Genomic DNA, 57,012 nt, shown 5'->3' with positions numbered 1-57,012 from the left:
CGAGGTCCACGGTGACCTCGGTGCCCGGCCGGGTCTCCAGCACCTTCCACAGGATCTCGATGTCCTCCTGCGCGACGATGCCGGCCAGCAGCCCCTGCTTGCCGGAGTTCCCGCGGAAGATGTCGGCGAAGCGCGACGACAGCACGACGCGGAAGCCGTAGTCCTTCAGCGCCCAGACGGCGTGCTCGCGCGAGGAGCCGGTGCCGAAGTCGGGCCCGGCCACGAGCACGGAGCCCGTGGAGTACGCCTTCTGGTTGAGCACGAACGACGGGTCGCCTCGCCAGGCGGCGAACAGCGCGTCCTCGAAGCCGGTGCGCGTGACCCGCTTGAGGTACACGGCGGGGATGATCTGGTCGGTGTCGACGTTGCCGCGGCGCAGCGGCACGCCGACGCCCGTGTGGGTCGTGAACTTCTCCATGAAGGTCTCCTGAAAGTAGGCCGGGCGGGTCAGCGCGCGCCGGCCGGCACGGGCATCGGCAGGTCGACGACGGTCTCGGTGATCGGCGGGGCGCCCACACCGTCGAGCGGCGAGCCGTCGAAGGTCGTCAGGTCGACGACCTCGGCCAGCTCCAGGTCCGCGACCGAGGACAGCGTCCCGCGGATCGCGGTGGCCGCTGCGACGAGCGGCGACACGAGGTGCGTGCGCCCGCCCTTGCCCTGCCGGCCCTCGAAGTTGCGGTTCGACGTCGACGCCGACCGCTCCCCCGGCGCCAGCTGGTCCGGGTTCATGCCCAGGCACATCGAGCACCCGGCGTTGCGCCACTCGGCGCCGAAGTCCTGGAAGATCTGGTCCAGACCCTCGGCCTCGGCCTGCAGCCGGACGCGGGCGGACGCGGGGACGACGAGCACCCGGACGTCGTCGGCCTTCTTGCGCCCCTTGACGACCTTGGCGACGGACCTCAGATCCTCGATGCGTCCGTTGGTGCAGGAGCCGATGAACACGGTGTCGACCTTGACGTCCCGCAGCGGAGTGCCGGGCTCCAGGCCCATGTACTCGAGGCTGCGCTCGGCGGCGAAGCGCTCGGACTCGTCGGCGATGTCGGCCGGCACCGGCACGGACGCCGAGATCGGCAGGCCCTGTCCGGGGTTCGTGCCCCACGTGACGAAAGGCTCCAGGTCGGCCGCCTCCAGGATCACCTCGGCGTCGAACTCGGCGTCGTCGTCGGACTTCAGCGTCTTCCAGTATTCGACGGCGGCGTCCCAGTCGGCGCCCTCGGGGGCGTGCGGGCGGCCCTTGAGGTACTCGAAGGTGGTCTCGTCCGGCGCGATCATGCCGGCGCGGGCGCCGGCCTCGATGGACATGTTGCAGATCGTCATCCGCGCTTCCATCGACAGCGTGCGGATCGCCTCGCCGCGGTACTCCAGCACGTAGCCCTGGCCGCCGCCGGTGCCGATCTTGGCGATGACCGCCAGGATGATGTCCTTGCTGGTGGTGCCTGGCGGCAGGGCGCCGTTCACGGTGATCGCCATCGTCTTGAACGGCGTCAGCGGGAGGGTCTGCGTGGCGAGCACGTGCTCCACCTCGGAGGTGCCGATGCCGAACGCCAGCCCGCCGAACGCGCCGTGCGTGGAGGTGTGCGAGTCGCCGCAGACGACGGTGAGGCCCGGCATGGTCAGGCCGAGCTGCGGCCCCACCTGGTGGACGATGCCCTGGTCCGCGTCCCCGAGGCTGTGCAGCCGCACGCCGAACTCGCGCGCGTTGGCGCGCAGCGTCTCGATCTGGGTGCGGCTGGTCTCGTCGGCGATCGGCCGGTCGATGTCCAGCGTCGGGGTGTTGTGATCCTCGGTGGCGATGGTGAGGTCCGGGCGGCGGACGGGTCGCCCGGCCAGCCGGAGCCCCTCGAACGCCTGCGGACTCGTCACCTCGTGGACGAGATGCAGGTCGATGTACAGCAGGTCGGGCTCGCCCCCGGTGCCACGTCGCACCAGGTGTGCCTCCCAGACCTTCTCCGCCAGCGTGCCGGCCATTGCGGGTCGCCTCCTCGTCGCTTCCAGTTTCGCCCTGCATCGGTGCTCGATCTACGTTGCCGACTTGCTATCTCACGCCCTGAGACGGCAATATCGAGGTATGGACGATACTAGCGGAGTCGGCGTACTGGACAAGGCCGCGTCCGTCCTCGGGGCACTCGAGGCCGGTCCGGCCACTCTGGCGCAGCTCGTGAACTCGACGGGTCTGGCCCGTCCGACCGCGCACCGACTGGCGGTCGCACTCGAGCACCACCGCATGGTCGCACGCGACATGCAGGGCCGCTTCGTGCTGGGTCCGCGACTCAACGAGCTCGCCACGGCGGCCGGCGAGGACCGGCTGCTCGCCGCGGCGAACCCGGTGCTCATCGCCTTGCGCGACCACACCGGCGAGAGCGCCCAGCTCTACCGCCGCCAGGCGGACCAGCGGGTCTGCGTCGCAGCGGCCGAGCGCCCGGTGGGCCTGCGCGACTCGATCCCCGTCGGCGCCACGCTCACGATGCACGCCGGTTCGGCGGCACAGATCCTCCTCGCGTGGGAGGAGCCGGACCGCCTGCACCGCGGCCTGCGCGAGGCGGTCTTCACCGCGACGATCCTGTCGGGTGTCCGACGGCGTGGCTGGGCGCAGTCGGTCTCGGAACGTGAGCTGGGCGTGGCGTCCGTCTCCGCCCCCGTGCGCGGGCCGTCGGGCCGCGTGGTGGCCGCGGTGAGCGTGTCCGGGCCGGTGGAGCGACTGTCGCGGCAACCAGGCCGACTGCACTCGGCCGCCGTGGTCGCCGCCGCGAACAAGCTCACCGAGGTGCTGCACCGGTCGGGCGAGTGACCTCCCGGGGCCTTCCGGCAGATTCTTTACCAAACCTTCGCGCCACACCGAGGCCGGTGGCCCTGCAGGCTGGACCCGGAAAGTACGCTTTGACTCGACGTGTGCTACCAGGCTCGCACGCGCGTCGTCGTCGTGAGGAAGACAGATGTCGCCCAAACTGAGGCTCGTCCTCATCTGGCTGGCAGTGATCGCTGTCGTGTCCATGATCATCAGCGACCCCAACGGGTCCGCGGACTTCGTTCTGGCGATCTGGGACATGATCTGGGGTGCGGTCCTGGCGATCGCCACGTTCTTCGAGGAGCTGTTCACGGGGATCCTGGCCGGGTGACCACTGCGTGACAGAGACCGAGGACTTTCTCCGGCGGCACAGGAGGCTGCGCAAGTACATCCTGGGCGGCGAGGGGATCGTCTTCGCCACGCACCGGCACTGGGTCCGCCTGTGGGAGCCGGTCCTCACGACGGTCGGTTCGTTCGTGGTGCTCGTGCTGGTGTTCCTGGCGGCGAGCAGCGAGATGCGCGACATCCTGGTCTGGCTGTTCTGGGGCTGGGCCCTCGTGGTGGGGCGCCTGGGGTGGAAGTACCTGGAGTGGCGCCACGACTGGCTGCTGCTGACGAGCCTGCGGCTGATGACGGTGACGGGTTTCGTGGTGCAGTCGGTGGCGACGATGCCACGCGACAAGGTGACGGACCTCGGCTATCGCCAGGACCTCATGGGCCAGATCCTCGGCTACGGCACGTTCCACTTCGAGTCGGCGGGCCAGGACCAGGAACTGAGCACGGAGCACTACATCCCGAGCTCGGACGCCCTGTACCGAACCTTGATGACCGACCTGTTCCACCCGGACGCCGACCCGAAGCCACCCCCGATGCCCCCGTCCATCCTCCCGAAGCAGCGGGAGAACCAGGACACCGCCCACACGGACCTGGCCCCGGACCCGACCACCGACACCTCGTCCCGCTCGACCCCGCGCACCCAGCAGATCAAGATCCGCCCGTCCCACGGCGAGGACTGACTGTGCGACGGGCCCACCGCCCGCCGAACCGCAGAATCGCCCCGCGGTCAGCTGCCGAGCCGCATGTTGAATCGTGCAAATCGCGCGTTGGCACGATTCAACATGCGGCTCGACAGCCCGCCACGAGAGGATCCTGCGGTTCTACGAGCCACCGCGAGACGATCCTGCGGTTCGGCCATCCTGGCGGGGGCTCAACCGGGACGGGTGGCCGTCAGGCCCAGTGGCCGGCGTCGGGCCCAGCGGCCCGCAAAAGACACCCCAGCCCACCACCCAACGAAGCCCGGAGCCCTACCCAGCCATAACGGAGGCAAGGGGCAAAGCCCCAGGGCGGGGTCCGGGGGCGTGCCCCCGGGGCGGGGGGAAAGGGGCGGAGCCCCCAAAAAACAAAGAGACGGAGCGGTTCGGCAAGCCGAACACACTCCGCCCATCCGTCTCGTACCCCCAGCGGGATTTGAACCCGCGTTACCGCCGTGAGAGGGCGGCGTCCTAGGCCGCTAGACGATGGGGGCCTGGAACTGCAAACCGGCCGGAGCCGGTGGACCTGCGTACCCCCAGCGGGATTTGAACCCGCGTTACCGCCGTGAGAGGGCGGCGTCCTAGGCCGCTAGACGATGGGGGCCTGAGACTGCTGCTGTACTGCGCTGGGGTACCAGGACTCGAACCTAGACTAAGTGGACCAGAACCACTCGTGCTGCCAATTACACCATACCCCAAGGGGGTGTCCGCTCCCTCCACTCGGGAGGGCGTCACCGAGGGAAAACACTACCCGAGAGTCGCCGACCTGCCAAAGTGGATTGAGGTGCGGTGCATCACGCCGTCGCGGAGGAGTGGTCCCGGCCTCCGGAGAGCGCGGCGAGCAGCTCGTCCAGCCCCGCGATGACGGCGACCCCGGACGCGCGCATCGCGTCGTGATCCTCCGTCTCGTGGAGCCGCTTCCGCACGCCGTGCCGGGCCAGCCACACGCCGAGCAGGCCGGCGTCCCGTGCCGCCTCCGCGTCGACGACCGGCTCGTCGCCCACGTACGCCGTCCGCGCGGGGTCGGTCCCCAGCTTGCGCGCTCCCTCGACGAAGACCCGGGGGTCCGGCTTGCCGAACCCGAGCGTGTCCACCCCGACCAGCACGGGCAGGCCGGACAGCCCGACCGACGCCAGCTTACGCTCCTGCAGCTCCACGGACGCGTTCGTCACGACCCCCAGGCGCAGCCCGGCCTCGCGCGCCGCCGCCAGCGCGGGAGCGGCGTCGTCGAACGGGGTCCAGGACTTCTCGAAGGTGCCCCAGAACAGGTCGTCCCACTCCTCGAAGAGTTCCTCCGTGACGGGCTCCCCGCCGAAGGTCTCGTGCAGCAGCACGGCCCGGTGGCGACGCTGCGTGCGGTGGTCCAGCTCCCCCCGGGTGTACCGGCGGTACCAGCCGTCGGGGTCCGACCGCCACTGGTGCAGCATCTCGTCGAGGCGTTCCGGCCCGGCGGCCGGCAGGTAGCGCTCCCGTACCGCGTCCAGCGCGCGGGCGAAGGCCCCGCGCGTGTCGACGAGGGTGTCGTCGACGTCGAACAGCACACCGTCCACCAGCCACTCCTTCTCCGTCATACCGGCCCGCCGGTCAGCTCTGGACGAACCGCTGCGCCCGCCGCCAGCGGGCGAAGGCCAGCAGGGCCGCGGCGGAGACGGCCGTCCCCGTCATGCTGAGCACGCCGGACAGCGCGCTCACCTCGGTGATGAGCATCGTCTCGGCCGTGGTGCCGGTGGCGATCGCGGCGCCGAAGGCGAACAGGTTGTTCACCACGTGCAGCGCGATGGCGCACTCCAGGCCGCCTGTGCGCCAGACGAGCACGCTCGCCACCAGGCCGAAGAAGAACCGGTCCGCGAACAGCCACGGGTTCTGCAGCCCGTGCGCGAGCGCGAACAGCGTCGCGGAGATCAGCATCGGCAGCACGACGGCGAGCCACGCCGGCCGGCACCACGCCCCCACGACCTGCTGCAGCCAGCCCCGGAAGAAGTACTCCTCCCCCGTCGCCTGCAGCGGCGTGGTCAGCAGGATCACGAGGGCGACGAGCTGCCAGCCCGGATCGGGGGCGATCGTGAGCTGCTCGCCGGACGTCGGCGCGAACCACTCCGGCACCAACCCGAGCGGCACCAGCACGAGGACGGACACGCCCGCCGCACCGAGCAGGAGCCCCCAGCGCAGCCGGCCGGTCACCGACGAGACCAGGCCGGGCCGCCCCGTCGCGACCAGGGCCGCCAGCAGCGCGATCGGGATCGGGATCGCGAGGGAGATGTTCGTCGCCAGGAGCCCGAGCGGCGTGGCCAGCCAGCCGTCGTCCAGGACGGCGGTCTCGAACTGGTTCAGGAACGCCGCCGGGTCGTGCGCGAGGATCGCGCCGATCTGCGCGAAGGCGGACCAGACGAAGAACACCCCGGCCCCGGCGATCATCACCGTGATCGCGAGCAGCGGCCTCCACCAGCGGTGCCGCGGCCCGCGCCACGCCTGCGGGTAGGGGTGGAGCTCCGTCATGCAGCCAGCCGCTCGATCGCGGCGTCCACGCGGGCCAGGGTGCGCTCGCGCCCGAGCACCTCGAGCGACTCGAACAGCGGCAGCCCGATCCGGCGGCCGGTCACGGCCACCCGCACCGGCGCCTGCGCCTTGCCGAGCTTGAGACCGTGCTTCTCCCCGACGGCGGTCACCGTCTCCTTGAGCGGCTCGCCCTCCCATGTCGCGTCCGCGAGCGCCGCCCGCATATCGGCGAGCAGGCCGGCCGCGTCGCCCTTCATGGCCTTGTTCCAGGAGTCCTCGTCGATGGCGGGCTCGTCGAGGAACAGGAAGTCGACGTTGTCGGTGATCTCGGCGAGCAGTGCGACGCGGGTCTGGGCGAGGGGTGCGACGGCGTCGAACGCCCGCTGGTCGAACTGCTCGGGGGTCCAGAGGGCGTGCGGGGCGGTGAGCCAGGGGGCGCAGGCGTCCTTGAACTCGTCGAGCGGGAGGGCCCGGATGTACTCGCCGTTGAAGGCGGTGAGCTTCTTCAGGTCGAAGAACGCGGAGGCGGAGTTGACGTCCTCGATGCGGAAGCGGCTCACGAGTTCGTCGAACGGGAGGATCTCCTCGTCGTTGCCGGGGGCCCAGCCGAGCAGCATGAGGTAGTTGACCATGGCGGCGGGGAGCACGCCTTCGGCGAGGTAGTCCTCGAGGGCGACCTTGTCGCGGCGCTTGGAGAGCTTCTGGCGCTTCTCGTTGACGATGACGGGCAGGTGCGCCCAGACGGGCGGGGTGGCGCCGAGCGCCTCCCACAGGAGCTGCTGCTTGGGGGTGTTGGACAGGTGCTCCTCGCCGCGGATGACGTGGGTGATGTGCTCATCGATGTCGTCGACGACGTTCGCGAGGAGGAACACGGGTGAGCCGTCGCCGCGCGCGACGACGAAGTCCTCGAGCGTGTCGTTCGGGAAGACGGGGTTGCCGCGGATGAGGTCGACGACGTGCGTCTCGCCGTCGTCGGGGGTGCGGAAGCGCAGGGCGCGGCCGTCGGCCTGCTCGAGGCCGCGGTCGCGGCAGTGGCCGTCGTAGCCGGTCTGCTTGTTGCCGGTGCGGGCGAGGACGTCGTCGCGGGTGCAGTCGCAGTAGTACGCCTTGCCGGCGGCGTACAGGCGCGCGGCGGCGTCCCGCTGGATGCCGGCGTTCGCGGACTGGTAGTAGGGCCCCTCGAAGGCCGGGTCGGCGGAGGTGATGCCCAGCGACGCCATCGCGGACAGGATGCCGTCCACCCATTCGGGCTTGTTGCGCGAGGCGTCGGTGTCCTCGATGCGCAGCACGAAGATGCCGCCCTGCTGCTTGGCCACGGCCCAGTTGAACAGGGCGGAGCGGGCGCCGCCGACGTGGAACATGCCGGTGGGTGACGGGGCGAATCGGACGCGTACGGTGGTCGAGGAGTTCACGCAGCCCAGCGTAGTCGGCGTGTCCGACACCGCCGGGCGGGGGCGTGGCTCAGCCGCGCCGCAGCACGGGGTTGGCGAGCACGCCCAGCCCCTCGACCTCGCACTCGACCCGGTCGCCGTGGTCCATGAGCCCGACGCCGGCGGGCGTGCCGGTGAGGATGACGTCGCCCGGCAGGAGCGTCATGGCCCGGGAGATGTAGGAAACGAGGAACGGCACGTCGAACACGAGGTCGCGGGTACGGCCGTCCTGCTTGGTCTCGCCGTTCAGGCGAGAGGTGACGCCGACGTCCTCGGGGTCGAGGTCGGTGTCGATCCACGGCCCGAGCGGGCACGACCCGTCGAAGCCCTTGGCCCGCGCCCACTGCCCGTCCGTGCGCTGCGCGTCGCGTGCGGTGACGTCGTTGGCGACGGTGTAGCCGAGGATGTACGACGGCGCCGCCTCCTCGGTGACGTCCTTGCACAGCTTCCCGATGACGACGGCGAGCTCGGCCTCGTAGCCGATCTCGTCGGAGAAGTCGGGCAGCACGATGGGGTCGTCCGGCCCGATCACGGAGGTGTTCGGCTTGAGGAACAACAGCGGGCTGGCCGGCACCTCGCCGCCCATCTCGGCGGCGTGCGCCGCGTAGTTCTTACCGACCGCCACGACCTTGGACCGCGGGATCACCGGCGCCAGCAGCCGGACGCCGTCGCCCAGTTCGACGCGCTCGCCGGTCGGCATGGCCGGCATGTACATCGGGTCGCCGCCGAGCACGGCGAGGAAGGTCCTGTCCCCCTCGGTCTGCACGAGGCCGAACCTGGGGTCGTCTCCGGTGGTGAATCTCGCGATACGCACGCGAACAATCTACGTGCCCGACGGCGGTGCCGGCGTCGCGCGGCCGCCCGCGTCCGGTCGTGGCGTCGGGTCAGGTCACGTCCCAGAGCAGCCGGTAGTAGGCGATGCGTTCCGGGTCGGGGTCGATGCCGTACGCCTCGTACACGAGGTGCTCGTAGCCGGGGCCGTAGTTCCACACGGTGCTGAGGGCGGCGATGGACAGGTCGGCCCATGGGTCGGCGACGCCGAGCCGGCCGAGGTCGACGTGCGCGGCCCAGGTGCCGTCGTCGTGCAGCAGGGTGTTGGGGGCGCAGGCGTCGCCGTGGCAGACGACGGGGCCGACGACGACGGGGGTGTCGGCCAGGTGCGCGAGCGTGCCGGCGTCGGCCTTCCCGGGGAGCACCCGGGCCACGCGCTCCTCGGCCGACCACGTCCACGGGCAGGCCGCGACCGGCAGGGTGTCGTGCAGTGCGCGCAGCGCGACGCCGATCGCGGGGACAGCGTTCTCCGGTGCGGCGATCCACCGCGGGTCGACGGCGGTCCGCGCCTCGATCGCTTCCGTCACCAGCCACTCGGCGGTGTCGTCGCGCCCGTGCTCCAGCACGACCGGCACGGGCGTGTACGACGCCGCCCAGCGGAGCCGCTCGGCCTCGTCGGCCAGATCGGCGTCTCCCGGGTGGTCCGCCGCGCGGGGCCGCCACTTGACATAGCGGGAGCCCTGGGGACGATCGCCGCGGTCGAGCACGGCGTCCCCGGCCACCGGATCGAGGCGAAAGGTCAGCCCGCCCGCCTCGTTGCTCCAGACGGGTGTGACGCGATCACCCCCGGCGAGACGGCGGACGACCTCGGGCGCGACGACAGGCTCGGTCGGAATGGACACGACGGCAGGATAGGCGAGCCACCGCGGCGCATGGCAGGAGGTTGCTTTCGCTTCAGCCCCCTGTTTCGTAAGGAACCTCGTGCTCGGCCGGCTCGGCCCGGCCGACCCCACTACCCGCGCGGCCGTCGCCGGAGCCGCTTGCGGTGCTGTTCGACGACGTCCCACAGCCGGCGGTAGTAGTCGATCCGCTCCGGATCGGGGGCGACGCCGTACGCGTCGAAGAACTCCGCGACCAGGCGTGGATCCTGGAACCGCCGGGAGATCGAGCGTGACGCCGCCGCGATGTCGCTCCAGCGGTCGGCGACGCCGAGCTCGCCGAGGTCGACGTGCGCGGCGAACGTTCCGTCGTCGTGCAGAAGCGTGTTGGGGACGCAGGCGTCGCCGTGGCAGACCACGAGGCGGTCGACGGCCGGGGCCGGCCCGACGGCGGCCCGGACCTCCGCGGGGAGGGCCGCGGTCCGGGCGGCGGGTGTCCACGTGAAGGGGCAGTCGGCCACGGGCGCGGTGTCGTGCAGCAGGCGCAGGCCCTCGCCGATGGCGCGTGCCGCGGCGCGCGGTTGCTCCCGCCACCGCGGGTCGATGGCGGAGGTGCCGCGCCGTTCCTCGGTGAGCAGCCAGGCGCCGTCGTCGCCGCGTCCGACGTCGAGCACGCGCGGGACGACGGCGAACCTGCCGGCCCACGACAGCCGGCCGGCCTCGGCGAACGGGTCCGGGCAGGGCGAGTCGGCGGGCACCCACTTAAGATAGCGGGCGGGCCGGGTCTCCGCCCCCGCGTCCTCGAGGCGGAAGGTGAGTCCGCCCAGGTCGTTACGCCAGACGGGGGTGACGCTCCCCCAGCCCACGTACCAGCCGGCGAGCGCGTGCACCGCGTCCGGGATCTCGACAGGTGCGGGGTGGACACCCCGCACGACCATGGTCGGCACGCGATCATGCTGCCATGAAACGGGTGAAAAATGGATCCCAGTTCTCGGGTATGGCGGGTACAGACCGACATCGGTCCGTCCGTGTCATCGCGCACCCGCGGCACCGGGCACCACCCGCGGCGGAAGCGGGCGCCCGCCTCCGCCGCGGGTGGCTCGGTCGAGCCGGTCGATCAGCGTCGATCGACGTCGGCCAGGACGCCGGTCAGCAGGCCCCGAGATCCTCCCAGACGTCCCACTGGCCGGACTCGCTGGGCACCTCGCCCTGGGTCCACCACTTGGCCCGGTAGTGGTTGCCCTGGTACGAGACCTCCGCGCCGCCCAGGTAGGCGACATCGGCGACCCACGCGGCCGCGGAGCACTCGCCGGGGTCGGGGTCCGGCGGGTCGGTCGGGTCGCCGCCGCCACCGCCGACGTTGACGTCGATGCACGCGTAGAACGCCATCGCCGTGTCGTAGACGTTCCACCGCGCGAGGATCGTGTGGTTGCCCGACGGCAGGCCGGACAGCGTGTGGTGGACCGTCGACGGCGGCTGCGCCCCGCCGTCGTCGAAGGTGCGGAAGAGCTGGCCGTCCACGAAGTACTCCCACGTGGAGGTCCGGTGGTTCGCCGTGATGGTCCACGTGAACGTGTGCGTGCTGCCGATGGACGTGCGCGGCCACGCGAGGGAGTTGTCGTCGAGGTTGGTGAAGCGCGAGCCGCCGGAGCACTGCATCGAGCCCTTGGGGGCCTCGACGCTCTGCGGCTCGTACTGGATGCCCTGGCAGTCGTGGCTCACGGTGCCGTTCGCACAGTGATCCTGGCGGCTGGGCGGGTCGGAGACCCAGCCGTGCGCCTGGGCGGACGGCATGGCGGCGAGCGACGTGATGGCCAGCGCGAACACGGCCAGGACGGCGAGCGCCAGGCGACCCGGCGTGAGCCGGGTCGCGGGAAGTGCTGCTCGGGAGAGCGTGGTGCCTTTCATATCGGATCACCTCGGTCTGTGGATGCGGCGAGGACGGCCTCCGCGTCGCGATCGGTCCACTCGACCGTAGGAATAAGGTCACTCACCTGACAATTGGGGCAACCACGTAGCAGGGGAAGCCCGTACCCCGCCCGCCGCCGGGCCGTGGCTCAGGCCCGGGCCAGCACCTCGCCGTGCAGCACGGCGAACCAGCCGTCGTCGGCCGCCGCCCACTCCTGCCAGCCCTGTGCGAGCTGTTCCAGGCCGACCTCGTCGGCCAGCGCCGACTCCCTGGCCTGCACCGCGAAGTTCGACTCCGTGCACCGCTGCGCCCAGAGCTCGCCCCACCAGCGCCGGTCGTCGGGGGTGGCGTAGCACCACGAGCTGGCGGTGGGCACGATCCCGGAGGGGTCGAACCCGGCCTCGCGCACCCAGGACAGGAGGTGTCGGCCGGCGTCGGGCTCGAAGCCGTACGCGTGCGTGACCTCGTGGTAGAGCGTGTTCCACTCGGTCAGCTGAGGTGACGCCGGGTACCAGGCCATGGCCGCGTAGTCGGCGTCGCGCACGGCCACGAAGCCGCCGGGGCGTGCCACGCGCTTCATCTCGCGGAGCGCGACGACGGGCTCCGAGAGATGCTGCAGGAGCTGATGGGCGAAGACGATGTCGAACGTGTCGTCGTCGAACGGCAGCTCGTAGGCGTTGGCCTGCTCGAACCGCACGTTCGCCGCCGGGTGCTGCGCGGCCAGCTCGCGGGCCGAGTTCAGGACGTCGGCGGCGGCGTCGACGCCGACGGCCTCCCCGTCCCCGAGCTTCTCCGCCAGGTCGACCGTCACCGTGCCCGGGCCGCAGCCGACGTCGAGCACCCGCATGCCCTCGCCGAGGCGGGGCAGCAGGAACGCGGCGGAGTTCGCGGCGGTACGGGCGCGATGCGATCGCAGCACGGACTCGTGGTGGCCGTGCGTGTACGACTCCGACTCCTTCGTCAGGTCGCTGCGATGGTGACCGGGCGCGTCGATCGCGTCGACGGGATCGGTCCCTGCGGGCATGTCGTGTGGGGGCGCCGCAGGTTCGGTACTGGGTCTCATATGTTCACGCTACCCAGGTGAGGCGGGCGTCACACAGAGGTTCTCACGGACCGGGACAGGGCTGAGTGAGACCTGCGAGGATGCCTCCATGTCCAAGCCGTCAGCAGAACGGGCGCCCGTGGAGCCGGAGACCCCGGACGCGTCCCCGGGGGATGCCGCGCCGTCGGAAACGACGTCATCAGGGACGACGGCGGTCCGGGGCCGGCCGGGCATGCTCGCCCGCACGGCAAGCCGCCTCCTCGGCGGCCCCGGGCGCGTTCCCGGGGTCGACATCGCCCGCGGGCTGGCCGTGCTCGGCATGTTCACGGCGCACGTCGGCGTGACGTCCGCCGACCTCGGCACGCTCGAGGGCTGGCTGGGGTTGTCGCACGGGCGCTCGTCGATCCTGTTCGCCACGGTGGCAGGCGTGTCGCTGGCGCTGGCGACCGGGCGCCGGGAGCCGCCGTCGGGCACGGAGCTGGCCACGGCCCGGGTGATGGTCCTGGCCCGGGCGGCCGCGCTGCTGGCGCTGGTCGCGTTCCTCGACCTCCTGGGCACCCGCGTGGCGCTGATCCTCGGCTTCTACGCGGCGTACTTCGTGCTGGCGCTGCCGTTCCTGCGGCTGCGGCCCTCCGAGCTCGCGTCGCTCGCGGTGACGGTCGGCGTGCTCGGGCCGCCGATCGCGTACTACGGCCCCGAGGTGCTGACCCGGCTGGGACTCCGGCTGCCGCGCGACGGCTCCGGCGCGTTCACCGACTTCCTGCTCACGGGCCACTACCCGGCGATCGTCTGGATGGCGTTCGTGCTCGCGGGCCTGGCGGTGGGGCGCAGCGACCTGAGCAGCCTGCGGCTGCGGATCGGGCTGGTGGCCGGTGGCTTCGGCGCGGCCTTCGTGTCCGCGCTCGTCTCTGCGGGCATGACCGCGACGGCGGGCGGACGTGAGGCGATCGAGGCGAGCGTCCAGGAGACCACCAGCCGCTGGTCGGGCCCGGACGCGCTCGGCCTCGGTGACCCGTGGCCGGCGCCGGGCTACCTCTGGCTCGACGGCCCCCACGACGACACGATGTTCGAGGTCTTCGGTTCCGGCGGGTTCGCGCTCGGGGTGATCGGGCTGTGCCTGTTCGCCGGCCGGGCCGGCGCGCGCGTCCTGGCGCCGCTGGCCGCCGTGGGCGCGATGGCGCTGACCGTCTACTCCGCGCAGATCGTCGCGATCTGGGCTGTGACCGAGGGCGGCTTCGACCTGCTCGACCCGCCGACGAACGAGCCGCTCGGCTGGATGGTGCTGGTCACCCTGGCGGCGGCGACCCTCTGGCGGGCCCTGTTCGGTCAGGGCCCGCTGGAACGCGTGATGGCGGCGTGGGTGCGGTGGGTCACGGGGACGGTGGCGGCGCTCCGCTGACGCGCCTGGGCACGGGCGCGCCGTGGATCGTCAGAGGCTGGCCTCGCCCGTGATCGTCGTGGTCGTCTCGCCGCCGACCCACACCTCGCCGTCGTCGGCCCTCGTGACATGGGCCCGGCCCTCGCGGCCGAGCGCCGTGCCCTGTGACGCGACGTACGACGACGGCAGCACGCTCCCCGCGAGCCACTGCCCCAGGCTCGCGTTGAGACTCCCGGTCACCGGGTCTTCGTCCACCCCGAGGGACGGCACGAACGCGCGTACCTCGACGTCCGCGCCCAGGCGCTTGCGATCGGCGGGTGAGTGCGGGCCGATGACACCGATCCTGAGATCGTCAAACTGTGCGGCGTCGATCCGCAGCGCGAGGACGGCCTCGGCGTCCCGGAGCTGCACGCCCACCCAGCCGGGTCCGTTGTCGACCCAGGCGGCGCGGGCGATGTCGAACACGTCGATCCCCAGGGCCCGCGCGATCCGGGCGAGGTCGTCGTCGGCGACGGGGCCGGATCGGATCAGCGGCGGCGCGGCGAAGGCCAGCCGCATCCTGCCTCCAGGCAGCGTCGCCTCGGCGTCGTCGGGCCGTGTCTCCCGGCGGACCGTCACCAGGCCGACGCCGCACTCCTGCACCACGTCGTCGCCGGCGGGCACGCCGTCGGCCTCCAGCCAGGCGTGCGCCGTACCGAGCGTCGGGTGCCCGGCGAACGGGAGCTCTTCCGACGGCGTGAAGATCCGCACGCGATAGTCGGCCCACGGCTCGCGGGGTGCGAGGAGGAACGTGGTCTCGGACAGGTTGGTCCACCGTGCGAAGGCGGCCATCTGCTCGTCGGTGAGGTTGTCGGCGTCGTGCACGACGGCGACGGGGTTGCCACCCGTGGGCGACGCGGAGAAGACATTGACCTGGCGAAAGGGGAGAGCCATGCGGGCCAGCCTAGGTCGAGCCTCCGTCCAGCAGCGGAGGGCGCCCGCCGCCGGTCGCGCCGCTCAGCAGGGCTGAGAGAATGTGCGCACCATGACGACGACCACGCCTCGCCCCGCCGGAACCCTCCTCCCCCACATCCCTGCCCCGACGGGCACGGCCCCGGACCCGGACGTCCTCTTCGAGAACTTCGGGACGTGGGCGTCCGACGGCGGTCGTCCGCTCTACCCGCACCAGGAGGAGGCACTGCTCGAGCTCATGACGGGCTCGCACGTCATCCTCGCGACGCCGACCGGCTCGGGGAAGTCGATGGTCGCGATGGGCGCGCAGTTCGCGGCGCTGGCGGCGAACCGCTCCGGCCGCGGCGGGCGCACCTACTACACGGCGCCGCTGAAGGCCCTGGTCAGCGAGAAGTTCTTCGACCTGGTGGCGGCGTTCGGGTCGAAGAACGTGGGCATGATGACAGGCGACTCCGCGGTCAACCCGGACGCCCCGATCATCTGCTGCACGGCGGAGATCCTCGCGAACCTCGCGCTGCGCCAGGCCCGCAACGACGGCGGCCCGCTGACCGGTGACGACGCGATCGCCCAGGTGGTCATGGACGAGTTCCACTACTACGGCGACCCGCAGCGCGGCTGGGCCTGGCAGGTGCCGCTGCTGGAGCTGCCGGACACGCAGTTCCTGCTCATGTCCGCGACGCTGGGCGACACCACGCGGCTGCGCGAGGACCTGGAGGACCGCACCGACCGCGACGTCGCCGAGGTGACGGGCGCCGAACGGCCGGTCCCGCTGGAGTTCGCCTACGTGGTCGAACCGCTCACGGACACGATCCAGGAGCTCGTGGAGACACACCGCGCGCCCGTGTACGTCGTCCACTTCACGCAGAAGGACGCCGTCGACCGCGCCCAGGCGCTGCTGTCCACGAAGCTGGCCTCGAAGGAGGAGAAGGAGGCCATCACCGCGGAGATCGGCGCGTTCCGGTTCGGCACCGGCTTCGGCAAGACGCTGAGCAAGTTCCTGCGCGCGGGCATCGGCGTGCACCACGCGGGCATGCTGCCCAAGTACCGCCGCCTGGTGGAACGCCTCACGCAGAAGGGCCTGCTCAAGGTGGTCTGCGGCACCGACACGCTCGGTGTCGGCATCAACGTGCCGATCCGCACCGTCCTGCTGACCAGCCTCGTGAAGTTCGACGGCGAGCGCATGCGGCACCTCACGGCACGCGAGTTCCACCAGATCGCCGGCCGCGCCGGACGAGCGGGCTTCGACACGCTCGGCGAGGTGATGGTCATGGCGCCCGAGCACGTCATCGAGAACCGCAAGGCGCTGCTCAAGGCGGGCGACGACCCGAAGAAAAAGAAGAAGATCGTCCGGAAGAAGGCCCCCTCCGGCGCGGTGAACTGGACCGACTCCACGTTCGAGCGGCTGCGCGACGCCGACCCGGAACCTCTGAGCAGCAACTTCTCCGTGTCGCACGCGATGGTGCTGAACGTGCTGGCCCGGCCGGGCGGTGACCCGGTCGCCGCGATGCGCCATCTGCTCACGGCGAACCACGACACCGACGCCCTCAAGGCGAAGCACGTGCGGCAGGCCTTCCGCATCTACCGCAGCCTGCGCCAGTCCGGCGTCGTCGAGCGCGTGCGGGTCCCCGACCCCACGCGGCCCGCGGGCTACCGCCCGAGCGCCCGGCTCGTGGTGGACCTCCCCCGCGACTTCGCGCTGAACCAGACGCTCTCGCCGTTCGCGCTCGCCGCGATGGACCTGCTCGACGTCGACAGCCCCACCCACGCGCTCGACGTCGTCTCCGTCATCGAGGCCACGCTCGACGACCCGCGCCAGGTCCTGTTCGGCCAGCAGAAGACCGCGCGCGGCGAGGCGATCGGCGCGATGAAGGCCGAGGGCATCGAGTACGACGAGCGCATGGAGCTGCTGGAGGAGGTCACCTGGCCGAAGCCGCTGCAGGACCTGCTGGAGCCCACGTTCGCCACGTACAAGCAGACGAACCCGTGGGTGGCTGACGCGGAGCTGTCGTGCAAGTCGGTGGTGCGCGACATGCTCGAGAAGGCGATGACGTTCGGCGAGCTGGTCAGCGCCTACGGGCTGGAGCGCACCGAGGGCGTGGTGCTGCGCTACCTCGCCGACGCGTTCCGCGCCGTGCGGCAGGTGGTGCCGGAGGAGCACCGCACCGAGGACGTCCACGAGGTCATCGAGTGGCTGGGCGAGCTGGTGCGGAACGTCGACTCGTCGCTGCTCGACGAGTGGGAGCGGCTGCAGAACCCGGTGGACGACGACGCCGACCTGGTCGTCGAGGGCGAGCTCGCGGACGCGGGGGCCGAGGCTCCCGCGCGACCGGTCACCGGGAACCCGCGCGCGTTTCGCCGGCTGGTGCGCAACGCGATGTTCCGGCGTGTCGAGCTCGCCGCGCGTGAGGCGTACGCGGCGCTCGGCTCGCTCGACGGCACGGTCGGCATGGACGCCGACGCCTGGGCCGACGCCCTGGATCCCCTGTTCGAGGAGCAGGGGGACGACGCGATCGGGATCGGCCCGGAGGCGCGCGCGGCGAGCCTCGTCACCGTCCTCGAGCCGGGGGCGGAGCTGCCGGACGGCAGCCGCGTGCCCGAGGGCACGTGGTGGGTGCGGCAGGTGCTCGACGACGCGGACGGCAACCACGACTGGGCCGTCACCGCGGGAATCGACCTCGCCGCCAGCGACGAAGCAGGTCAGGTCATGTTCCGCGCGCTGCGCGTCGGCATGATCTGATACCGCCCCGCATTCTGGGCGAGTCGTCGGGCGAGTCGTTCGGCGAGTCGTCGATTTCCGGCAAGACACCCATGTGTCATATTTTGCCTACCATTTGCTCTTTCATGACAACTTTGTAGACTCCGTTATTACTGCCAGAGTCAGCAACGATGCTGCTCGCCCGACAACAGGAGTCTGGTCATGCACACCTTGTCTCGCGTCAGATCGTCCCGTGTCAGCTCGTCCCGGTCCGGCGCCGCCCTGACCGGGTCGGCCGTCGCTCTCGCCACCGCCGCCCTCGTCGCCGCCTCCGCCGTCGCCGCGCCGCCCGCGGCCGCCGACGGACCCGGCGTCGGCGACTCATGGGTCGTCACGCTCGGCGACTCGTACATCTCCGGGGAGGCCGGCCGCTGGGCCGGCAGCTCCAACGACGACTACCGCCGCGCCGACGCGCTCGGCCCCCACGCCTACCACGACGACGCCGACGGCACCGGCGAGACCATCCCGGGCTGCCACCGGGCCTCCTCCGCCGAGGCCTACTTCGGTGCGGGCACCCAGGGGCTCAACCTCGCCTGCAGCGGCGCCCGGACCGCGACGTCCGCCGGGTCCGGCTTCAAGCCCGGCATCGACTTCTACGACGGCTCCGCGGGTCAGGGGCAGGCCCTGGCGCTCCAGGAGGCCGCCGCGACCCGGAACGTCCGCATGGTCGTGGTCTCCATCGGGGGCAACGACTTCGGCTTCGCGGACGTCGTGCAGCAGTGCGTCGTCAACTTCCTCACCTCACCCACCTGGTGGAAGAACTATTGCCACGACGACAGCTCCGTCGAGGCGCACTTCACCGCCGCCAACGTCGCCGCCGTGCGGGCCGACGTCGCGGACGCGCTCGGCAACGTCGCCACCGCTATGCGGAACGCCGGGTACGCCGACGACCAGTGGACGCTCGTCGTCCAGACCTACCCCTCCCCCATCCCGGACGGGGCCGGGATCCGCTACTCCGAGTCCGGGTACAGCCGCCAGTTCACGGGCGGTTGCGGCATCTGGAACGCCGACGCCGACTGGGCGAACGCCACGGCGCTGCCCGTCATCAACGGAGCGCTGCTCGGAGCGGCGAACGACGCCGGACTGAGCGGCGTCCGCACCCTCGACATGACGCACGCCTTCGAAGGGCAGCGCCTCTGCGAGAACAGCGTGGGCCTGTACGAGGAGGTCGGCCTGGCGAACTGGCAGTCCCCGGGCGCCGTCGACCAGACGGAGTGGGTCAACCAGATCCGCACGGTCTCCACGATCGGTGACTCACCCTACGAGGTGCAGGAGTCCCTGCACCCCAACTACTGGGGCCAGCTGGCGCAGCGCAACTGCCTGCGCCAGGTGTGGAACGGGGGCGACCCGATCAGCGGGAGCTGCGTCATCGGCGGCGTCGGCACGACGACGCTCACGGCGACGGGCGAGCCGCGGATGACGCTGGGACCGCTCGACCAGGAGGTCATGTCGCTCGGCGAGAAGTGACCGGCGCCGGGCTCATCGTCGAGCGGTCGGTCCCTTGTCCGTGCGGTCGGTCCCCCGGGGGACCGACTTCTCGACATCGGGCCGACCGCTCACCTTCGCGCGGACCCGCCGCACAGGTCACGCGGAGCGCTGGTACGTGGGCAGGAGCGTGTCGCTCCGGACGATCTCCTTGCCCAGGGGCATCAGCGACACCGGGATGAGCTTGAGGTTCGCCCAGCCCATCGGGATGCCGATGATCGAGATGAACAGCGGGATCGCTGTGAGGATGTGACCGATCGCGAGCCACCAGCCCGCCACGACCACCCAGATGACGTTCCCCACGAGCGACATCACCTCGCCGACCCCGGACTGCTGCTTGTCCACGACGGCCCGGCCGAACGGCCACAGCGAGTACCCGGCGATCCGGAAGGACGCGATGCCGAACGGGATCGTGACGATCAGCAGGCAGCAGATGATGCCCGCCAGCGCGTAACCGAGAAACAGGCCGAGTCCCGCGAAGACGAACCAGATGATGTTCAGCAGCGTCCGAAGCATGATCCGATTCTGCCCTACCCCGGCACGGACACATCACCCGGTATCACCCTGACCCGTCCCTGACTGCAGGCTGCGCGCCCAGACCGCCGTCGTCCCTGACAGTGTTCTCCCGAGCCGCCGGGCTCAGCCGTCCTCGGCTCGTACCTCGCCTGCGGGCGGCCTCGCTACGCTCCGCATCCGGCGGCCGGGGACCGCCGAGGCTTCCATACACTCGGGGGCGTGCCGACCTCCGCCATCACCGACCGTCTCGCCGCCGTCCGCTCCCGCATCGACGACGCCGCCCGCGCCGCCGGGCGCGACCCCGGCGAGGTCCGCCTCCTCGTCGCGACGAAGACCCGGGACGCCGACGCCGTGCTCGCCGCGATCGATGCCGGCGTCGACCTCATCGGCGAGAACCGCGTGCAGGAACTCGTCGCCAAGGCGCCCGGGCTCGCCGACCGCGTCGCGGCGGGCGCGCTCGAGGTGCACATGATCGGGCACCTGCAACGCAACAAGGTCAACCAGGTGCTGGCCACCGCGACGGGGATCGAGACGGTCGACGGCATGGCGCTCGCCCGGGCGCTCTCGACGCGGTGCGTCCGCGACGACCGCACGCTGGACGTGATGATCCAGGTGAACGTGTCGGGCGAGGAGACCAAGTCCGGGGTCGAGCCCGACGACGCCGTGCCGCTCGCCCTCGACGTCGCCGCCCTGCCGGGCCTGCGCCTGACGGGGTTCATGACGATCGGCGCGCGCCTCGACGCCGCAGGCGAGCCTGCCGACGACGCCACCGTGCGCGCCGGCTTCGCCCGCCTCCGCGCGATCCGCGACGAGACGCTGGCGTCCGGCGCGCCAGGAACCGCCGGCGCCCGGGAACTGTCGATGGGCATGACGACCGACCTGGACCTGGCGATCGCCGAGGGCGCCACGATCGTCCGCGTAGGCACGGCCGTCTTCGGCCCCCGCCGCACCTGAGACCCGGTCCGGGACGGCGTCCGGCCGACGCCGACCACGCCAGCACCCCGGGTTTCCGAGTGGCTTGGTGGCCTGCGGTCTCTAGCGGGCTATCGGGGCCGGGGTGCCGTTCGTGAGGGCCAGCAGGTCCTTGGGTGACAGGCCCACGTCCAGGCCGCGGCGCCCGCCGGAGACGTAGACGACGTCGAACGCCTCGGCCGACTCGTCCAGGACCGTGGCGTGCCGCTGCTTCTGGCCGAGCGGCGAGATGCCGCCCGCCACGTAGCCCGTCGCCCGCTCGGCGCGTGCGACGTCGGCCATCGCCGCCTTCTTCCCGCCGACCGCCTTGGCCAGCGCCTTGAGGTCCAGCTTGCGGTCCACGGGCACGATGCCGACGGTGAGCGCGCCGTCGACGTCGGCCAGCAGCGTCTTGAACACCTGCTCGGGCGGCAGCCCGAGCGCGTCGGCCGCCTCCGCGCCGAAGTCGTCCCGGGATCCGTCGTGCTCGTACGCCTGGAGGGTGTGCTCCACACCCGCCTTCTCCAGTGCGACGATCGCCGGCGTCCCGCCGCTGGTCCCCGCACGCTTCTTCTTCGCCACGAGCCACATTGTGGCCGAACGTCGCGGGATTGTCCCGAGGATCCGGCCGCCTCGGGGACTCTGTCACCGGGACCCATCTCCGAGGACGCCCCCAGGATCCCTCCCGGATCTCCGGACCGGCGGAGCCTGCGTTGCCCGGGCGTACAGTTGTCGCGTGCTCGCTCTCCTCGTCCTCGCCATCCTGGTGGGCGGGTCTCTCCAGCGCGTGACCGGTATGGGGTTCGGGCTGGTGGCGGGTCCGTTCATCGTGCTGCTCGTCGGCCCGCTGGAGGGCGTGCTGCTGGTGAACGTCGTGGGCGCCGTCATGGCGCTGCTCATCATCGGGCGGGTGCTGCGCGGGGTGGACTGGCGGCGGTACGCATGGCTCGCGGCCGCGTCGGTGAGCGTGAGCGTCCCGGCGGCGCTGCTGCTGCGCGGGGCGAGCCCGGCTGCCCTGGAGGTCGGCATCGGGGCCGTCGTCGTCGGCGCCATGACGCTGGCGCTGGTCACCTCCCGACTGCGCGGTGAACGACGACGGTTCGCCGAGCGGGACCCACGTCCCCTGATCGTCACCGGCGTCGCCTCCGGATTCGGCAGCGTCGCCGCGGGGATCGGCGGTCCGCCGCTCGCCGTGTACGCGGTCCTGGACCGGTGGGACACGAAGTCCTTCGCCGCCACCGCGCAGCCGTTCTTCATGACCAACGCGCTCGCCGCGATGACGGCCAAGATCGTCTTCGCCGACGCGACCTTCCCGGCGTTCGCGCTCTGGGAGTGGCTGGTGATCGCGGTCGCGCTGGTCGCGAGCATCGGCCTGGGCGAGCTCCTGGCCCCGCGCCTCTCCCGGGCGGCGACGCGACGCGTCCTGATCGTCCTGGCCTACGCGGGCGGCGCGGCGACCCTCGCCCGGGGCGTCGCACATCTCCTGTGAGCGGCGTCGTGCCCTGTGACCGGCGTCGCGCCGGGCGTGTGGGATGCGCCACTGACCCAGATCACCCGCGCCGGTATCGTGCCAGCGATCCCATTTTCCTCAAGGAGAGGATGCTCCCATGCCCGTCGCCGCCCCCGCGCGCCCCGTGCTGCGGCCCGCTACCGCGTCCGACGTCCCGGCCCTGGTCGAGCTCAACAACGCCGCTGTCCCCGCCGTCCCGGTGACCCCCGCCGACGAGATGCAGGGACTTCTGGACATCTCCTCCCTCGCGCTGGTCGCCACGGATCCCGCGGAGTCCTCGGACCCGCTCGGGTTCCTGCTCGCGCTGGACCCGGGCGCCGAGTACTCCTCGGAGAACTACGACTGGTTCGAGAACCGCGGGCTGGACCACCTCTACGTGGACCGCATCGTGCTCGGTGAGCGCGCCCGGAACCGCGGCATCGGCCGCCGCCTGTACGACGCGGTGTTCGACGCCGCCCGCGAGGCCGAGCGCGATGTCGTCACCTGCGAGATCAACCTCAACCCGCCGAACCCCGGGTCGATGCGCTTCCACGGCCGCCTCGGGTTCGAGCAGACCGGCGAGCAGCTCACCAAGGGCGGCGAGGTCCTGGTCGCCAAGATGGCGGCCCAGGTCCCGGAACTGATCTGATAGCGCAACCGGCCGCCGGGCCGGAGGCGTTGCGAAGACCCGAGGACGCGGACCGCCGCCGCCGGAAACCGGTAGCGACGGCGGCCGGCGCCGAGGAACGAGGCGACGCGGCGACGGAGCCCGGCGGCGGCAATGCCTCGCGCCCGCAGGCGCTGAGCCCGGCGGCTCGGGAAGGCACAGCCTCCTCAGCGCAGCCGCTCGAGCGCCCCGCGGACCCCGTGCACGCCCGAGGCCGCGAGAGCGGCCCGGGCGGCCGCCTCGTCGACGCCGACGAGCAGGGTCACGAGCGCCACGCGGAGGTCTCCCCCGGCGTCCTGCAACGCCGTCTCGCAGGCCTCGGCGTCCTGTCCCGTCGCCTGCTCCAGGAGGCGCACGAGCCGTCCGCGCAGCTTCTCGTTGGTGGCGACGACCTCGACCATGAAGTTCGAGTAGGTCTTGCCCAGGCGCACCATCACCGCCGTCGAGATCGTGTTCAGCACGAGCTTCTGTGCGGTGCCCGCCTTCATCCGGGTGGATCCCGTGATCGCCTCGGCCCCGGTGTCGACCAGGATGGCGACGTCGGCCAGCGGGGTCAGCGGTGCGAGCGGGTTCGACGCGATCAGCACGGTCGACGCGCCGAGCTCCCGCGCCGCCTCCAGCGCGCCGCGCACGTAGGGCGTACGGCCGCTGGCCGCGATCCCGATGACGACGTCGTGCGGCGAGGCGCCGTCGAGCAGGGCGCGCCCGGCTCCGGCGTCGTCCTCGGCGCCCTCGACCGCGCGGGCGAACGCACCGGGTCCGCCCGCGATGTGCGCGACGAACATCTCGTCGCCGACGCCGTACGTCGGCAGCAGCTCGGCGGCGTCCATGAATGCCAGCCGCCCCGACGATCCGGACCCTACGTAGTGCACACGGCCGCCGGCGAGGATCGCCTCGACGGCGATGTCGACCGCCGCGACGATCTGCGGGTGCTGGGCGCGGACCGCGTCCACGACCCGCGCGTCCTCGTCCGAGATCATCGCCACCAGCTGGGCCGTGGGGACAACGTCGATGTCACGTGTGCGCGGATTCCGCTCCTCCGTCGGTGAGGAGACCCTCACCGGCGGGACGGACCCCGCCCTCTCGTACCCCGTGTCGGTGATCATCCGTGGTTCTCCTTCCCGACCGGCAACTCGACCGTACCGGCTGGATCTGGCCACGGCACGCACCATGTCGCTCACGCTAGTCCCTCTTCTGTCACACCCGGCATCGGACCGCGTGAAATGCAGTTACCCGACTTGCCACCACTCGCGGAGATTACCTCCACGCCGACCGGGCGAAAACCATCGCACCCGACCGTTATCGAAACGTTATCTTACGCTCGTCACATGGACACCTGCGCCAATCGCATCGACCCGACCGGCCCCATGCCAATAGCACACCTCGGCATGCCGGATATTTCGCGAGTAATATGCGCGAATTTCCACGTCTCTTTACACAATCTTGGGGTGAAATCGTGCCAGAATGGATGGGTGCAGACTGACACAGAGGGGGACGGGCCAGCCGTCGGCGAAACCGCCGGCTGGATCGTCGCGATGGACGTGGGCGGTAGCGGCTCACGCCTGACCGCCGAGTTCAGGGACGGCGGGCACCAGCATGAGGGCAAGGGCATCACGATCACCCTGGAGGGCGAGCCCGTCAAGATGCTGTCCGAGGGCAGCAATTCCGCCCAGGTGGTCCGCGGTTTGTGCGAGACGTTCCTGTACTGGGTGAAGAACGCGGAGTATCACTTCCAGCAGCCCCCTTACGTCGTCGCCGCCGCTGTCGGGACGACGGGTCTCACCACGGTCGTGCCCAGCGCCGCCGAGATCCACGACATCATGGGCTCGATGCTCCAGACGAACCGCACGGCCGTCGCGGGCGATGCGCTGACCGCCCACATGGGCGCCCTGCGGGGCCGCGCGGGTGCGGTGCTGTCGGTCGGCACCGGTGCGGTCGCCTTCTCGTTCGACCAGAAGGGTCGCTGGCATCGCGCCGACGGCTGGGGCCATCTGCTCGGTGACCTCGGCGCGGGTGTCTGGGTAGGCACGGAGGCGCTCCGCGCCGCCACTGCCGCGCACGACGGACGCACCCGCGGCAAGTCCGAGCTCCTGCTCGAGTACGCCACACAGAAGCTCGGCCCGGTCGCGAGCTGGCCCGCCCAGCTGTACATGAGCAGCGACCGCGCGGCGAAGCTCGCATCGTTCGCGCCCGCGGTGATGTCCGCGGCGGCGGCCGGTGACACGACCGCCCACGGAATCCTCGTCGAGGCCGGGCGTCACCTCGCGTCGACGCTGGCCACCGCGCTCACCCCGGACATCCCGCAGCTCGCGTCGATCACCGGCCGGCTCGCGCACCGCCCGTCCCCGCTGACGGAGTCCCTGCACGAGAACCTCAGGCAGGAACGCCCCGGCGTCCGCCTGGTGCCGTGCGAAGGCACCCCGCTCGACGGCGCCAAGCTGCTGGCGCGGCGCCTCTCGGTGGACCCGACCAGCGTGGTCGGGTATCGCCCGTGGCTGACCGTGCGGGTCGACGGCCGTCACACCGTGGGTGAGCACACCGATACCGGCGCGGATATGTTCAGCTCCATGTCCACCGCGCAGTTCTCCGCGACGGAGCTGCCGAACGTTCTGCCTGACACCCCGGGGATCGCCTGATGTTCCCGGGCCCGATGACTGGAGATCCCACCGATGACCGGTGATGTGCTCGTCAAGCTCCGCCGCTCGCTCCCGACGCTGCGGCCCGCCGAGGCGCGCGTCGCCGAGACGGTGCTGGAGAACCCGAGCCTGGTCGTCGCCTCCACGATCACCGAACTCGCGGGCGAGGCCGACACCTCGCAGGCCACGGTCGTGCGGTTCTGCCGCGCGATCGGCTACGCGGGCTACCCGGAGTTCCGGATCGACCTCGCCCAGGCCACCAGCCGCCGGGACATGGAACTCGAACGTTCGGGTATCGCCCAGGGTGAGCTCACCCAGACCGACAGTGTCGACGACGTCGTCAACAAGATCGCCTTCCACGAGGCCCGCACCATTGAGGACACGGCCCGCGACGTGGACCGCAAGGTGCTCGACAAGCTCGCGGAAGCCATCGCCGCAGCCCCGCAGCTCGCCGTGTACGGCGTCGGCGCGTCGCACATCGCGGCACAGGACCTCGCGATCAAGCTGCAGCGCATCGGCCGGATCGCCTTCTGCTCGCCCGACGCGGACCTCCAGCAGTCCTCGGCCGCGGTGCTCGACCCGGGCGCCGTCGCGATCGGCATCTCGCACAGCGGTCAGACGAGGGCGACCAACACCGCCCTGGAGCTCGCCCACGGACGGGGTGCCATCACCGCCGCGATCACCAACTACCCGGACGCGCCGATCGGCAAGGTCGCCGACCTGGTGCTCGCCACCACCGCCCGGGAGACCCAGTTCCGCGCGGGCGCGATGGCGAGCCGCATCGCCCAGCTGACCATCGTGGACTTCCTGTTCGTCCGAGTGGCGCAGCGCAGCTACGAGAAGTCGCAGGAGGCCATCCGCCTCACGGCAGAGGCCGTGGCGGACCAGCGCATGGAGTTCGGCCGCCCGTCCCGCAACGACTGACGGCGACCCACGGCGCGGCGACCGGGCGGTCGCCGCGCCGTCGTCTCATCCGGCCGACGGACCGGCCGGGGCGACACCGGCCATGATGAGGCCGTAGACGTAGGCGCCGGTGACCGCCTCCCAGGCCGCCTCGATCACGTTGGGGCCGACACCCACGGTGGACCAGGAGCGTTCGCCGTCGGCGGTCTCGACGAGCACGCGCGTGCGGGCGTCCGTGCCCTGGTCGGTGTCGAGGATACGGACCTTGAAGTCGATCAGCTCGAACCGCCGCAGCTCCGGGTAGACGGACGTCAGCGCCCGCCGCACCGCGTGATCCAGCGCGTCGACCGGCCCGTTGCCCTCCCCGGTCGCCACGATCCGCTCGCCGCCCACGGTGATCTTCACGGTCGCCTCGGCGAATGCCTCGGCCTCCGGCCCGTACACGTCGGCGGGAGTGTGCCCGTCCGGGACGGTCTCCACGATGGTGCGCCACGACTGCGTCTCGAAGTAGCGCGGCAGCTCGCCGAGCTCGTCCCGCAGCACCAGCTCGAACGACGCGTCGGCCGCCTCGTAGGTGTAGCCGCGCGCCTCGTCCTGCTTGACCCGATCGGTCACCCGGGCGAGCACGTCCTTGCGGTCGGACAGGTCGAAGCCGAGCTCGCGCCCCTTCAGCTCCACCGACGCCCGCCCGGCCATGTCACTGATCAGCATCCGCATGTCGTTCCCGACGCCCTTCGGATCCATGTGCTGGTACAGGTCCGGGTCGACGCGGATGGCGCTGGCGTGCAGGCCCGCCTTGTGCGTGAACGCGCTCTGCCCCACGTAGGGCTGCCGGGCGAACGGCGAGATGTTCGTGATCTCGCTGATCGCGTGAGCGATCCGGGTCGCCTCCCGCAGACCGGAGTCGGGCACGAGCTCGTGGGCGAGCTTGAGCTGGAGGTTCGCGGTCACCGCGATGAGGTCCGCGTTGCCCGTGCGCTCGCCGTATCCGTTGATGGTGCCCTGCACGTGCGTCGCGCCGGCCTCGACCGCCGCCAGCGTGTTGGCCACGGCGCAGCCCGAGTCGTTGTGCGCGTGCATGCCGAGCATGGGCCCGGCGGCCCCGCCGACGGCGTCGAGCACCTCGGAGACGACCTGCGACACCCACGCGGGGATCATCCCGCCGTTCGTGTCGCAGAGGCAGACCACCTCGGCGCCGGCCTCGAACGCGGTGCGCGCGGCGGCGAGCGCGTAGCCTGCGTCGTGCCGGTAGCCGTCGAAGAAGTGCTCGGCGTCGAGCACGACCCGGCGGCCCTCGCCGGTGAGGAAGGCGACGGTGTCGCGGATCATCGCGAGGTTCTCCTCGCGGGTGGTGCGCAGCGCGCGCTCCACGTGCCGGGAGTCCGACTTGGCCACGAGCGTGACGACCGGCGTCTCGGCGTCGAGCAGGGCGCGGACCTGAGGGTCCTCGCCGGCGCGTGTCCCGGCCCGGCGGGTCGCGCCGAACGCGGCCAGGACGGCGTGGTGCAGGGTGAGTTCCTTGGCGGCACGGGCGAAGAAGTCGGTGTCCTTCGGAACGGCGCCCGGCCAACCGCCCTCGATGAAGCCGACACCGAGCTCGTCCAGCTGTGCCGCGATGGCGAGCTTGTCCGTGACCGACAGGTTCATGCCCTCCTGCTGGGCCCCGTCGCGCAGGGTGGTGTCGTAGACGTGGAACGGTGTGCGCATGCGTCGGATCTCTTCCGTGCGAGGAGCCGCGGCCGTACCGGGCCGGACTGGCGTACGAGAACGTTGCGGAGGAGCTTGTGGCTCGGTCGGGCAAAAGAAAAAGACCCTCCGGGGTACGGAAGGTCTGCGCATCCAGTAGTGCGGGCTGGACGCGCTAGCGAATGATGATCGCCGGACGCGGGGTGGTGCGCAGGGTCATGCGGGCCATGGTGCCACAGGTCGGGCCGGCGCGGTAGCGGCACCTCAGGATTCGGGACGTCCTACCGCGCCGGCGCGGCCGTCACGTGTCGTGGCGCCGGGTGAGCTCCAGGCGGGAGCGGGTGACCAGCCAGGCTGCCCCGGCAGCCAGCACGGGAAGGCCGACGAGGAGCAGGCCCACCCACTGCCAGGGCACGTGCAGCGCCCATCGCGGGTCCGGGAAGTCCCCTCGATGGCGGTCCAGGATCACGAATGCCCAGGCCGTGAGGATCCCGAGTCCCGTCCCGAGCAGGGCCCCGGTCACGGAGACCACCGCCGCCTGCGCGGCGACCAGCCGGCGCCGCGTGGCCGGGGAGGCCCCCACCGCCGTCAGCGTGGCCAGGTCGGCCCTGCTGTCGGCGGCCGCGAGCGCCGCGGCGAGCCACGTTGCGATGAGGGCGACGACGGCGCCGACGAGGGCGAGCGCGTATGGCACCATGTCGAGCTGGTCGGCCTGGGCGCGCGGGCCGAGCTCGGCGTAGACGGTGATCCCCTCGCGAACCTCGGCGAGGGACTGGCGCAGGCGTTCCTCGGTGACGGTGGTGGGCCTGGCCTCGGGGATCAGGGCGACGCCGGTTCGCACGACGTCGAGCTCGAGTGCGGCGACCGCTGCCGGAGGCAGCACGACGCTTTCGAGCGACCCGTTCGCGAGCGCGACGCCCGCCGCGGCGAGCTGCGTCTCGTAGTTTCCTCCGTCCTTGACGGGTTCGGCGTCCTCGGGGAGCCCGGCGATGTTCGTGGTGAGGGTGGCGGTGCCGTCGTCGTTCATGATCTCCGGGGCGACGACGGTCTTTCCGGTGCTCAGTGCCTGCGCGGCGGCATCCGGGTCGGCGTAGGGCAGGATCGAGGCGATGTCGCCGTCGGACACCTGCACGACCCACAGGCCGTGGTCGGTCCATGTGTTCAGCTGCGCCGCGTGGCACTCGCGATCGCCGTTGTCGCAGACCTCGGACGCGTCGGCCTCCCGGATGGCTTCCAGCAGGCCGGAGGGCGGGCCGACGCCGGTGAAGGCGGCACCCGGTGATTCGGCGGTCCGGAGTTGGATGGCCTCGGCGGGCCCGACCACGTCGTGAGCCACCTCGACGATCTCGGCGATCTCGGCGTCCGTCAGCGGGTCCGTGCCGGAACGGCCTTCGATCAGGACGACGCCGTCGTTCACCGTCGCGCCGTAGGAGGCGTCCTGCTGCGCCTGCGCGGAGGCGAAGTACGACAGTGCCCCGACCCCGGTGCCGACCGCGGCCACGACGGCCACGACGGCGGGGATGGTGCGGGAGTGCTGGCGTACGGCGTCGCGCAGCGCGAGCCGGCCGGAGATCGGCAGGAGCGGCGCGATGCCCCCGAGTGTCGTCAGGATCGCGCCGGTCGCCAGGATGATGCCCAGTTCCGCGAGGACGACACCGCCGACGATCCACCAGGGTTCCTGATGGACCGCTCCGGTCAGGGCTGTGGCGACGCCGGCTCCGGTCACGACCGCCCCGGCAGCCAGCGACCGGCGTCGCGGGGGTCTGCGGGGGAAGCGGCCGGCCAGGGCTGCTGTCACGTCGGTGCGTCCGGCGGCGATCGCGGCGGGGAACGCCGCGGCCGCCGCGATGAGCGCACCGGCGGGGACGAGGAGCGTGAGCAGGGGCGGGACCACCAGGTTCGGGAGTGGGCGCAGCCCGAGCAGGTCCATCATGATCACGCCGAGGATGCCGAGGCCGAGTCCCGCGGTGGCCGCCACGAACCCGGTGACGATCGCTCCCGAGAGTGTCACGTGCCGCAGCGTGGCACGATCTGCGCCGGCTGCCGCGAGGACCGCGAGGCTGCGTGCCGCGGACCGGCGGCCGATCGCGAACGCGGGCATGACGACGAGGATTCCCTGTGCCATGGCGATGGCCATCACCGCCGCGACCACGAGCAGCAGTTCGAGGTCGGCCTCCGTGGGCTCGGGGATCGCGTCCGGGGGTGGGTCCTGGGCCACGGCGGGGCTGACCGCAGTGCTCCCCAGCTCGTTCACGGCGCGGACGTCGTCCCAGGTCACAGGCTCCGGAGAGGTGACGTACCAGATGCGGGTTCCGGACGCGACAGCGGCATCGGACTCGGAGTCGGACTCGGGTTCGGGCATGTGCGTGTGCGGCATGAGCGGCCCGTCCTCGTCGGTCACGGCCGTGACGGTGGTGGCCTGCCGGGTGGCGAGCAGGCCGGTGACGGTGAGTTCGGCGTCTTCGGTCTCCTCGCCGTCGGCGTCCCAGCCGACGACTCCCACGGTGTCCCCGATATCGGCGCCCAGGAGTTCCGCCGTCGACGCGTTCAGGGCGATCTCCTCGCCCCCGCGCGGCAGCCGGCCCTCGTGGAGCATGTACACGGCCGCGACCTCCGGGACGGACAGGTCCGTCTGGTGGATCTGCACGTCCCATCGCAGGTCCGGTCCGTCGAGCTGGCGGTCGCCCTCCAGTATCGGGTACAGCTTCGACCCCGTGGGCAGCGTCGCGGCCAGCTTCGCGCCGTACGCGTCGACCGTGAGCGGATCGCCGTCGTCGTCGAGCCCGCCGGTGTTCGGGTGCCATTCGTCGTTCGTGGTGTCTCCCGTGAGGTCCTGGCCCTCGACCTCCCAGGGAGCGAAGTCGACGCGGGCCTCCAGCTCCGGTCCGACCACCTGCGCGGCGTAGGTCGCCGCTGTCAGGTGGCGTGAGCCCTCCCACGTGAGGAACAGGGAGGCCGCTGTCACCGGCAGCCCCACCATGAGCGTGACCAGGATCGTGCGGACCTTGTGCCGCCGCGCGTCGCGTACGCCGTAGCGCAGCGCGACCCGCCGGCGGCCCCACCACCGGGCCGTCGTTCGGCTCATCGGCCGGCTCCCGCCGCGCCGTCGTGCGGGCCGTCCGCGACGCCACCACCCATCGTTCTCGCCCCTGACAGCAGGCTCTCCGGGGACGACGGCGCCGCCGTGCTGTCCACGACCAGCCCGTCGCGCAGGAAGACGGTCCGGTCGGCCCAGGCGGCGTGGCGTGCGTCGTGCGTGACGAGGAGCCCTGCCGCGCCCGATTCCACACGGGCACGCAGGATGCGCAGTACCGCCTCGCCGGTGACGGAGTCCAGGGCGCCGGTGGGCTCGTCGGCGAGCAGCAGCCGGCGTGGGCCCACCAGGGCGCGGGCGATCGCGACGCGTTGCGCCTGGCCGCCGGACATGTCGTCCGGGAACCGCGCCGCGATGCCCTCCAGGCCGACCTCGGCGAGCGCGATCTCCGCATGCTCGCGGGCCCGCCGGGACGGCATCCCGTCGAGCTCGAGGGGCACCATCACGTTCTCCCGCGCCGTCAGCGCGGGCACGAGGTTGAAGTCCTGGAACACGTAGCCCACGTGCTTGCGGCGCAGTTCGGCGCGCTTCCTGGCGTTGGCCGGGCCCAGGTCGCGTCCCGCCACCTCCACCCGGCCCGACGTCGCGGTGTCGAGCCCGCCCGCCAGGTGCAGCAGGGTGGACTTGCCGGAGCCCGAGGGCCCCATCACGGCGACCAGTTCGCCCTCGCGGACCTCCAGGTCGACGCCGCGCAGCGCGTGCACCTCGGCCGCGCCCCTGCCGTGCACGCGCGTCACGCCCGTCAGTCTCAGCGCCGCCGCGGTCATCGGGTCGCCCGCTTCCATGTCGTCTCCTGCTCGCGGGCTCCTGGCGTCGCCGCGGGAGACGGCGACGCGCCCCGATCCTCCGGCTCGCGCGGCTCGCGCACTGCCCGGTGGACGCTGGCCTCGACGTGATCGAGCCAGCGGATCTCGGCCTCGGCGGCGAAGATCATCGAGTCCAGCACGAGGGACCAGGCCAGGTCGTCGCCCGCCTCCCGCTTGAGCCGGGTGAGGTCCCGGAGCACGGTCATCGTCGCGGTGCGCTGCCGCTGGACGATGCCGGAGACGTCCACGGGCTGCCCGTCGACACGCACGGTCACCGCGAGGGCGAGCTTGATCGCCAGTTCGTCGCGAGCCGGGGTGGCGCGGTCCACGGGGGTGCTCCACCACGCGCGAGCCTGTTCGGTCCCGGTGCCGGTGAGGCGGTAGGTCTCGGGCGCGCCCGGATCGTCGGACCCGACGGGGACTATCAGGCCGTCCCGCTCCAGACGGGACAGCGTCGAGTAGGCCTGGCCGATGTTCAGGGGCCAGGTGCCCCCGGTGCGGCGCTCGAACTCCTGACGGAGCTGGTAGCCGTGCATCGGGCGCTCCGACAGGAGCACCAGCAGGGCGTGCCGGACGGACATGAGATCCTCCGATAGTTACCGAGTAAGTGTTCGCACATACTTACCCAGTAACCATCGCGCGTCAAACGCGGTGCCACCCCACCCCCGGCAACTACCTTGTGCGCATTCCGTCTCCACTTTTGATTGATTCTCGGCATAAGCCGGGCTAGCGTGATGTCTGCCCGGGGCAGTGCTGCTCCGGTGAGTGACGAACGGGGAGCATCGATGCCGCCTACCCACGCCCTCGCGGGCGCCACCGCCCGCACCGACCGCCCGGCGACCGGCCTCTGGCTGATCGGCGCGCGCGGCTCGGTCGCCACCACCGCGGCCCTCGGGCTGGCCGCCCTCGCGGGCGGCCACGCCGCCCCCACGGGCTGCGTCACCGCGCGCCCCGGCCTCGCCGCGGCGTTCATGCCGGGCTTCGAGGACATCGTGGTCGGCGGGCACGACCTGTCGACGAGCCCCTTGCCCAAACGCGCCGAGGCCCTCGCTGACGCCGGGATGCTCCCGCCCCGGCTGGTCACCCTCACGCGGGAAGCCCTGGAGGCCGCCGACGCGGAGGTCCGGACCGGCCACGATCCCGTCCGCCCCGAGGGCAGCGGCCAGGTCACGGCCGAACGGCTGGCGGCCGACATCGTCGCGTTCCGGGAGCGGCACGGCCTGGAACGCGTCGTCGTGGTCGACGTCGCCTCGACCGAGCCGCTCCCCGACCCGCTCCCGGAGCACGACGACGTCTCCCTCCTCACCGCCGCTCTCGCCGACCCGGACCGCGCCCCGCTGCCGCCGTCGTCCCTGTACGCCTACGCGGCGATCCTCGCGGGCGCGCCGTACGCGGCCTTCACCCCGAGCGCGAGCATCGCGCTGCCCGCGCTGGCCCGGCTCGCCACCGAGGGCGGCATCCCCTTCGCCGGCCAGGACGGCAAGACCGGCCAGACCTGGCTGCGCACCGTCGTCGCGCCCGCGATGGCCGCGCGGAACCTGCGGGTCCTGTCCTGGTCGGGCACGAACCTGCTGGGCGGGGGCGACGGCGCCACGCTCGCCGACCCCGACGCCGTCGGCTCCAAGCTGACCAGCAAGTCGCGCGGGCTGCGGGCCGTCACCGGCGCGGACACCACGCCGCTGCACATCGACTACGTGCCCGACCTCGGCGACGTCAAGGTCGCGTGGGACCACGTCCACGTCGAGGGGTTCCTCGGCTCACGACTCACCCTGCAGACCACCTGGAGCGCCTACGACTCCATGCTCGCCGCTCCGCTCGTGCTCGACCTGACGCGGCTGCTCGCCCTCGCGCACGCGGCCGGACTCGCGGGGCCGCTCCCGGAGCTGGGGTTCTTCTTCAAGGACCCCTGGGGCTCCGACGTGCACGACGCCGCGGCCCAGGAGCGGCAGCTGAGCGAATGGGTCCGCGAGACCGCGGCCCGCGTGGCGGCGACCGAGCGGACCACAGGCGCCCCCGACGACGGACCGGGCGCGGCCCGCCGGAGCACGGACGGCACGGGCAAGGCCCGCCGATGACGCCGTCGGACCTGGCCGAGCTGGTCCGGCTGCCCGCCGCCCTGACCGTCGTCGGAGACACGCTCGCCGGGCACGCCGCGGGTCACGGCCGCATCGAGTCGCGTCACCTCCTGCTGCCCGCCGCGTCGGCGTGCCTCTACCTGGCCGGCATGGCGCTCAACGACTGGGCGGACCGCGACCTGGACGCCGTCGAGCGCCCCGAGCGGCCGATCCCGTCGGGTCGCGTCGCCCCGGGAGCCGCCCTCACCACCGGCGCCGCACTGACCGCTGCGGGGATCACGGCAGCCGGGATCGCGACCGGCCGCCGCGGCGCCGCCGTCGCGACCTGCATCGCGACCGGAGTCTGGGCCTACGACACCGTGCTCAAGCACCACCCGGTACTCGGCCCGGCGGCGATGGCCGCCTGCCGGGGCCTGGACGTGCTGCTCGGCGCCACCACAGGCAGCCTCCGCGCCGCCGCCCCGGCCGCGGCGGGCCTCGCGGCGCACACGGCCGCCGTCACGGCGCTGTCCCGCGGCGAGGTCCGGGGGACGACGCCGGCCGTGGCGGCGTCGGTCGCGGGCGTCACGGTCGCGGGTGCGCTGGCTCCCGTGGCGGCGGTGCACGCCCACTCCCCCGCCGGCCCCGTGGCGGCCACTACCGCGCGCCGATCGGCGCGCCTCGGGACGGCTGTCGCGTCCCTCGCGTACGCCGCTTCCTGCCTACCCGGCCAGGTCCGGGCCGTCGCCGACCCGACGGCCGGCGCCGCACGCTCCGCCACCCGCTCCGGTCTCCAGGCGATGATCCCGCTCCAGGCGGCGTGGGCCGCGCGATCCGGCAGGCCGGGGACGGCTCTGGTCCTGGGCGGCGTGGCCGCGGCCGGGCACGGGCTCCGCCTGCGTGCGCGAGCCCGCGGGCGCAAGCAGGTGAGCATCACATGAGGCCGCCCTTCCTGCTCGGCTACGGCACGAACGGGCTGGCGGACCACCCGCTGCCCACCGCGCTCGACCTGCTCGACGACGCCGGGTACGACGCCGTCGCGCTCACCCTCGGCTTCCCGCACCTGGACCCCCTGACCGCGCCGCCGGACGCCGTCCCGGCGGTCAGCACGCGACTCGCCGCGATGCGGCACGGCGCGGGCGCCGCCGTCGTGGTCGAGACCGGCACCCGCTACCTCCTGGACCCGGCGCGCAAGCACCGGCCCACCCTCGTCGACCGGGATGCCGGCCGGCGGATGCACTACCTGACCCGGGCGATCGACGTCGCCGCCGCACTCCACGCGGACTGCGTGTCGTTCTTCTCCGGGATCCTGCCCGCGGACGACCGACCGGCCGACGGCCGCGCCCGGCTGCTCGGCCGGCTGCCGGTCCTGCTGGAGCACGCCGCCGCGCGGGACGTCACGCTGGCGCTCGAACCGGAACCCGGGATGCTCGTCGAGACCGTCGAGGACGCGCTCCGCCTGCGCCGCGACCTGGGCGACCCGCCCGGCCTGGGGCTCACGGTCGACGTCGGGCACTGCCTCGTCGTGGAACCCGGCGGCGTCGACGGCGCGCTACGTGCCGCCGCGCCCGTGCTGTGCAACGTCCAGCTCGACGACATGCCCCGCACGCACCACGAGCACCGCCCGTTCGGCGAGGGGGACCTCGACCTGCCGGCCACCCTCGCGACGCTGGCCGACATCGGCTACCGCGGCGTCGCCGCCGTCGAGCTGCCCCGCCACTCCCACGCCGCGCCCGACCTGGTCACCGCGTCCATCGAGGCTCTGACCAGAGCGTGGAAGGAGGTCTCCGCATGACCGACGCAGCGCAAGACGCCACCGCGCAGGACGACGCCGAAGCGACCGCACCACCCGGCATCGCCGTACCGACCCGCCCACCCGGCGCGAACGCCCCGCCCGGCACCGACAGCACGCCGGCACCCGGCGCGGGCGCCTTCGCCCTGGACCTCGCCGCCCTGCGCCCGCTCCTGCGCGACCCGGACTGGCTCGACGCGACGCGCGCCACCGTCACGGCGGACCCGGCCTCCCTCGACCGCGCCTTCGCGCTCGCCGGACGCCGCGCGGGCCGCGGCCCGCTCCACCCCGCCACGGACCCGGCCGGCGTGGTGCACGGGACGGTGGCCGACGCCGCCCGCGCCGCCTTGGTCGTCGCGCTCGCGGACGCCGACCGCGCCGCGCGCGACCTCGCCACCCGCCTCACCACGCTCTACCACCAGGGCGACACCGCGGAGCGCCGCGGCGTCCTCCGTGCCCTCGACGCGCTCACCCTCCGCGCCGCCGCCCCGCTCCCCGAACCGCTGGCCACGGCCGGCGTCCCCCTCGCCGAGGACGCACTCCGGGCGAACGACACGAGCCTCGTCGCGGCCGCCGCCGGACCGTTCGGCGGCCGGTACCTGGACGCGCACACCTGGCGGCACGCGGTGCTGAAGCTCGTGTTCCTGGGGGTGCCGCTGGACGCCGTCGCGGGCCTCGGCGGGCGGGCCGACGCCGAGCTGGCCCGCATGGCCCGCGACCTGGCCGCGGAGCGCCGCGCCGCGGGACGGGACGTCCCGCCCGACCTTGCCCGGCTGCTGAGAACCACGAAGGAGTGATCATGCGCATCCTGGACCCGCACATCCACATGACCAGCCGCACCACCGACGACTACGAGGCGATGTACGCCGCGGGGGTGCGGGCCGTCGTCGAGCCGGCCTTCTGGCTGGGACAGCCGCGCACCTCCGCCGGCTCGTTCACGGACTACTTCGACTCGCTCGTGGGCTGGGAGAGGTTCCGGGCCGCCCAGTTCGGGATCCGGCACCACACCGCGATCGCGCTCAACCCCAAGGAGGCGAACGACCCGCGCTGCCGCGAGGTCCTCGCCGAGATCCCGCGCTATCTGCTGAAAGACGGCGTCGTGGCGGTCGGCGAGGTCGGCTTCGACTCCATGACGCCCGCGGAGGACGAGGTGTTCGCCGCCCAGCTCGACCTGGCCCGGGACGCGGAGCTGCCCGTCCTGGTGCACACGCCGCACCGGGACAAGCTGGCCGGCACGCGCCGCACGCTCGACGTCGTGCGCGAGTCCGGCCTGCCGCCCGAACGAGTGCTGGTGGACCACCTCAACGAGACCACGGTCGCGCTCGTACACGACGCCGGCCTGTGGGCCGGGTTCTCCGTCTACCCGGACACGAAGATGGACGAACGCCGCACCGTGGCGCTGCTGCGCGAGTACGGCACCGCCCGGATGATCGTGAACTCCGCGGCGGACTGGGGCCGGTCCGATCCGCTCAAGACAGCCCGCACCGGCCGGGAGATGCTCGCCTCGGGCCTCACCGACGACGACGTCGACCAGGTCCTGTGGCGCAACCCCGTGGAGTTCTACGGGCAGTCGGGCAACCTCGTGCTGGACCCGGTGCCCGGGTTCGTGGCCGGGGAGCCGCCGGCGCCCGGCGTGGAGTTCGAGGGCTCGTCCGTGCTGCGCGGCGTGCGGGCGTAGGGGGCGGACATGCATCTCTCCTACTGCACCAACGTGCACCCCGCCGAGGACGTCGACGGCGTCGTCGCCCAGCTCGGCGCGTACGCCGGACCGGTCCGCGCGGCCGCCGGGCTCGACGTGCTCGGTGTGGGGCTGTGGCTGCCGGCACGGGTCGCACACCGGCTCGACACGTCCCCCGCCGACCTCGACCGGCTCCGCGGCGCCCTCGCGGACCACGGCCTCGAGGTCCGCACCCTCAACGCGTTCCCGTACGGCGGCTTCCACACCGAGGTCGTGGGCCGTTCCGTCTACCGTCCGACCTGGGCCGAGCGCGCCCGCCAGCAGTACACGCTGGCCTGCGCACGCGTCCTCACCCGCCTCCTGCCCGAGGGCGCCGCCGGGTCGATCTCCACCCTGCCGCTCGCCTGGCGCGCGCCCTGGACCCCCGCCGACGACGAGGAGTCGACCCGCTCCCTCGCCGCCCTGGCCCGCGAGCTGCGCGCGCTCGCGGACCGGACCGGGAACGTCGTCCGCGTCGCGGTGGAACCCGAACCCGGTTGCGTCCTCGACACCGTGGACGACGTCGTCCGCTGGCTCGCCGCGCGGACGGACGCCGGCCTCCCGGCGGAGCGGTGGATCGATCCGGAGCACGTCGGCGTCTGCCTGGACACGTGCCATCTGGCCGTGTCGTTCGCCGACCCGGCCGCCGCCGTCCGGCGGATCACCGACGCCGGGCTGCGGGTGGTGAAGGTGCAGGCCTCCGCCGCCCTGCAGGTGGACGAGCCGGGGCGGGACGCGGCGCGGGCCGCCGTCGGGAGGTTCGCGGAGCCGCGCTACCTGCACCAGGTGCGGGAGCGGACGACGTCGGGCGGCGTGCTGGCGGCCGACGACCTGGACGAGGCGCTGGGCACCGCCCGCGGACGCCCCGGCCTGCCGGGCGACGGCCCGTGGCGGGTGCACTTCCACGTGCCGCTGCATGCACGGCCGCAGCCGCCGCTGGCCTCGACCACCGGCGTGCTGCGCGAGGCGGTCGCGGCGGTGCGCGCGACCCCGCACGGTCACGAGGCGCATCTGGACGTGGAGACGTACACGTGGTCGGTGCTGCCGGCCGGCGTCGCGGGCCTCGACAGTGACGGCGACGGCCTCGTGGCGGGCATCGCGGCGGAGCTGCGGTGGGCGCGCGAGAACCTGCTGGACGACCGGCCGGCGGCGGCCGTCGTGGCGGACGGGGAGGGTGTGGCATGAGGCCGGTCCTGCTGCTCGACGTCGTCGGGCTGACCGAACAGGCCCTGGGGCACATGCCGCGCCTGCGCCGCCTGGCGGACGCGGGCTGGTCCTCGCGGCTGGCGACGGTGCTGCCCGCCGTGACGTGCACCGTGCAGTCGACGATGCTGACCGGGCTGGCGCCGCGCGACCACGGCATCGTCGGGAACGGCTGGTACTTCCGCGACCTGGGCGAGGTGTACCTCTGGCGGCAGCACAACCGGCTGGTCGCCGGCGAGAAGCTGTGGGAGACGGCGCGGCGGTCCGTTCCCGGCTACCACGCGGTGAACGTCTGCTGGTGGTACGCCATGGGAATGACCACGCAGGTCACGGTGACGCCGCGGCCGGTCTACCACGCGGACGGCCGCAAGTCCCCGGACGCGTACGTCCGACCGCCGGCACTGCACGGCGAACTGACGGAGGCGTTCGGCGACTTCCCGCTGTTCCGGTACTGGGGTCCGACGGCGTCCATCGCCTCGACGCGGTGGGTGGTGTCGGCCACCCGGCACCTGCTGACCACCCGCGCCGCCGACCTCACCATGGCGTACGTGCCGCACCTGGACTACGACCTGCAGCGGTTCGGCCCCGGGTCACCGGAGGCGGACCGGGCGGCCGCCGAGCTCGACGCGGCGCTGACGCCGCTCCTCGACCAGGCGGAGGCCGACGGCGTGACGGTCGTGGCGGTGTCGGAGTACGGGATCGGGCCGGTGTCGCGGCCGGTGCACCTGAACCGGCTGCTGCGGCGCGAGGGGCTGCTCGAGGTGTACACCCAGCAGGGGCGTGAGCTGCTGGACCCGTGGACGTCGCGGGCGTTCGCCGTCGCCGACCACCAGGTGGCGCACGTGTACGTCGCGGACCCGGCGGACGTGCCGCGCGTGGCGGCGATGCTGCGGGCGGAGCCCGGCGTGGACGAGGTGCTGGACCGCGAGGCGCAGGCCGCCTACGGCCTGGACCACGAGCGGTCGGGCGAGCTCGTGGTGGTGGCCGAACCGGACGCCTGGTTCACCTACTACTACTGGCTGCGGGACGACCGCGCGCCGGAGTTCGCCCGTGGCGTGGACATCCATCGCAAGCCGGGCTACGACCCGGCCGAGCTCTTCTTCGATCCGGCGGACCGGTTCTCGAAGGCGCGCGCCGGGCTGAACCTCGTGCGCAAGAAGCTCGGCCTGCGGTACGCGATGAGCACCACGCCGCTGGACGCGTCGTGGGTGCGCGGCTCGCACGGACGACTGCCGGACTCGGCGCCGGTCACGCCGCTGGTCCTGTGCTCGGATCCGGAGGTCCCGGCCGTGGTCGCGCGGCAGGTGGCCGACGACGACGGGCTGGTGCCCGCCGCCGCCGTGAAGGACCTGGTGCTGGAGCTCCAGGGGATGCGCTAGACCTACGCCAGGCGCGTCATCCAGCCGTGGCGGTCCTCTGCCCGGCCGTACTGGATGCCGGTCAGCTCGGTGCGCAGCGCCATCGTCAGCTCGCCCGACTGCCCGCCGTTGACCTCGACGTCGAAGTCCGACGACGCCAGCCGCCCGATCGGCGTGACCACGGCCGCCGTGCCGCACGCGAAGAATTCCGTCACCTGGCCGGACTCGAGACCGGACACGAGCTCACGGGCCGGGATCCGCCGTTCCACGACCTCGTGGCCCCGGTCACGGGCCAGCTGGATGATCGACTTGCGGGTGATGCCCTCGAGGATCGAGCCGAGCTCCGGGGTGTGGATCGTGCCGTCCGCCATCACCAGGAAGATGTTCATGCCGCCGAGTTCTTCGAGGTAGGTGCTCTCGGCGCCGTCGAGGAAGCAGACCTGGTCGAAGCCGTGCTGCTGGGCCTCCTGCTGCGGGAGCAGGCTGGCGGCGTAGTTGCCGCCGAACTTCGCGTCGCCCGTGCCGCCGGGCGGCCCGGCGCGGTGGTACTTCTCCGACAGGTAGATCGACACCGGCTTCACGCCGCCCGCGAAGTACGGGCCCACGGGTGAGGCGATGACGAGGTGCTCCACCTCGAGCGCCGGCCGCACGCCGAGGAAGGACTCGCTGGCGAACATGAAGGGACGCAGGTAGAGCGAGGAGTCCTCGCCGTCCGGGACCCAGTCGACGTCGGTACGCACCAGCGCGGCGATCGACGCGAGGAAGTCCTCCTCGCTGAGTTCCGGCAGGGCGAGGCGGTGCGCGCTGCGCCGGTAGCGACGCGCGTTCTGCCCGGGGCGGAAGGTCCAGATGGAGCCGTCGGCGTGCTTGTACGCCTTCATGCCCTCGAAGATCTCCTGCGCGTAGTGCAGCACCGCCGTGGCGGGGTCGAGCTGCAGCGGACCGTACGGCTCGACGCGGCGGTCGGTCCAGCCGTCGGCCGCCCGCCAGGAGACGCGGGCCATGTGGTCGGTGAAGACCGTGCCGAACTTGGGCTTGGCGAGCAGGGATGTGCGCTCGTCCTCCGGCGTGGGCGCGTCGGTGCGCCGCACGTCGAACCGGGCCACGAGGTCGTCGAGGTCGGCGGGGAGGATGTGATGGGACGTAGTGGTCATGATCAAAGCCTTTCACCGGATGAAGTCAGTGTTCCACGCCCGGCCGGTGAAGGGGACCTGTCCTGTGGGGACGTTCCCTACGGCCGGGCTGCGTGCCCGGCCGTGGGGATGTGCTACCCCGCGATCCGAGCCGCGATGTCGGCGCCGATCTGCGCCGTGGTGCGTACCTGCGACGACGCCGGACGCTCCGCGATGTCGGCGGCTACGGCCGCCTGTACCGCCGCGGCCTCGTCCGCGCGCCCCAGGTGGTCCAGGAGCAGCCCGACCGACAGGATCGTCGCGGTCGGGTCCGCCTTGCCGGTCCCCGCGATGTCGGGGGCGGAGCCGTGCACGGGCTCGAACATGCTCGGCGCGGTGCGGTCCGGGTTGATGTTGGCCGACGCCGCCAGCCCGATCCCGCCCGTGATGGCCGCCGCCTGGTCGGTGAGGATGTCGCCGAACAGGTTGTCGGTGACGATCACGTCGAACCGGCTCGGGTTCGTCGTGAGGAAGATCGTGGCCGCGTCCACGTGCAGGTAGTCGGTGGTGACGTCGGGGAACTCGGCGTTCACGGCCTCGACCGTGCGGCGCCAGAGGTGGCCGGCGTGCACCAGCACGTTGTGCTTGTGCACGAGGGTGAGGTGCTTGCGCTCGCGCTTCGCCGCGCGGGCGAACGCGTCCCGCACCACGCGCTCGACGCCGAACGCGGTGTTCACGCTGACCTCGGTGGCGATCTCGGCCGGCGTCCCGACACGCAGCGCACCGCCGTTGCCGGTGTACGGGCCCTCGGTGCCCTCGCGGACGACGACGAAGTCGATCTCGCCCGGGTCGGCCAGCGGGCTGGTCACGCCCTCGAAGAGCTTGGACGGACGTAGGTTGACGTAGTGGTCCAGCGTGAACCGCAGCTTGAGCAGCAGGCCGCGCTCCAGCACCCCGGACGGGACGCTCGGGTCACCGATCGCGCCGAGCAGGATCGCGTCGTGCTGCCGGATCCGCTCGAGGTCGTCGTCGGTGAGGGTCTCGCCCGTGGCGTGCCAGCGGCGGGCTCCCAGGTCGAACTCGGTGGTCACGACCTTCGTCCCGCTCGGCGCGAGCGCCGCCTCGAGGGCCTTCAGCCCCTGTTCCACGACCTCGGTGCCGATGCCGTCGCCTGCCACCACTGCCAGGTCGATCTGCTGGTCCGTCCCGTTCTGCGCCATGCACGGAGCCTAACGTGTGCGCGCGCAGAAATGAGACAGCAGTCTCACGCGCTGGGACAGGATCACCGCTTGGGGTACAAGAGCTCGAAGCGCTCGACCACCACCGGCGTGTCACCCGCGAACTCGCGCCCCTCCGGGAGATTGCGGCGGAAGTACTTCTCGTGCTCCGCGCGCCAGTGCTCCAGCGTCCTGTCGCCCTCCCCCTCGGCGTCGGCCACGTCGTCGTCCACCTCGTCGAACGGAACCGTCTCCACGATCGTGGTGCGGATCAGCGCCTGCGGCTGCCGCTCGCCGTCGAGCAGGATGGACAGCTCGCCGACCTGCGGCAGCGGCTCGCCGGAGTCCTCGAACTCCCACGCCAGCGACGACGTTGCCGTCTTGGCGCCCTCCAGGACCAGGTCCAGCAGCTCGTTCGCGAGCTCCGGCTGATCACCGAACGACCACGCCGGCGGCGCCACCGTCTCCGACGCCAGCACGCCGGTCACCACGCCCGTCTTCGCCATCCCGGCGTACGGCCGCACCGCCTCCCAGAAGGACTGGACCGCGACGGCGACCTCCTCGTCCCCCTCGTCGGCGTCCGTGAAGTCCTCGGGGTCGAACGTCGCCGGGTCGAAGTCGTCGGCATCGAGGCCACCGGCATCGGGATCCTCCGGGTCGAGGTCCTCCGGCTCGAACTCCTCGGGGCCGCCCTCGGGCGCCGTGGTCGCCTCGTCGTTCTGCTCGGGTTCACGCGTCTCGTCGCTCACGCCGCCCATCCTGCCGTATCGCGGGAGGATTGTGACGTGTGACCCACCCGACTCGCTCGGGCGGGCCGCGAGCCCGCGGCGGAACATACGCTCGGACCCGTGCCCCGCTCCACCGCCCGGCCCCGCGGCCTCCCGCTCGTGGTGCCCGTCGCCCTGGCCGTCCTCGCCGGCGCGGGTCTCGCCACGCAGAGCCGGGTCAACGGCACCCTTGCCGGTCACGTCGGCAGCGGGTATCTCGCCGCCGTGATCTCGTTCGGCTCCGGCCTGCTCCTGCTGGGCGTGGCCCTGCTCGTCTCGCGTCGCGGCCGCGCAGGCATGCGGCGCATCTCGGGGGCGCTGCGCCGCCCGGCGGCCGGGCCCGCGACCGGCCCTGGGACCGACCCCGGAACCGACTCACGCCCCGTCCTGCGGCCCTGGCAGTGCCTCGGCGGAGCCGCCGGCGGGTTCTTCGTGGCGTCGCAGGGTCTCGCCGTCGGGACGCTCGGCGTCGCCCTGTTCATCGTGGCGTTCGTGACGGGTCAGTCGCTCGGGTCGATCGTCGTCGACCGCCTCGGCCTGGGCCCCGGCGGCGTGCGCTTCGTGACGCTGCCGCGCGCCGTCGGCCCGCTGCTGACGGTGGTGGCCGTGGCGATCGCCATGTCCGGCGGTGTCGGCACGCCGTCGGCCCTTGTGCTCGCGGTGCTGCCGCTGCTCGCGGGCGTCGGGTCGGCGTGGCAGCAGGCCGTGAACGGGCGCGTGCGCGCCGCCGCCGGCGACGTCCTGGCCGCGACCTTCGTCAACTTCCTCGTGGGCACGGCCGCGCTCGTCCTGGCACTCGGGGTGTCGATGCTGTTCGACGGCGTGCCCGACGGCAGTCTCCCCGCGAACCCGCTGTTGTACACGGGCGGGGCGATCGGCATCGGGTTCATCGCGGTCGGCGTGGCGGTGGTGCACCGCGTGGGCGTGCTGCTGCTGAGCCTGAGCATGATCGCGGGCCAGATCGTGGGCGCGCTGGTGCTCGACCTCGTCGTCCCTGGCGCGGTCGCCCCCGGACTCCCGACCTACGTGGGCGCGGCCCTCACCCTGGTCGCGGTAGCGATCCCGCTGGCTTTCGAGAGCCGCGCGGTGACGTCACGCAGAGCGGCGCACCATCGGCACGACGGCGATCAGTAGGCCGATGACAAGGCAGGTTCCAGCGGCGACGAACGATACCGCCGTCGCGTGAGGATGCAGGAGCCAGACCTCAGGTGTGAACCGATACCGGCTTGCGACCGGTACCGACACAACGGCAACGAGCAACGGAACGACAGCCGCGTAGCGCCGGGGGACGACCGCCCACGCCGTCAGACCGACGCCGAGATAGCCGAGAACATTACGTGCGCTTGCAGCGGTCAGTCCGCCGTCGATGGGGAGCATGCCCGTCTCGGCCGCCACAGCCACGATCGAGAGGATGCCGGCCGACAGAACCGCCGACGTCACGACGACCGCCGCGTCCCGTACGGGAAGCGCCCGCAGACCGACTCGCTCCGGCCCCGTGGGGCTCTCTCCAACGGCCGCCAAGGCCGCCCCGATCAGTACCGCCGGCAGGAGCAGTGCGAGGAACGCTCCCCCACCACCAACGGGAATCGGCACGACGACGGTCCCCGCCAGCAGGATGACGATCACACCGCCGAACTGGACCGCGACCAACGTACGAGCGCGACGCGCCATGAGATACCAGGTCATCTCCAGCCCCCGGGGAGACTCGGCACCGATTCCGGATCACACGCCGCGAACGCTCGCTGCGCCTGGTCCACCCAACGGGCCTGCTCGGACACAGGCAGCGCCAGAACCTGATCGAGCGCACGCCGGTCGTCCGTGGTCTCGATGCCCACGACCTGATCAACCGCTTCGGCCTCGTTCATAGCCGCGGCGGCGGCCAGCCCCTTGACCGACCACCAGGCGTTCACCACGTAGTCCGGGCTGTACGACGACGCCTCCATCGGTTCGGGCGCCCAGCCCGACCATCCGGGCCGCTTCTCGACGCTCTCGAGACACGTCCACTCGGGCAGCACTGCCGCGGCAGAAGCAATCTGGACGATGAGACTCTCGCGCGACTCCGCAGCGGTCAGCGTGAAAGCCCTCACCTCATCGGACACGACGACGCCGTGGTCCTGCGTCAGTGTCGTCGGCACAGGCACGCCGGTTCCGCGGTGCACCCCGGCCAGCGTGTCGTGGGCGGTGTCCGCGACCCTGTCGAGCAGTTCCGCCTGTTCCGGCCACATACAGACGCGCGGCGCATCACCAGCGCATGCCAGCTGACCGGAACGCGCGATCGCCGGCGACCAGTCGAGCGGGCGAACCAGAACAACCGCGACGACGACGAGAGCTACGGCAACCCCACCCCACGCACCCCGCATCTTCCACCCCTCACCAGCGGACCCGGCACGTCGTCCATCGATCACCAGGTACCAGACCACGATCGCAGCGATCGCCGTCAGTGCGGTCGCCGCGAGAACCAGTGGGTTGACGGTCTCGTACAACTCACAGCAGTCCACGACGCCGCCGAGGTGGCGAATCCACGCGGGCTCCACCGAGGCGCGGAACGCCAGCACGAACCACCACGCCGCCGGTGCGCCGAGCAATGCCACCGGCGCCGCGAGGCGGACGCCCGCAGCACACCCGAAGACCCCAGCGGCCGCAACGACGAAGATCTCGGCGAAGACGGGCCAGAGGTTCGGCACGCCGACGACGCGCATCTCTGCCAGAGCGAGTCCGGTCGCGGCCAGGAGGGCGATCGCCCCGCAAACGACATGCGGCCACAGCATCTCCGCGAGTACGAGCGGAAGAGCTCGAGCGTGGGGCCTCGTGTCCCAGCGCGCCTGCCGCAAGCGCACGCCGCTGACGGCGCCACCGAACGCGATGACCGTAGAGATCTCGGCGCCCACCCACGCACCGTTCGCGCCGGCGCTGATCAGGCTCGGATACCCGTAGGTTCCGCTGAGAAACAGCCAGGCGACACCTACACCGACGGCAAGGGGCGCCAGCCAGACCACGCCCGACGCCCACAGACGCGACCCGAACCTCACGGGGTCGCCCCCGAGGTCAGGGTGCGGTACGCCGACTCAGCACGACGCGTCAGATCGCGTCCTTCGCCATGATCGAGGAATGCATCCACAGTGCCTTCAAAGGCGATCGATCCACGGTGGATCACGACGACATGATCGAAAAGCTCGTCCAGGTCGTCCACCTGGTGCGTCGAGACCACGACGGGGCGAGTTCCTTCGAGGCCGGTGATGACCTCCCGAAAGCGCGCTCGCTGCGCTGGGTCGAGGCCGACGGTCGGCTCGTCGAGCAGCAGAACCCGCGGATCGAACACGAGCACCTCGGCGAGCCCGACACGCCGCAACTGTCCACCGGACAGGGTGGAAGCCTTCGCATCATGTCTGTCGGCGAGCCCGACGTCGTCCAGGGCCGTCGCCGCCGTCTCCCACGCCGCCTTCTTCGGCAGGCCCTTTAGCCATCCCGCATAGGCCACCTGTTCCCGCGCCGTGAGTCCGCTCATCGCGCGCACATCCTGCGGCATCCAACCCACTGCCGTCAGCAGCGCGCGACGTGCCTTGCGCACTGGCGCACGCCGGGATTCGGCGTATGCCGTGTCAAGGACCGTCGCGGACCCGCTCCGGGGCGTGAGCGCCCCGGAGCCGATCCCGAGCACCGTCGACTTGCCCGCACCGTTGGCGCCCAACAGGACCGTCCGCCCGGACGGCACCTTCCAGGTGAAGCTGTCGAGCACCAGCCTTCCACGTCGCCCATAACCGAACGACACGTCACGAAACTCCAGCAACAGTGCCCGCCCTCTACCAGTAGATGTCGACGTCGTTGGCGTAGAACTTGAAGTCGGTGTTCGTGTAGTTCACGAGCGTGAAGTAGAAGTTGTACGCGCCGGAGACGTTCCAGTACTTGGTTCCCCGCGTCGTGAGCGTGCAGGGGATCCCCTTCGAACCGTAGTTCGTATCAGGACCTGCGTCAGCTCGCATCACCCGGAGCGTTCCGTAGGTAGCCTTGGGCCATCCATACTTGCCGTTGTCGCCGTGGTGGCAGCCGTAGAGCTGGATCTTCGTATCGAGACTGTCGCCGTTCGGGTCGTACCACGTGCTTGACGAGATCCCGGTGAACCACCCAGAGATGTACGTGTCTCGGTGAGCGTAGGCAGCGTTCGCGACACCACCGACCCCGATGACCATAACCAGTACGAGGGACAAGCTCCCCCACACCTTCCGAAGCATCACTGCCCTTTCGTGAGACGGACGGTCTCAGGTCGAAGGAAGGCCCGAGACCCTACAGGGCGGGCTCATGCACCCGAGGGAGATCACGAATCCGCTAGTCAGCGACCCTAGGCCATGGCCCCCACCTCGACACAACCGATATCTCGGACATTTAGTATGATGCATCCAACAAACAATCTTTCACCCGCCGAGCATGGCCTTCCGTACGATAACCAGCACTGACGTGACGTTGCCGTCGGTCCCGGGATCGGGACCGACGGCAACGGTATTTGGCAACGGTGTTCTTCGGGCGGCAGACCCGCGTGGGCAGGAACCAGCCCGCGTCAGCGGGCCGCCGAGCCCTCCACGTAGTCCGTGTCCGACGGCTTGATCCAGGCGAACATCTTGCGCAGCTCGCGCCCGGTCTCCTCGATCGGGTGCTCCTCGCCCTTGGCGCGGAGCTCCTTGAACTCCGGCGCGCCGGCGTCCTGGTCGGCGATGAACCGCTCGGCGAACTTCCCGTTCTGGATGTCGCCGAGCACCGCCTTCATGTTCTCCTTCACCTCGGGCGAGATGACCCGCGGGCCCGAGACGTAGTCGCCGTACTCGGCCGTGTCGGAGACGCTCCAGCGCTGCTTCGCGATGCCGCCCTCGACCATCAGGTCGACGATCAGCTTGAGCTCGTGCAGCACCTCGAAGTAGGCGATCTCCGGCTGGTAGCCGGCCTCGGTCAGCGTCTCGAAGCCGTACTGGACCAGCTGCGACGCGCCACCGCAGAGCACGGACTGCTCACCGAACAGGTCGGTCTCGGTCTCCTCGGTGAAGGTCGTCCTGATGCCCGCGGCACGCAGGCCGCCGATCGCCTTCGCGTAGGAGAGCGCGGTCTGCCACGCCTGACCCGACGCGTCCTGCTCGACGGCGACCAGCACCGGGACGCCCCGGCCGTCGGCGTACTCGCGGCGCACCAGGTGACCCGGGCCCTTCGGGGCGACCATGAAGACGTCGTGGCCGGCCTCGGGCTTAATGTAGCCGAAGCGGATGTTGAAGCCGTGGCCGAACACGAGGGCCGCGCCTTCCTTGAGGTTCGGGGCGATCTCGTCGGCGTACACGAGGCGCTGCACCTGGTCCGGGGCCAGGATGACGACCACGTCGGCGTCACGCACGGCGTCGGCCACGCCCGCCACCTTGAGGCCCTGGTCCTCGGCCTTGGCCCGGGAGGCGGAACCCTCGCGCAGGCCCACGGTGACGTCCACACCGGAGTCGCGCAGGTTCAGCGAGTGCGCGTGACCCTGGCTGCCGTAGCCGATCACCGCCACCTTCTTCTGCTGGATGACCGACAGGTCGGCGTCGTCGTCGTAGAACAGCTCAGCCACGGTTCTTGCTCCTTGATCGATGTGGATTGGATCGACGTTACGTGAGTTCTTCGCAGCGTAAGCCCGCCGCTCCGCTACGGGAGCGGCGGTCTCATGCCGACCGCACCACGCGCTCCAGCGCGCGGTCGGTGATGGATCGCGGGCCCCGGCCGATGGCGAGGGTTCCGGACTTGACGATCTCGCGGACCCCGAACGGGTCCAGCGCCGTGAGCAGGGCGTTCAGCTTGGCGTCCGTGCCGGTCGCCTCGATCACCACGGCGTCGGGGGTCACGTCGACGACGTGTGCCCGGAACAGCTCGACCACCTCGAGCACGCCGGACCGCGCGGCGGCGTCGGCCCGCACCTTGACGAGCAGCAGCTCGCGCTGGACGGACGACTCCGGGTCGAGCTCCACGATCTTGATGACATGCACCAGCTTGTTGAGCTGCTTCGTCACCTGCTCCAGGGGATGGTCCTCCACGTCCACCACGACGGTGATGCGGGAGATCTCCTCGTGCTCCGTGGGTCCGACGGCGAGGGAGTGGATGTTGAACGCGCGGCGGGCGAACAGGCCGGCGACGCGCGTCAGCACGCCGGGCTTGTTCTCCACCAGGACGGAAAGGGTGTGACGGCTCATGATTCTTCTTCCTCGTCCTCGCTCAGTCTTCGCGTTCCCACGCCGGCGAGATGCCGCGCGCGTACTGGATGTCGTCGTTGCTCACGCCGGCGGCGACCATGGGCCACACCATCGCGTCACGCGAGACGGTGAAGTCCACGACCACGGGCCGGTCGTCGATCTCGCGGGCCCGCTTGATCGCGGTGTCGACCTCGGACGGGCTCTCCACGCGGATGCCCTCGCAGCCGTACGCCTCCGCCAGCTTGACGAAGTCGGGCACGCGCGCCGTGCCGTGACCCGTGTGCAGGTCCGTGTTGGAGTACCGCTCGTTGTAGAAGAGCGTCTGCCACTGCCGCACCATGCCGAGCGACGAGTTGTTGATCACGGCCACCTTGATCGGGATGTCGTTGATCGTGCAGGTCGCGAGCTCCTGGTTGGTCATCTGGAAGCAGCCGTCGCCGTCGATGGCCCACACCTCGGCATCCGGCTGGCCGACCTTCGCGCCCATCGCGGCCGGCACCGAGTAGCCCATCGTGCCGAGGCCGCCGGAGTTGATCCACGTGCGCGGCTTCTCGTACCTGATGAACTGCGCCGCCCACATCTGGTGCTGGCCCACGCCGCCCGCGTAGATCGCATCGGGCCCGGCCAGCTCGCCGAGCCGCTGGATGACGTGCTGCGGGGCGAGGTGGCCGTCGGCGGTCTCCGTGAAGCCGAGCGGGTACGTCTCGCGCCACCCGTCGACCTGTCGCCACCAGCCCTCGAGGTCAGGCTTGCCGACCGACTCGTGCTCCTTGGCGAGCTCCGGCAGGAGGTCACCGATCACCTCGCGCAGGTCTCCGACGATCGGCACGTCGACCGCGCGGTTCTTGCCGATCTCCGCGGGGTCGATGTCGGCGTGGATGATGGCGGCACGCGGCGCGAACGAGGCCAGCTTGCCCGTGACGCGGTCGTCGAACCGGGCACCGAGCGCGAAGATCAGGTCGGCCTTCTGCAGCGCCGACACGGCCGGCACGGTGCCGTGCATGCCGGGCATGCCGAGGTTCTGCGGGTGCGAGTCGGGCACCGCGCCCCGCGCCATGAGCGTGGTCACCACGGGCGCGCCGGACAGGTCCACCAGCTTGCGCAGCAGTTCGGAGGCGCCCGCGCGGACCACGCCGCCGCCCACGTACAGCACCGGCCGCCGGGCGGTGGCCAGCAGCTTCGCCGCCTCGCGGATCTGCTTGGCGTGCGGCTTGGTCACCGGGTGGTAGCCGGGCAGCTGGAGATCCTGCGGCCAGGAGAAGGTGGTGTTCGCCTGCATGGCGGACTTGGCGATGTCGATCAGCACCGGCCCGGGCCGACCGGTCGAGGCGATGTGGAACGCCTCCGCGACGGTGCGCGGGATGTCGATCGGATCGGTGACGAGGAACGAGTGCTTGGTGATGGGCATCGTGATGCCCACGATGTCCGCCTCCTGGAACGCGTCGGTCCCGATCGCCCCCGCGGCCACCTGCCCGGTGATCGCGACCATCGGGATCGAGTCCATGTGCGCGTCGGCGAGCGGGGTGACCAGGTTCGTCGCCCCCGGGCCCGACGTCGCCATCGTCACCCCGACCTTGCCCGTCGCGTGGGCGTAGCCCGACGCCGCGTGCCCGCCGCCCTGCTCGTGCCGCACGAGGATGTGCCGGAGCCGCTCGCTGTCCATGAGCGGGTCGTAGGCCGGAAGGATCGCGCCACCCGGGATCCCGAAGACGACCTCGGCACCGACCTCCTCGAGGGACCGGACGATCGACTTCGCCCCGGTCACCTCCTCGGTGGTGACAGCCTTGGCGCGAAGGTCCGCGCGTACCTGCTCACGCGCCTCGGCGCGCGCCGCGAGCTGGGCCGGTGTCGGTGTGGCGGTCATTTCGGTCTCCTACCATCGCACCCTGCGGGGGATGCCTGCGGATGTTTCGGACAACAAGAAACCCCTCGGTCGTCCGTGGACGACAGGCGAGGGGCGAGCGCACTGACGAAGCCTGCGAGTGGCCTCAGTCGGCGCGCTCAGGAATAAGTACTACAAGGTTCGTCTGCACGTGACGCACGTTACGCCGAAATGAAGCGCGTGTCACCTGCCGGGCCGAAGATCCCACCATCCGAGATGTGCGGCGGCGGGCGTGGAACGTCCGACGACGGGCGACGCCGGGCGCGCGACGACACCCGGCCAGGTCAGCGGAGTTCGCGGCGCCGGAACACGAGCAGGCCGAGCGTCGTCACGGTCGCCACGACACCGAGCAGGAACAGCCCGCTCAGCCACCAGGGCCCCACCGGACCCGCCTCCCCGGCCACCGGCCCGGCGATCCACACCCGGGCGTGCGCCAGCGGCGACCAGCGATCGCCGCCCAGCGCCGCCAGGCCTGCCTCGAGCCCGAACAGCGCTCCGGGCACCACCAGGATCGCCGCCCACCAGCGCCCGAGCGTCGCACCCACGGCGGCCCCGGCCACCGCCGCGCACGACGCGAGCGCCAGGAGCCGCGCCCCGGACCAGGCAAGTCCCGGGACGAGCCCGGCCGCGTCCGCCGTCGTCCCTGGACCGTCCGGCGGGCCGGCGACGGCGTCGATGCCCCACAGGCCGGCCGCGAGGAGCGCGAACGCGGCGGCGATGCCGGGGAGCACGGCCAGTCCGGCCGCGGCGGCCTTCATCCCGTACACGTGGGTGCGGCGAGGTTCGACCGTGAGCAGCGCGCGCGTCCCGCCGGCCGGCCCGGCGACGAGGAGGGCTCCGGCCACGCACGCGAAGAGGACAGGGACGAGGGCGTAGCCGGCGACGTCGCCGTCCGCGACGGCCTCAGCGAGCGTGCCGCCGTCGTCGGTGAACGCGGCCAGGGCCACCACCGTGACGACGTACACGAGCAGGCCCGCGGCCACCCACCAGGCGACGGGACGGGCGGCGAACCGCTGCAGTTCCTTGAACAGCAGGCGCATCTACGTGTTGCCCTCCCTGTTGTCGTTCTTCCCGGGGCTGCTCTTCTCGGGGCTGCTCTTCGCGGGGTTGCTCTTCTCGGGGTCGGGGGTTGCGTCGGGATCGGGGTCCGCGGTCGCCCCGTCCGCGGTCGCCCGGCCGATGGTCTGGCCGCCGACGGTCTCCGCGGCGCGTTCGCCGAGCAGCGCCTTCGCCGTGCCGCCGCGAGTGCGCTGCCGCTTCGTCCGTCGTTCCTCGGACCTGGCCTGCCGCGCGGCCTCCTTCTCGGCTGCCGCCTGTTCGCGTGCGGCGACGCGGGCGTCGTACGCGACCTTCTTCTCGGCGACCTTGGCCTCGAACGCGGCGCGGCGCTGCTCGCGCCGCGAGGGTTGATCGACTTCTGGCGTGGCGTCCGGCGACGGCTCCGCCTCCTTGCGAGCGGCGCGCTGCTCGGCGCGGCTCGGCCTGGCGGTCTCGGGTTCCGGCTCCGGCTCCGGCTCGAGCCGTCGCACGAGTGACTCCAGCGACTCCCGGCGCGTGGTCATCTCCGTGACGTACAGCTTCTTGCGCGCGAGGGCCTTGGTCACGTCGGCGGGCTCGTCGACGCCGTCGACCACGACCGTGTCGCCGTCGCGGCGGGCCCGGAACCTCGCGGCGTTCAGCTCGGTGACGGCGCGATCACCGTCGTCCACCCGCAGCCGCACCGCTGTCGCGAGGTCGCCGATGACGTCGGTGGCGGGCCCGTGGCCGACGACGCGGCCGCCGGCCAGGACGGTGACCGTGTCGGCGAGCTGCTGGGCCTCGACGAGGACGTCGGTGGTCAGGAGGACCGCCACGCCGCGGCCGGCGATCTTGCGCAGGAGGGTGCGCACCTCGCGGGCGCCGGTGGGGTCGAGGCCGCGGGTCGGGTCGTCGACGACCAGCAGGTCGGGGCCGGGCAGGAGGGCGGCGGCGAGCGCGAGCCGGCGCCGGGCGCCCGGCGCGTACGAGCCGACGGGGTCCAGGGCGGCGTCGGCGAGTCCGGCTCGTTCGAGGGCGAGGTCGACCTGCGCCTTGCTCGTGGCCGCCGGGTGCATCAGCAGGTTGCGGCGGCCGGTCAGCCGGTCGAGGAACCCGGGTTCGCCGACGACGGCGCCGACGCGCCCGGTCAGTTCGCGGCCGACGTCGGGCACCGCCACGCCCAGCAGTCGCGCCGCCCCCGCGTCCGGGCGGGCGTGCCCGAGCAGGAGCCGCAGGACGGTGGACTTCCCGGCTTTCGCGGGCCCGAGCAGTACGTGTACTCCGCGGGCCGGGACGAGCAGGTCGAGCCCGTGGAGGGCGACGGTCCGGCCGCGGACGCCCGTGTACGTCTTGCGCAGGCCGAGCGTCTCGACGACGGCGGCCGCGGCGGCCTGCGAGTTATCGGCCCGGTTCACCCGGACAGGGTAGGGCATTGTTGGATACGTCCTGGTTTCCTCGGCGGTTACCAGAACCCCGCGCCGACGATCGACGTGTCCGGCGGGTCGACGCCGAGTCTGTCGCGGAGCACGGTGAGGTCGTAGGTGCGCTCCATCGCCAGGTGGCTCAGCGCGTACCGGGACAGGCGCGGCTCCGCGCCGGTCAGCGCCGCGACCCGTTCGGCGGCCGTCGCGGCGCGCAGCGCAACCCGCTCCGGCACGGGGACGACGCGCACGTGCCGGCCGCGCGCGAGCATCAGCAGTTCCAGGGTCTGGCGCAGCACCACCGGTGCGGCGTCGGCGACGTTGGCGACCAGCGGCAGGCCGGCGGCGATCTCGGGCGACAGGTCCGCCGACAGTGCCGCGCGCACGGCCGCGGCGAGCGTGGCGACGTGCGTGAGGTGGTGCAGCGTCGCGCCACCGCCCGGCAGCGGTAGCCAGCGGCCCGAGATCAGCGCCGCTTCCAGCCGGGGCAGCAGGGTGGTGTCCCCCGGCCCGTACACCGCGTGCGGGCGCAGGACGACGACGGGGCCGCGATCCGGCTCGGCCGCGTCGAGGGCGAGCCAGTGCTCCGCCGCGGCCTTCGTGGCTCCGTAGGCGTTGAGATAGCTGAAGGGCCGGACGCCCCGGTCCGCCGTCGGCCCCTCGTCCTCACGGATGCGGACGCTCGGTGTGGCGGGGTCGTACACGCTGCCGGACGAGATGTGCACGAACCGCGCCTTGCCGAACGTCGTGCGCACGGCGCGCGTCCCCTCGACGTTCACCACCCAGGCCGCGGCCCGCGACCCGCCGTCGCCCACGGCGGCGGCGCAGTGCACGACGGCGTCGACGTCGCCGGGGTGCGCCCGCCCTCCGAGCGGCCCGTCACGCAGGTCCCAAAGCAGGTGGCGGGCGCCTTCGGGAAGGCCGGCGGGCGTGCGGCGCGAGCATGCGAGGACCTGGTGCCCACGCGCGGCCAGGTCGCGCACCACGGCACCTCCGACGAACCCGGACGCCCCGGTCACCGCCACCCGCATGCGCTCCCCCACGTGCCTCGATCGCAGATCTGACAAACCGAACCGTACCGCTCACATGTGTACGGAATTCCTCACGAGCCGTCCTGCCGCGGCGGCGAGGGCGGCCCGGTCCGGCTTGCGGGACCGGCCGGCCAGAGGTACATGGGGCGCCTCGACGACCAGGTCGGGCAGGGCGCCGTGGTCCAGGATCCCGGGCAGCCGCGGCTCGACGGCACGGACGAGCGGGGTGTTCTCCGTGAGCGTCACGGAGTGGGGCGCGTTGTCGGCGGGGCTCCTCTCCACGGGCCTCGCCGTGCCCGACGACGGCGGCCGGCGGGCTTCCCGCGTGCCGGCGGGTGCGTCGCGATCGGCGGGCAGCGCGTGGTCACGGTCGGCGACGGCCGTGTGGTCGCGATCGGCGACGAGGACGAGAGCTACGCGCTCGTCGCCGTCGTCCATCGGGACGCCGACCATCAGCGCCTCGCCCACGCCCGGCAACGCCCGGATGCGCGGCTCGAACAGGCCGGGGTAGATGTTCACCGTGCCGCGGATGATCATGTCGCGGGTGCGGCCGACCAGGGTGAGGCGGCCCGCCTCGTCGACCCTGGCGAGGTCGCCGGTGCGATGTTCGACGGCGGGTGGCTCACCCGCGTCGAGGTCGGCGAGGTAGCCGGCCATGAGGGACGGGCCCGAGATCACGAGCTCGCCGACGCCGTCGTCGTCCGGGCCGTCGATGCGGGCCGTCACGCCGCGGAGCGGGGTACCTATGAGGTCTCCGGCGGGTGGTGGGACGGTGACGGCCTCGCCCGACGTGGCCCGATCCGTTGCGACGCGACCGGCGGCCTTGTCCGCGCCATCGACGACGGCCGCCGGCAGCATCTCGGTCGCGCCGTACACACAGACCCACCGTGTCCCGGGCAGGATTCGACCGGCTCGCTCCATCAACGCGGGAGTCACGGGCGCGGCCCCGACGGCCATCACCCGCGGCCCGCGTGCAGAGGCCATGGCCTCACCAACGGCGTGCGGGTGCGCGTGGACCACCCGCGGTCCGTGCGCGAGGGCCATGGACCCGCGGGACACTCCGGAAGCCTTCGACAATCGGCGGGCACGACCGGCGACGGGACCGGCGGCGGAACTGGCGACACTGCGTTCCTCCTCGACCACGTCGAGGAACGCCGTGACGTCCGCCGGGACCGCGAACGAGGAATCCGCGCCGGACAGCCCTCGGGCGAATGCTGCGGGGTCGGCGGCGGGCGTACGCGCCGGGATCTCCCATGTGCCACCGGCCAGAAGCGCGGGCAGGCCGAGGAACATCTGGTCGGTATGCGCACGCCGCCCGGGCTGCAGGTCTCCCACCTGGGCAAACAGGCTGAGCATGCCGCCCAGGGAGGCAGTGGTGTGCACGACGGCCCGCGGGTCCGACGTCGTTCCCGACGTGAAGACGACGAGCGCCTCGCGGCCCCCGGCGACGTCGCCGTCCCTGGCCACATCGCGGTCCGCCGCGACGGAGCGACCTGCTGCCACGTCGCGGCCCGCCGCCATCTCCTGCTCCCCGAGGCCGCCCGCGCTGCTGGCCGTGGAGCCCTGGCGCGTGGCCGGTCCGGCAGCCAGCCGCGCTACCCGCCGCGCTCCCAGCGGGACTCCCGGGAGCCATGCCCCCGAGTAGAGGTGTCGCACCGGGAGGCGAGCGTAGTCCGGCAGGAGGAGTCCCCGTGCTCGTGCCACTCGAGCGAGCGGGCCCGACGACGCCACGTACAGCAGCGCCTCCGTGGCAGCCCAGCTCGGGTCGGCCGCGGCAAGGCGAGCTTCGAAAAGCTCCGGCGTCGAACCCGGGTCGACGAACACGATGGAGCCGCCCGCGTGGATCACCGCCAGGCAGAGAATGACGCCCTCGGGACGCGGCCGGATGCTGAACAGCACGCGCTCGCCCGGCCGCATCCCGGCAGCCCGCAGGCCTGCGGCGGTGCGCTCGACACGTTCCGCGAGCGCCGCGAACGTGACCTCCTCGCGGACGCGGGACCCGCGTCGGGCACCGCGGGCTCCCGGGTAGGTGTCACCGAACCAGCGCAGCGCGACTCCGTCGCGGTCGACGGTGCCGTCGTCGGCGCCGACGGACGCCAGCAGGTCGTCGACGAACGTCTGCCCATCTGTCATGGGAACCGAACGTATCCGAGCACGATGCGCGTGTCACCGATGGTCCGGCGCCTTGCAGAGGGCGGATCGTGTCAGCGTGTCCATCTAACGTCTCCTTCGGATGGTGATCGTGTGGGTGTCGTGGCCTCGTTCTCAATGAGAGCACGGTTGGCGCCGATGAGGCACGTTATCCACAGATTCAACTTTCTGATGGCGGCTGCGCTCTATGAAGCATAGGATCGAACACAACAGCGAGGAGACTGAAGCCGGGAGGGGGGTGCGGGTCATGGCTGGTTCGGTATTCGACGAGGGCACCGGACGGGTGCCGGGCATCGGCGCGCTTCCTGGACAGGCCGGGCGGGCTGGTCACCTGGACGGGATCGGCACGGAACCGGCCGCGAGCCAGTTCGACGACGTGGAGGTGGTGGACGGGTTCGGTATGCCGGTGTTGCCTCCGGACCACACGGAGGATG

Annotated in this window: 52 protein-coding genes and 3 tRNA genes (1 of these 55 only partly in view); 20 read left to right on the top strand and 35 right to left on the bottom strand. The window is 72.1% G+C overall.

The genetic code is table 11. The features are described 5' to 3' along the window. Together leuD and leuC are read right to left on the bottom strand one after the other, a co-directional pair. Positions 1-418: the 5' portion of a 3-isopropylmalate dehydratase small subunit gene (leuD, locus tag ACYVK5_RS11745; protein WP_460705074.1), read on the bottom strand. The gene continues 218 nt to the left of window position 1, outside the view; only the first 418 of its 636 coding nucleotides appear in the window; it begins with the start codon at positions 416-418; its stop codon lies beyond the left edge, outside the window. Positions 419-447: 29 nt separating this feature from the next. Then, positions 448-1,968 (bottom strand): 3-isopropylmalate dehydratase large subunit, encoded by a 1,521-nt coding sequence (leuC, locus tag ACYVK5_RS11740; RefSeq protein WP_460705072.1) that lies wholly within the window; start codon positions 1,966-1,968, stop codon positions 448-450. 100 nt (positions 1,969-2,068) lie between these two features. Here leuC and ACYVK5_RS11735 point away from each other — a divergent pair, with 100 nt between their 5' ends. From ACYVK5_RS11735 to ACYVK5_RS11725, 3 genes are all read left to right on the top strand, one after another. Continuing rightward, positions 2,069-2,788 carry an IclR family transcriptional regulator gene (locus ACYVK5_RS11735; protein ID WP_123813501.1) on the top strand — a complete coding sequence of 240 codons (720 nt, stop codon included), beginning with the start codon at positions 2,069-2,071 and terminating at the stop codon, positions 2,786-2,788. Positions 2,789-2,933: 145 nt separating this feature from the next. Beyond that, on the top strand, positions 2,934-3,116 hold the full coding sequence (locus tag ACYVK5_RS11730; RefSeq protein WP_460705070.1) for a hypothetical protein: 183 nt from the start codon (positions 2,934-2,936) through the stop codon (positions 3,114-3,116). Positions 3,117-3,123: 7 nt separating this feature from the next. After that, positions 3,124-3,801 carry a PH domain-containing protein gene (locus tag ACYVK5_RS11725; protein ID WP_460705069.1) on the top strand — a complete coding sequence of 226 codons (678 nt, stop codon included), beginning with the start codon at positions 3,124-3,126 and terminating at the stop codon, positions 3,799-3,801. 436 nt (positions 3,802-4,237) lie between these two features. On the opposite strand, the gene ACYVK5_RS11720 is transcribed toward ACYVK5_RS11725, so the two are convergent. The 11 genes from ACYVK5_RS11720 to ACYVK5_RS11670 form a co-directional block, all read right to left on the bottom strand. Further along, positions 4,238-4,310 (bottom strand) — tRNA-Glu (locus ACYVK5_RS11720). Positions 4,311-4,347: 37 nt separating this feature from the next. Continuing rightward, positions 4,348-4,420: transfer RNA gene (locus ACYVK5_RS11715), tRNA-Glu, on the bottom strand. Between the two features lie 22 nt (positions 4,421-4,442). After that, positions 4,443-4,514: transfer RNA gene (locus ACYVK5_RS11710), tRNA-Gln, on the bottom strand. A gap of 96 nt (positions 4,515-4,610) precedes the next feature. Beyond that, positions 4,611-5,387 (bottom strand): HAD family hydrolase, encoded by a 777-nt coding sequence (locus ACYVK5_RS11705; RefSeq protein ID WP_460705067.1) that lies wholly within the window; start codon positions 5,385-5,387, stop codon positions 4,611-4,613. Positions 5,388-5,400: 13 nt separating this feature from the next. Next, a complete protein-coding gene (locus tag ACYVK5_RS11700) occupies positions 5,401-6,312 on the bottom strand; it encodes a lysostaphin resistance A-like protein (RefSeq protein ID WP_460705065.1) in 912 nt (303 codons plus the stop codon). Continuing rightward, positions 6,309-7,724, bottom strand: a complete 1,416-nt coding sequence (gene gltX, locus ACYVK5_RS11695; protein ID WP_460705063.1) for a glutamate--tRNA ligase — start codon at positions 7,722-7,724, stop codon at positions 6,309-6,311. The genes ACYVK5_RS11700 and gltX overlap by 4 nt, the downstream gene beginning before the upstream one ends. A 49-nt stretch (positions 7,725-7,773) precedes the next feature. Continuing rightward, positions 7,774-8,556 carry a fumarylacetoacetate hydrolase family protein gene (locus ACYVK5_RS11690; RefSeq protein WP_460705061.1) on the bottom strand — a complete coding sequence of 261 codons (783 nt, stop codon included), beginning with the start codon at positions 8,554-8,556 and terminating at the stop codon, positions 7,774-7,776. A 70-nt stretch (positions 8,557-8,626) separates the two neighbouring features. After that, positions 8,627-9,415: a phosphotransferase gene (locus ACYVK5_RS11685; protein ID WP_460705059.1), complete on the bottom strand. Its 789-nt coding sequence runs from the start codon at positions 9,413-9,415 to the stop codon at positions 8,627-8,629. Positions 9,416-9,525: 110 nt separating this feature from the next. Beyond that, positions 9,526-10,329 carry a phosphotransferase gene (locus ACYVK5_RS11680; protein WP_460705107.1) on the bottom strand — a complete coding sequence of 268 codons (804 nt, stop codon included), beginning with the start codon at positions 10,327-10,329 and terminating at the stop codon, positions 9,526-9,528. A gap of 211 nt (positions 10,330-10,540) precedes the next feature. Continuing rightward, positions 10,541-11,299, bottom strand: coding sequence for a lytic polysaccharide monooxygenase (locus ACYVK5_RS11675; protein ID WP_460705057.1), 759 nt, complete (start codon positions 11,297-11,299; stop codon positions 10,541-10,543). Positions 11,300-11,448: 149 nt separating this feature from the next. Beyond that, a complete protein-coding gene (locus tag ACYVK5_RS11670; RefSeq protein ID WP_460705055.1) occupies positions 11,449-12,363 on the bottom strand; it encodes a class I SAM-dependent methyltransferase in 915 nt (304 codons plus the stop codon). Positions 12,364-12,451: 88 nt separating this feature from the next. On the opposite strand from ACYVK5_RS11670, the gene ACYVK5_RS11665 reads away from it, so the two are divergent. After that, positions 12,452-13,741: a heparan-alpha-glucosaminide N-acetyltransferase domain-containing protein gene (locus ACYVK5_RS11665; RefSeq protein WP_460705053.1), complete on the top strand. Its 1,290-nt coding sequence runs from the start codon at positions 12,452-12,454 to the stop codon at positions 13,739-13,741. A gap of 30 nt (positions 13,742-13,771) precedes the next feature. Here ACYVK5_RS11665 and ACYVK5_RS11660 read toward each other — a convergent pair whose 3' ends face one another. Continuing rightward, the gene (locus ACYVK5_RS11660; RefSeq protein ID WP_460705051.1) at positions 13,772-14,653 is read right to left on the bottom strand and encodes a PhzF family phenazine biosynthesis protein; all 882 of its coding nucleotides are present in this window, start codon (positions 14,651-14,653) and stop codon (positions 13,772-13,774) included. Between the two features lie 91 nt (positions 14,654-14,744). Between ACYVK5_RS11660 and ACYVK5_RS11655 the strand changes: the two genes are divergently transcribed. Then, positions 14,745-17,408 carry a DEAD/DEAH box helicase gene (locus tag ACYVK5_RS11655; RefSeq protein ID WP_460705049.1) on the top strand — a complete coding sequence of 888 codons (2,664 nt, stop codon included), beginning with the start codon at positions 14,745-14,747 and terminating at the stop codon, positions 17,406-17,408. 180 nt (positions 17,409-17,588) lie between these two features. Then, positions 17,589-18,893: an SGNH/GDSL hydrolase family protein gene (locus tag ACYVK5_RS11650; protein WP_460705047.1), complete on the top strand. Its 1,305-nt coding sequence runs from the start codon at positions 17,589-17,591 to the stop codon at positions 18,891-18,893. A 117-nt stretch (positions 18,894-19,010) separates the two neighbouring features. Here ACYVK5_RS11650 and ACYVK5_RS11645 read toward each other — a convergent pair whose 3' ends face one another. After that, the gene (locus ACYVK5_RS11645; RefSeq protein WP_460705045.1) at positions 19,011-19,427 is read right to left on the bottom strand and encodes a YccF domain-containing protein; all 417 of its coding nucleotides are present in this window, start codon (positions 19,425-19,427) and stop codon (positions 19,011-19,013) included. Positions 19,428-19,646: 219 nt separating this feature from the next. On the opposite strand from ACYVK5_RS11645, the gene ACYVK5_RS11640 reads away from it, so the two are divergent. Then, positions 19,647-20,381: a YggS family pyridoxal phosphate-dependent enzyme gene (locus ACYVK5_RS11640; RefSeq protein WP_460705043.1), complete on the top strand. Its 735-nt coding sequence runs from the start codon at positions 19,647-19,649 to the stop codon at positions 20,379-20,381. A gap of 81 nt (positions 20,382-20,462) precedes the next feature. Here ACYVK5_RS11640 and ybaK read toward each other — a convergent pair whose 3' ends face one another. Then, positions 20,463-20,969: a Cys-tRNA(Pro) deacylase gene (gene ybaK, locus ACYVK5_RS11635; protein ID WP_460705041.1), complete on the bottom strand. Its 507-nt coding sequence runs from the start codon at positions 20,967-20,969 to the stop codon at positions 20,463-20,465. A 145-nt stretch (positions 20,970-21,114) separates the two neighbouring features. On the opposite strand from ybaK, the gene ACYVK5_RS11630 reads away from it, so the two are divergent. After that, on the top strand, positions 21,115-21,867 hold the full coding sequence (locus ACYVK5_RS11630; RefSeq protein ID WP_460705039.1) for a TSUP family transporter: 753 nt from the start codon (positions 21,115-21,117) through the stop codon (positions 21,865-21,867). 118 nt (positions 21,868-21,985) lie between these two features. After that, on the top strand, positions 21,986-22,516 hold the full coding sequence (locus tag ACYVK5_RS11625; protein ID WP_460705037.1) for a GNAT family N-acetyltransferase: 531 nt from the start codon (positions 21,986-21,988) through the stop codon (positions 22,514-22,516). Between the two features lie 185 nt (positions 22,517-22,701). Here ACYVK5_RS11625 and ACYVK5_RS11620 read toward each other — a convergent pair whose 3' ends face one another. After that, positions 22,702-23,640, bottom strand: coding sequence for an N-acetylmuramic acid 6-phosphate etherase (locus ACYVK5_RS11620; RefSeq protein WP_460705035.1), 939 nt, complete (start codon positions 23,638-23,640; stop codon positions 22,702-22,704). 366 nt (positions 23,641-24,006) lie between these two features. Here ACYVK5_RS11620 and ACYVK5_RS11615 point away from each other — a divergent pair, with 366 nt between their 5' ends. Both ACYVK5_RS11615 and ACYVK5_RS11610 read left to right on the top strand, forming a co-directional pair. Next, positions 24,007-25,170: an N-acetylglucosamine kinase gene (locus ACYVK5_RS11615; protein ID WP_460705033.1), complete on the top strand. Its 1,164-nt coding sequence runs from the start codon at positions 24,007-24,009 to the stop codon at positions 25,168-25,170. A gap of 33 nt (positions 25,171-25,203) precedes the next feature. Next, complete coding sequence (locus tag ACYVK5_RS11610; RefSeq protein ID WP_460705031.1) at positions 25,204-26,094, top strand: MurR/RpiR family transcriptional regulator; 891 nt, start codon at positions 25,204-25,206, stop codon at positions 26,092-26,094. A 45-nt stretch (positions 26,095-26,139) separates the two neighbouring features. Here ACYVK5_RS11610 and cimA read toward each other — a convergent pair whose 3' ends face one another. The 4 genes from cimA to ACYVK5_RS11590 form a co-directional block, all read right to left on the bottom strand. Further along, on the bottom strand, positions 26,140-27,780 hold the full coding sequence (gene cimA, locus ACYVK5_RS11605) for a citramalate synthase (RefSeq protein WP_460705029.1): 1,641 nt from the start codon (positions 27,778-27,780) through the stop codon (positions 26,140-26,142). A gap of 280 nt (positions 27,781-28,060) precedes the next feature. Beyond that, a complete protein-coding gene (locus tag ACYVK5_RS11600; RefSeq protein WP_460705026.1) occupies positions 28,061-30,844 on the bottom strand; it encodes an FtsX-like permease family protein in 2,784 nt (927 codons plus the stop codon). Next, positions 30,841-31,620, bottom strand: a complete 780-nt coding sequence (locus ACYVK5_RS11595; protein ID WP_460705105.1) for an ABC transporter ATP-binding protein — start codon at positions 31,618-31,620, stop codon at positions 30,841-30,843. Before ACYVK5_RS11595 ends, ACYVK5_RS11600 begins: the two co-directional genes overlap by 4 nt. After that, positions 31,617-32,240 carry a PadR family transcriptional regulator gene (locus tag ACYVK5_RS11590; RefSeq protein ID WP_460705024.1) on the bottom strand — a complete coding sequence of 208 codons (624 nt, stop codon included), beginning with the start codon at positions 32,238-32,240 and terminating at the stop codon, positions 31,617-31,619. Before ACYVK5_RS11590 ends, ACYVK5_RS11595 begins: the two co-directional genes overlap by 4 nt. 204 nt (positions 32,241-32,444) lie before the next feature. Here ACYVK5_RS11590 and ACYVK5_RS11585 point away from each other — a divergent pair, with 204 nt between their 5' ends. The 7 genes from ACYVK5_RS11585 to ACYVK5_RS11555 are packed head-to-tail and all read left to right on the top strand — an operon-like array spanning position 32,445 to position 39,804. Next, positions 32,445-33,734, top strand: a complete 1,290-nt coding sequence (locus tag ACYVK5_RS11585; protein WP_460705022.1) for an inositol-3-phosphate synthase — start codon at positions 32,445-32,447, stop codon at positions 33,732-33,734. Continuing rightward, the gene (locus ACYVK5_RS11580; RefSeq protein WP_460705020.1) at positions 33,731-34,654 is read left to right on the top strand and encodes an SCO3242 family prenyltransferase; all 924 of its coding nucleotides are present in this window, start codon (positions 33,731-33,733) and stop codon (positions 34,652-34,654) included. The genes ACYVK5_RS11585 and ACYVK5_RS11580 overlap by 4 nt, the downstream gene beginning before the upstream one ends. Next, on the top strand, positions 34,651-35,508 hold the full coding sequence (locus tag ACYVK5_RS11575) for a sugar phosphate isomerase/epimerase family protein (protein ID WP_460705018.1): 858 nt from the start codon (positions 34,651-34,653) through the stop codon (positions 35,506-35,508). The genes ACYVK5_RS11580 and ACYVK5_RS11575 overlap by 4 nt, the downstream gene beginning before the upstream one ends. Continuing rightward, complete coding sequence (locus ACYVK5_RS11570; RefSeq protein ID WP_460705016.1) at positions 35,505-36,302, top strand: EboA domain-containing protein; 798 nt, start codon at positions 35,505-35,507, stop codon at positions 36,300-36,302. The genes ACYVK5_RS11575 and ACYVK5_RS11570 overlap by 4 nt, the downstream gene beginning before the upstream one ends. Positions 36,303-36,304: 2 nt before the next feature. Further along, a complete protein-coding gene (locus ACYVK5_RS11565) occupies positions 36,305-37,183 on the top strand; it encodes a TatD family hydrolase (protein ID WP_460705014.1) in 879 nt (292 codons plus the stop codon). A 9-nt stretch (positions 37,184-37,192) separates the two neighbouring features. Further along, positions 37,193-38,407 (top strand): metabolite traffic protein EboE, encoded by a 1,215-nt coding sequence (eboE, locus tag ACYVK5_RS11560; RefSeq protein ID WP_460705012.1) that lies wholly within the window; start codon positions 37,193-37,195, stop codon positions 38,405-38,407. Beyond that, a complete protein-coding gene (locus ACYVK5_RS11555; RefSeq protein WP_460705010.1) occupies positions 38,404-39,804 on the top strand; it encodes an alkaline phosphatase family protein in 1,401 nt (466 codons plus the stop codon). Before eboE ends, ACYVK5_RS11555 begins: the two co-directional genes overlap by 4 nt. A 2-nt stretch (positions 39,805-39,806) precedes the next feature. On the opposite strand, the gene ACYVK5_RS11550 is transcribed toward ACYVK5_RS11555, so the two are convergent. The 3 genes from ACYVK5_RS11550 to ACYVK5_RS11540 form a co-directional block, all read right to left on the bottom strand. Then, positions 39,807-40,937, bottom strand: coding sequence for a branched-chain amino acid aminotransferase (locus ACYVK5_RS11550; RefSeq protein ID WP_460705007.1), 1,131 nt, complete (start codon positions 40,935-40,937; stop codon positions 39,807-39,809). 113 nt (positions 40,938-41,050) lie between these two features. Further along, on the bottom strand, positions 41,051-42,115 hold the full coding sequence (locus ACYVK5_RS11545; protein ID WP_460705005.1) for a 3-isopropylmalate dehydrogenase: 1,065 nt from the start codon (positions 42,113-42,115) through the stop codon (positions 41,051-41,053). Positions 42,116-42,177: 62 nt separating this feature from the next. After that, positions 42,178-42,861 (bottom strand): ASCH domain-containing protein, encoded by a 684-nt coding sequence (locus ACYVK5_RS11540; protein ID WP_460705003.1) that lies wholly within the window; start codon positions 42,859-42,861, stop codon positions 42,178-42,180. A 99-nt stretch (positions 42,862-42,960) separates the two neighbouring features. Here ACYVK5_RS11540 and ACYVK5_RS11535 point away from each other — a divergent pair, with 99 nt between their 5' ends. Further along, entirely contained in the window at positions 42,961-44,013 is a 1,053-nt protein-coding gene (locus ACYVK5_RS11535; RefSeq protein WP_460705001.1) for a DMT family transporter, read from the top strand. Here the strand turns inward: ACYVK5_RS11535 and ACYVK5_RS11530 are convergent. The 11 genes from ACYVK5_RS11530 to ACYVK5_RS11480 form a co-directional block, all read right to left on the bottom strand. Beyond that, positions 43,972-44,505, bottom strand: coding sequence for a hypothetical protein (locus ACYVK5_RS11530; RefSeq protein WP_460704999.1), 534 nt, complete (start codon positions 44,503-44,505; stop codon positions 43,972-43,974). The genes ACYVK5_RS11535 and ACYVK5_RS11530 overlap by 42 nt on opposite strands. Before the next feature lie 56 nt (positions 44,506-44,561). Next, a complete protein-coding gene (locus ACYVK5_RS11525; RefSeq protein WP_460704997.1) occupies positions 44,562-45,908 on the bottom strand; it encodes a DUF7224 domain-containing protein in 1,347 nt (448 codons plus the stop codon). After that, positions 45,905-46,615 carry an ABC transporter ATP-binding protein gene (locus ACYVK5_RS11520; RefSeq protein ID WP_460704995.1) on the bottom strand — a complete coding sequence of 237 codons (711 nt, stop codon included), beginning with the start codon at positions 46,613-46,615 and terminating at the stop codon, positions 45,905-45,907. Before ACYVK5_RS11520 ends, ACYVK5_RS11525 begins: the two co-directional genes overlap by 4 nt. A gap of 64 nt (positions 46,616-46,679) precedes the next feature. Next, on the bottom strand, positions 46,680-47,084 hold the full coding sequence (locus ACYVK5_RS11515) for a hypothetical protein (protein WP_460704993.1): 405 nt from the start codon (positions 47,082-47,084) through the stop codon (positions 46,680-46,682). Between the two features lie 347 nt (positions 47,085-47,431). Next, positions 47,432-48,460, bottom strand: coding sequence for a ketol-acid reductoisomerase (ilvC, locus tag ACYVK5_RS11510; protein ID WP_460704991.1), 1,029 nt, complete (start codon positions 48,458-48,460; stop codon positions 47,432-47,434). 91 nt (positions 48,461-48,551) lie between these two features. Further along, entirely contained in the window at positions 48,552-49,076 is a 525-nt protein-coding gene (ilvN, locus tag ACYVK5_RS11505; RefSeq protein WP_460704989.1) for an acetolactate synthase small subunit, read from the bottom strand. Between the two features lie 22 nt (positions 49,077-49,098). After that, positions 49,099-50,940 (bottom strand): acetolactate synthase large subunit, encoded by a 1,842-nt coding sequence (locus ACYVK5_RS11500; RefSeq protein ID WP_460704987.1) that lies wholly within the window; start codon positions 50,938-50,940, stop codon positions 49,099-49,101. Between the two features lie 302 nt (positions 50,941-51,242). Beyond that, the gene (locus tag ACYVK5_RS11495; protein WP_460704985.1) at positions 51,243-51,998 is read right to left on the bottom strand and encodes a hypothetical protein; all 756 of its coding nucleotides are present in this window, start codon (positions 51,996-51,998) and stop codon (positions 51,243-51,245) included. Continuing rightward, positions 51,999-53,390, bottom strand: a complete 1,392-nt coding sequence (locus ACYVK5_RS11490) for an ATP-binding cassette domain-containing protein (RefSeq protein WP_460704983.1) — start codon at positions 53,388-53,390, stop codon at positions 51,999-52,001. It abuts the gene before it with no gap. 47 nt (positions 53,391-53,437) lie between these two features. Continuing rightward, entirely contained in the window at positions 53,438-54,439 is a 1,002-nt protein-coding gene (locus ACYVK5_RS11485) for an NAD-dependent epimerase/dehydratase family protein (protein ID WP_460704981.1), read from the bottom strand. A 39-nt stretch (positions 54,440-54,478) separates the two neighbouring features. Then, complete coding sequence (locus tag ACYVK5_RS11480) at positions 54,479-56,560, bottom strand: class I adenylate-forming enzyme family protein (protein WP_460704979.1); 2,082 nt, start codon at positions 56,558-56,560, stop codon at positions 54,479-54,481. Positions 56,561-56,825: 265 nt separating this feature from the next. Between ACYVK5_RS11480 and ACYVK5_RS11475 the strand changes: the two genes are divergently transcribed. Beyond that, the coding region (locus tag ACYVK5_RS11475; RefSeq protein ID WP_460704977.1) for a hypothetical protein at positions 56,826-57,012 on the top strand (187 nt) is incomplete at its 3' end.

It is taken from the genome of Myceligenerans halotolerans (assembly GCF_054782975.1).
This window is presented reverse-complemented; position numbering and strand designations above follow the sequence as displayed.

Coding starts and splice junctions, on each gene's coding strand:
- ACYVK5_RS11545 (WP_460705005.1), bottom strand. CDS start 42,115: ATGGCGCAGAACGGGACGGACCAGCAGATCGACCTGGCAGTGGTGGCA.
- ACYVK5_RS11660 (WP_460705051.1), bottom strand. CDS start 14,653: ATGGCTCTCCCCTTTCGCCAGGTCAATGTCTTCTCCGCGTCGCCCACG.
- ACYVK5_RS11655 (WP_460705049.1), top strand. CDS start 14,745: ATGACGACGACCACGCCTCGCCCCGCCGGAACCCTCCTCCCCCACATC.
- ACYVK5_RS11590 (WP_460705024.1), bottom strand. CDS start 32,240: ATGTCCGTCCGGCACGCCCTGCTGGTGCTCCTGTCGGAGCGCCCGATG.
- ACYVK5_RS11595 (WP_460705105.1), bottom strand. CDS start 31,620: ATGACCGCGGCGGCGCTGAGACTGACGGGCGTGACGCGCGTGCACGGC.
- ACYVK5_RS11610 (WP_460705031.1), top strand. CDS start 25,204: ATGACCGGTGATGTGCTCGTCAAGCTCCGCCGCTCGCTCCCGACGCTG.
- ACYVK5_RS11680 (WP_460705107.1), bottom strand. CDS start 10,329: ATGGTCGTGCGGGGTGTCCACCCCGCACCTGTCGAGATCCCGGACGCG.
- ACYVK5_RS11700 (WP_460705065.1), bottom strand. CDS start 6,312: ATGACGGAGCTCCACCCCTACCCGCAGGCGTGGCGCGGGCCGCGGCAC.
- ACYVK5_RS11705 (WP_460705067.1), bottom strand. CDS start 5,387: ATGACGGAGAAGGAGTGGCTGGTGGACGGTGTGCTGTTCGACGTCGAC.
- ACYVK5_RS11575 (WP_460705018.1), top strand. CDS start 34,651: ATGAGGCCGCCCTTCCTGCTCGGCTACGGCACGAACGGGCTGGCGGAC.
- ACYVK5_RS11555 (WP_460705010.1), top strand. CDS start 38,404: ATGAGGCCGGTCCTGCTGCTCGACGTCGTCGGGCTGACCGAACAGGCC.
- cimA (WP_460705029.1), bottom strand. CDS start 27,780: ATGCGCACACCGTTCCACGTCTACGACACCACCCTGCGCGACGGGGCC.
- ACYVK5_RS11730 (WP_460705070.1), top strand. CDS start 2,934: ATGTCGCCCAAACTGAGGCTCGTCCTCATCTGGCTGGCAGTGATCGCT.
- ACYVK5_RS11600 (WP_460705026.1), bottom strand. CDS start 30,844: ATGAGCCGAACGACGGCCCGGTGGTGGGGCCGCCGGCGGGTCGCGCTG.
- ACYVK5_RS11645 (WP_460705045.1), bottom strand. CDS start 19,427: ATGCTTCGGACGCTGCTGAACATCATCTGGTTCGTCTTCGCGGGACTC.
- eboE (WP_460705012.1), top strand. CDS start 37,193: ATGCATCTCTCCTACTGCACCAACGTGCACCCCGCCGAGGACGTCGAC.
- ilvN (WP_460704989.1), bottom strand. CDS start 49,076: ATGAGCCGTCACACCCTTTCCGTCCTGGTGGAGAACAAGCCCGGCGTG.
- ybaK (WP_460705041.1), bottom strand. CDS start 20,969: ATGTGGCTCGTGGCGAAGAAGAAGCGTGCGGGGACCAGCGGCGGGACG.
- ACYVK5_RS11500 (WP_460704987.1), bottom strand. CDS start 50,940: ATGACCGCCACACCGACACCGGCCCAGCTCGCGGCGCGCGCCGAGGCG.
- ACYVK5_RS11550 (WP_460705007.1), bottom strand. CDS start 40,937: ATGACCACTACGTCCCATCACATCCTCCCCGCCGACCTCGACGACCTC.
- ACYVK5_RS11585 (WP_460705022.1), top strand. CDS start 32,445: ATGCCGCCTACCCACGCCCTCGCGGGCGCCACCGCCCGCACCGACCGC.
- ACYVK5_RS11665 (WP_460705053.1), top strand. CDS start 12,452: ATGTCCAAGCCGTCAGCAGAACGGGCGCCCGTGGAGCCGGAGACCCCG.
- ACYVK5_RS11650 (WP_460705047.1), top strand. CDS start 17,589: ATGCACACCTTGTCTCGCGTCAGATCGTCCCGTGTCAGCTCGTCCCGG.
- leuC (WP_460705072.1), bottom strand. CDS start 1,968: ATGGCCGGCACGCTGGCGGAGAAGGTCTGGGAGGCACACCTGGTGCGA.
- ACYVK5_RS11580 (WP_460705020.1), top strand. CDS start 33,731: ATGACGCCGTCGGACCTGGCCGAGCTGGTCCGGCTGCCCGCCGCCCTG.
- ACYVK5_RS11620 (WP_460705035.1), bottom strand. CDS start 23,640: ATGATCACCGACACGGGGTACGAGAGGGCGGGGTCCGTCCCGCCGGTG.
- ACYVK5_RS11480 (WP_460704979.1), bottom strand. CDS start 56,560: ATGACAGATGGGCAGACGTTCGTCGACGACCTGCTGGCGTCCGTCGGC.
- ACYVK5_RS11735 (WP_123813501.1), top strand. CDS start 2,069: ATGGACGATACTAGCGGAGTCGGCGTACTGGACAAGGCCGCGTCCGTC.
- ACYVK5_RS11565 (WP_460705014.1), top strand. CDS start 36,305: ATGCGCATCCTGGACCCGCACATCCACATGACCAGCCGCACCACCGAC.
- ACYVK5_RS11625 (WP_460705037.1), top strand. CDS start 21,986: ATGCCCGTCGCCGCCCCCGCGCGCCCCGTGCTGCGGCCCGCTACCGCG.
- ACYVK5_RS11670 (WP_460705055.1), bottom strand. CDS start 12,363: ATGAGACCCAGTACCGAACCTGCGGCGCCCCCACACGACATGCCCGCA.
- ACYVK5_RS11675 (WP_460705057.1), bottom strand. CDS start 11,299: ATGAAAGGCACCACGCTCTCCCGAGCAGCACTTCCCGCGACCCGGCTC.
- ACYVK5_RS11570 (WP_460705016.1), top strand. CDS start 35,505: ATGACCGACGCAGCGCAAGACGCCACCGCGCAGGACGACGCCGAAGCG.
- ACYVK5_RS11495 (WP_460704985.1), bottom strand. CDS start 51,998: ATGCGCCTGCTGTTCAAGGAACTGCAGCGGTTCGCCGCCCGTCCCGTC.